Here is a 55,815-nt window from a genome sequence, read left to right as displayed (position 1 = left end):
CGCCGCGCTGGGCGGCGTCACGTGTGAGAAAGATCAGCACGCGGTAGCTGGCACCCCTCTCGACGCGGAAGGTACAGATGTTTTGCCTGGCCGAGCCTGCGCAAAGCGGCTGGGCATTGCCGTCCTTGAAGATGTTCATCTGGCTGGACGGATTGTTGGTGTTGAGCGTGACGGTCATGCGCTGGAAGGGGCGCGTTTCCAGTCCGTATTGCACAACCCCATTGCCGGTGATCTGGCCGCTGTAGGAGTTGGAGTAGCCGCCCGGCGTCGTGAAGGCGGCCTGAGCCATTGAGCTGCTGAGATGTACGGTCATGAGACTGAGCAGGGCAGCAGTTGCAAGCATCGGTTGGAAGCGGGTCATGCAACTCTCCTGAAGATTCTGGACAGGATGGCGCCCCTGACGCTGCGGCAGGCGTCTATGCAGACAGCCGGGCCGCCATCTCCCTCCACTGCGCCCTAGCGGCAGGAGACATTGCGCCAGCTGAATTTGCCGTCATTGAAGAACTCTGTCCATACCGACATGATGGGAGCCTGGCGGTAAGAAAACGTAATCTGGTTAGGGATCTTCGGCCCCAGCGCAGCGGGCTGGCCGTTCTTGTCGAAGACTTTGACGATGAAGAGCGTGACGCCGCCGTCTTCGTCGGTGTTGAGGACGACCCGGTAGTCCTTGGTGAAGATATCCCAGTCGAATTGCTTGGTCACATACGTGTGCAGCCGGACAAAGGCGCGATTCGCGTTCTTGGCGGCAGGATTAACTTTTCTCATGTTCACACTCCCAGTTGCTCAACCACATGCCGCAGAACCTGCGAGCTGACATTTCTTTGCATTTGAGTGATGTTGTATCAAGCGGATGTAAGTAAGTATGTAGGCACTTACAGATCGCTCCGATGGATAGCTCTGATCCCGTTTGTGAGCTTGCAGGAAGCCCGGAGGCAGCACTTTGCCGGTGCGGCTGTCATCTTTTCTTGATGAAGTAAGCGTGCTAAGTAACGGAGTGAAAAGATAGTTTTTGTCAATTGAGTCAGGCCTGTGCAGATGTGGAAATCCACTCTGCATTCCAGGGCCGAGAAGCGAACCAAAACGGGTGGTATGTCGATGTTCGCGAACAGAATTCGCGGCATGAATCGCTCGATTGCCTGTCTCGATTCGAGCAAGAAGAATCATGGCCAAGCTGCGCTGACCCTGGGTGCTGCGACCAAGGGCTTTGACTCAGACGGCGCTGGGTTCATCCAGCCGTTTTCTCCTCATGCCGCTGCCTTGAGTCGTGGGGGCAGTGTCGTTATTGGCTGCTGAACCGGATCGCATTGCCGGATCGCCCATCCATGAAGCCACCGCGCACAAGCTGATTGCCCTGGAACGCTTCAGTGCGCACGACTGAGCAGATAAAGCCAGGACCGACCAGGGCGCAGGCAGGCATGGTCGAGGCGTCCATCGATGCATTGACATGATGGATACGGCAGCCCGAGACCGCAGATTCCTAGGGTTTCACCGGGCCTGCTCTCTTAATCCAGCTATTGACAGCCTTAAACCCTGAGCCTATTGGTGATGTGTATTTTGTTTCAGACGAAGTTTTGGGTAAATTGTGCGTAGGAAAATTCTGAAAGTGATGTGCAAATGGCGATTTAGCCTGGTGCGCTATTGAATTCAAGAAAACTCATGCCTCACCACCTGCAATACACATTTGCCTCCCGTCTGGATGCCTGGATCAGGCACATGAAGATGGCCAAGCCGTGCAATACGCAGCAGATGGCCTATGAGCTGGTGATCGACAGCTGGGTGCATGTCAACGCGGAGCTCGGCGCTTCACAGGAGTTCCTGAGAGCTTTGCGTCGGCGCCGTCTGTGCGAGGAGCATGGCTGGCGAGGCGTGAATACCAGCGTGGCACATTGGGATCTGGACGATGACCGGACGGTGCGGATCTATCTGCACGAAGACGGCTCCATCGTGGTTCAGCAAATGGATTCGCAGAATCTCCAGATCCTGTTCACCTTGCCCGGGCAACGAGAGCGCTTGGGTGAGACATCGGCACGATGTGCCTAGCACCCAAAAAAATGCCCGCGCAAGGCGGGCAAGTTTCGGGGTCCCTTCGATTCCGTTCTGCAGCTCACACAGTCAATGCATTTGAATAGTTGGCAGAGGCTTCAGCCTCGGTTGCCGTTTATCGCTCTTGCACTGTTGCTGACGCGTTTGAACGGTCGACAGGTTGCCCCATCGGGTGCGGCCGGCGGCTTAGGCTGGCTGGCCTGCATTGCTGAGCAGTCATGGTCTATCGGTGGCCGGCGTCCATGCGTGCAACGATAGATCCGCTGCCTGATATTTTGCGCTCCTTAGTGCTTGCCGGTTGAGGCGGGCCGGTGCACCAGCACCGGGACATGGCTGTGCGTCAGAACGCGCTGGGTTTCACTGCCCAGCAAGATTCCGCCTATGCCTTTGCGGCCATGGGAGGCCATGCAGATCAGGTCGCATTGCAATTCCTGGGCCTGCTTAACAATGGCTTGGTAGACAGAAGCGTGAGTGACTCGCACGAAGTTGCAGGGCACGCCTTCAGGCCTGGCGATCTGGTCAACGAATTGCAGGGCCGCATCGGCATCGCTGTTGGCACTGCGCTCGAATTCCTCGCTGTTATAGGTCAGCAGGGCATCCGCGCCATAGATGATGGCACGGTAATCGGGCATGACATACAGGCCGGTCACCTTGGCGCCTTGCTCACGCGCAAGCAGAATGCCTGCCCGCACGGCTGCCTCGGACAGTTTGGTGCCATCGGTGGGAATGAGCAGGTGCTTGAACATGTTCAATCTCCTGATACCGGAAGATGTGCCTGAATGCCAATTTATTCCAATATTTCAGGCTGCGCAATGTTCAGAACCTTGTCTGGAGCAGGGCGATGAACGGAGGGAAATTCTGCCCAGGTCAAGGCAACGGTGTCGTGCTGGCTTATTCCTCCGGTGAAGCAGGAACGCGATTGAGGATCTCGCCGGTGGCTTCCATCTCGAACTGCTGGGGATTGAGCCAGTTGACCTTCTGGTGATCGGAGGTTTCGAAGTAAATGGCAGACGGGCGTATGGAGACGCCATGCGGCATGTCGACTTCGTCAAAACTCTGATAGACCAGAATCAGACGCAGGTTGCCGTTGGCGTCTTTGGCCTGTATGTGCTGCAAGAGCTTGCGGTAGGCACTCATAGGACGCCCTCGTTGACATGTGTGTATGAATGTTTCCACTGTCGAGGAGGGGCCGCAATACCCTGATCCGGGTACTGCGATGGCGGATATTCGCGCCTGACAAGGAGTTTTGTCGTTTGCGGGCTGCTGCAAAAGGCGTTTCTGCAGGCAGGAGCAGCCTGAACGTCCGGCAAAAAATTTACATGGCGATCCAGATCGTTTTGCGCCGACGAAATGAGGTTTTTCGTCGCGGTACTGGCGGCAGTGGCATCTCGCGCCATCTGTCGATCAACGGGGCAGAAACTTGAGAGGACGCCTGCGGCCACAGCGAATCAGCCAGTCAGGCGGGCATATGGAAGCTTTGCTGCATCAACTGCAGGTCTGTCGCGAATCGCGCTTGTGCCGCATGAGCGCAGTGATCCCAAGCCCGTCGTGCTTTCATGCTTGCCGGGCTGCCTGCTCATTGAGAACCATGCGTTCCAATGCTGCGCAGACATCGGCCATGCGCCCGGAGATCAGCAGGCATTCGGGTTGCTTGCGTGGTTCACGCTGAACGATTTTGAGCAGCCGTGCAGAGGAGGGCTGCGCCGCCTCGGCGGCGATGGGCGAGGTGGTGGGCAAGGCCCGAGGATGAAGCACGCGGCTGCCAAGGCGGCTGCGGCCGCGATTGGCACGCATGACCGGAATACTGATTTGTGCCGCCTTGGGGCGATGAGCCTTGCAGGAGGCGGTTTCCGTGGCAGCTGTGCTCGTGTCGCCAGGAGGATGCAAGGACGATAGGCTTTTCAGTGTCCGGCGAGTCAAAGACTGCAGTGATGTGGCGAATCCCATTTGACAACTCCTCTTGATGACCTTGCGGCATGGATAAGGGCAGGATTGCGTACTTCAGGCGAAGCTCCGCCCAGGGCGAAGCTCAGCAGCTTCGCGCCTACCACCTGGGCTCGAGAGGGAAAGAGGCTTGATGCACCTCCGGGAGGTGCCGACAGGCCGTCTGGCCGCTACATGAACATGCTGTTGCGGATCAGGCCAACGGCCAGGCCTTCGATGGCGAATGGCTCTTCAGGCGAGACGTGAATGATCTTGTAGTCGGGGTTTTCGGGCAGCAGCTCGATGCCCTGCGGCGTACGCTTGAAGCGCTTGACGGTGACGTCGTCACCGAGGCGGGCCACCACAATCTGGCCGTTGCGCGCTTCATGCGTGGCCTGTACCGCCAGCAGGTCGCCGTCCATGATGCCGGCGTCACGCATGGACATGCCGCGCACCTTGAGCAGGTAATCGGGCTTGGCGGCAAACAGGCTGGGCTCGACCGAATAGCTTTGATCGATATGTTCCTGGGCCAGAATAGGCGAGCCAGCGGCGACGCGGCCGACCAGAGGCAGCACCAGCGGAGCCAGGGCCGTGAGCGGCAGCGCAAAGCTGGCGCCGCGTGCTGCATTGATGGTGCGCACGGTGTCGGCGCGCAGGCGAATGCCGCGCGATGTGCCGCTGACCAGATCGATGACGCCCTTGCGGGCCAGCGCCTGCAAATGCTCTTCTGCAGCATTGGCTGATTTGAAGCCAAAGGTGCTGGCAATCTCGGCCCGGGTAGGGGGCGCACCCGTGCGAGCGATGGTGGACTGGATGAGGTCCAGAATCTGCTGCTGGCGGGGAGTGAGCTTGGGGTGGTCCATGGGCATTCCTTGATCGATCGATGATGAATACTGTGTGTTCATCCAGTACCTGTATTTTTAATCAGTTTAAAGAGGACTGCAAGTGGAACGTGACAAAAAAATCGTCATCCTGGGCACGGGCGGCACGATTGCCGGTGTCGCCGAGCAGGCCGGCACCAGCGTGGGCTACCGCGCGGCCCAGCTGGGCGTGGCTCAACTGCTGCAGGCCGTGCCGGACCTGGAGCGCGTTGCTGCAGCGTCGCTGCAGGCGGAGCAGCTGGCGCAGCTGGACAGCAAGGATATGGATCACGCCACCTGGCATGCGCTCGCGCAGCGCTGTGCCGAGCTGCTCGCGCGTGATGATGTGAGCGGCATCGTGATCACCCACGGCACCGACACCCTGGAGGAGACCGCCTGGTTTCTGCAATGCGTTCTGCGTCCGTCAAAGCCCGTGGTGCTGACCTGTGCCATGCGCCCGGCCACAGCCATCTCCGCCGACGGGCCCGGCAATCTGCGTGATGCTGTGGCCTGCGCAGCCGATGCACAGGCCGCTGGCCGGGGCGTGCTGGCGGTGGTGGCGGGCAGGGTGTTCAGCGCCCGCCAGGTGCGCAAGGTGCATCCTTACCGTGTGGATGCCTTTGATGGCAGTGGCACCGGCCCGCAGGGCTGGGTGGAAGAGGGACAGGTGCGCTGGGCAACGCTCGGGCTGCCTAGGGCAGCTGCGGCTGGCTTGCCTGCAATCGCTTTACCGCCCGCAGGTCAATGGCCTCAGGTGGAGTTGCTGCACAGCCATGCGGGCTGCAACAGTGCCGTGGCGCTGGCGGTGATGCAGGCCTGGCATGCGGCAGGCGTGCGTGCCGTGGTAGTGGTGGGCACCGGCAATGGCACGGTCCATCAGGCATTGGGGGCAGCCCTGGACTGGGCGCAGGTGCAGGGCCTGGCTTTGTGCATCACGACCCGGTGCGAGGAGGGGCCGGTGGTGCAGGCTCAGGGAACGCAGGACGACCATGTGAGCAGCCTGCCTGCGGCCAAAGCCAGAATCAGCCTGATGCTGGAGCTGATGGGTTGGCCTCGCGCATTGGGTTGATGCTCTTATTCGGAGAGCTACTATCCTACGTTTTACCTGGAATTTATGATGTTTCTTATCTAAAAACTAATGATTATGAGCGCGGATAGCTATGAATATTGATGGCTGCAGCTCCACCTCGGTGCAGTTTGCCCGCATCGGATGGATTCCGGCCGAACGGCAGGGAGCTTGAGGTTCGAGAACAAAAAGGCCGGTGAAGACACCGGCCTTTTTTCCCAAAGATGCCCTACCGCCAAAAGTCGGCAAGGCTCCATGAGCGAGTGATCAGGGCGATCAGGAAGCCAGAGCGGCCAGAGCGCGCTCGGTGATTTCTTCCACGCTACCTGTGCCGCTGATGGCACGGTACTTGGGGGCCGCTGCTGCGTCGGCCTTGGCCCAGTTGCTGTAGTAGTCCACCAGAGGACGGGTCTGGTTGCTGTAGACGTCCAGGCGCTTCTTGACGGTTTCTTCTTTGTCGTCTTCGCGCTGCACCAGGTCTTCACCGGTCACATCGTCCTTGCCTTCCACCTTGGGTGGGTTGAACTTGACGTGGTAGGTGCGGCCCGAGGCGGGGTGGCTGCGGCGGCCGCTCATGCGTTCGATGATGGCGTCGAAGGGCACATCGATTTCCAGCACATAGTCCAGCTTCACGCCGGCGGCCTTCATGGCGTCGGCCTGGGGGATGGTGCGGGGGAAGCCGTCAAACAGGAAGCCCTTGGCGCAGTCGGGCTGGGCAATGCGTTCCTTGACCAGGTTGATGATCAGATCGTCGCTGACCAGTTGGCCGGCGTCCATCACGGCCTTGGCTTGCAGACCCAGAGGAGTGCCAGCCTTGACGGCGGCGCGCAGCATGTCGCCCGTGGAGATTTGAGGGATACCGTACTTTTGGCAAATGAAGGCCGCCTGAGTGCCTTTGCCGGCGCCGGGTGCACCCAACAAAATCAGTTTCATGGAAATCCTTGAGGAGAGTAGAAATTCTTGCTGGCCCAGGCAGACGGGTGGTCGTCCGTAGTCCCCGGGCCGTATTTTTTCGCGGGCAAGGATAGCACGCACAAGACCAACACAGGCTTACACAATTCAGTCAAGGCTGTCACAAGTGCGGCCAATTGAAGGCATGTATCCGCTGCAAACGCGATTGCTGTAGTTGTAATCCAGGTGCCGAAGCCGTTACATATGCTATTCGGACTATGCGGAAAGTATAGCGATCAGCGCTTTCCTGGACTGGCCCAGGGCCCTTTGAGGTGGCGTGCGCCGGCAGGGCTGCTGCCGGCTTGATGCGTGAGCAGCCCTGAATGAAGACGGCCTGCGGACCGGTGTCGCCAAAGTGCGCAGGTCTTTTACTCAGCCAGCAAAAACGGCGCGCACGCGCTCAAGGTCTTCGGGCGTGTCTACGCCGGCACCCGGTGCATCGGGCGTGAGATGCACGGCAATGCGGTGGCCGTGCCAGAGGGCGCGCAACTGCTCCAGCTGTTCCATGGCTTCGGTCGGCGCGGGTGCCAGTTGAGGGAACTCACGCAGAAAACCAGCCTTGTAGCTATAGATGCCAATATGGCGCAGCGGTGTGAAACCTGTGTGACCGGCCTTGGGGGCTGCCGTCTGCCACCAGGCTTCGTCGCCGTGGTCGCGCGAGAAAGGGATGGGCGCGCGGCTGAAATAGCTGGCCAGACCCTTGGCGTCACAGACAACCTTCACCACATTCGGGTTGCGGTAATCCGTCAGGCTATCAATAGGATGGGCGGCCGTGCCCATGCTGGCTTCGGGGCGGGCCAGCAGCAGTTGCGCCACGGCCTCAATGAGCTTGGGGTCGATCAGCGGCTCGTCGCCTTGCACATTGACGACCACATCGTCGCCGGACAGGCCCAGTTGCGCACAGGCTTCGGCCAGACGGTCGCTGCCGCTGGGATGATCCTTGCGCGTCAGGATGGCCTGGATGCCATGCCGGGCGCAGGCCGCCACGATGCTTTCGTCGTCGGCCGCCACCACGCAGCGGGCTGCGCCGGCCAGGGCCGCGCGCTGGGCCACGCGCACCACCATAGGCAGGCCGGCAATATCGGCCAGCGGCTTGCCGGGCAGGCGGGTCGAGGACAGGCGGGCCGGGATCAGTACCGTATAGCTCATGGCTTATTGCTTTTCTTCTTCCAGCTCGTCGTCGGACAGGGTGCGGGCTTCGTTTTCCAGCAGCACCGGGATGCCGTCACGCACGGGGTAGGCCAGGCGCGCGCTGTGGCTGATCAGCTCCTGATGCTCGCGGTCAAAGCGCAGCGGGCCCTTGGTGACGGGGCAGACCAGCAGTTCGAGAAGTTTGGCGTCCATGGAATATTCCTGCAAAACGGGATGAGGGCGCCAGCAGGGGGCTGGCGCTGCAAAAAAGGGGTGATCAGCCGAGGCCGATCCATAGGCTCAATGATAGTCAGGCTGGCTTGCCATCGCGGCGAATATTGGCGTTGGCCTTGGCCAGCTGTGCGTCCAGCAGCTCCCAGAAGGCCTGCGGCAGCTGCAGCTGCAGGGGCACGGCCCAGGCTTCGGGATGCCTGCGCCAGAGCTTGACGGCATCTTTTTCGGTGCAAATCAAGGGTTTGTCGTTTCCCAGCTTGCGCGAGAAGCTCTCGAAATCATAGTGATCGGGCAAGGCCTGGGTTGCTGCCACAGTGATGCCCTGGGCGGCCAGCATGGCAAAAAAAGACTCGGGGCGTGCCACGGCGGCCACGGCCTCCGGGCTCTGGTCGGCCAGACTGCGCAGCGGGATGCTTTGGCCATGGCCGTTGTAGGCGGTGTCGGCCAGGCTGCGCTGCAGCGCGAACGTGGGGGCCGTGCCCGGCGGCCTGGGCGGCTGGCCCACATGCAATGTGGCCGTCACTGGGCGGGGCCAGGGCTCGCGCAACGGGCCTGCGGGCAGCAGAAAGCCGTTTCCGACTCCTTCATCATTGAAGACGCACAGCTCGACATCGCGTGCCAGGGCCAGATGTTGCAGGCCATCATCGCTCACGATCACATCGACCTGCGGGTAGCGCTGGCGCAGCGCTTGCGCTGCCTCCAGGCGCCTGGAGGCGACAAAGACCGGCACGCCGGTGCTGCGCGCCAGCAGGGCGGGCTCGTCGCCGACTTCGCTGGCGGGGCTGTCCGGCAGGGCCTCGCGGCAATCCTGCCCGTTCTCGATCCTGCGGCCATAACCGCGCGAGATGATGGCCGGTTGCCAGCCTCTGGCTTTGAGGTGGGCCACTACGGCCTGAGTCACGGGGGTCTTGCCCGCGCCGCCTGCAATCACATTGCCGACGACGATGACCGGCAGCCCCGTGCTTTGCTGGCGGCTGCGCATGCGCCTGGCGTTCCAGGCCTGCAGCAATCCATAGAGTCGCGACAGCGGCCACAGCAGCCAGGCACCGGCTCCACGCTGGCGCCAGAGGGCGCGCAATCCATGTTGCGAGGAGGATGCTTGGGCGGTGTTTTGAGGCATAGGGGTTCGGATCATACGGGCGCGGCCGGAGTTCCCGCAGCCAACCGGCCTGTGATACGCAAATACCTGGGCCCTGATCCCGGCAGCCTGAGGTCAGAAGCTGCCAAAGAGGCGACCCAGCGCCACGATGACGGCAAGGGCTGAAGGGCAAGGCGGAAGGCCCGATTCTGCCGTCCAGCCATGGCGTGCCCTGCTGCTGCGGCACAGCCTCGCTGCAAGTGCTGTGCTGCCAGCCCATTGCGCAGCCTCATCACAATACAGATACGGCAACCGCGGGGCCGGCTCGGGCGGCTCAGGTCTCGAAGGGGCGGCTGCCCAGCGTTTCCACCACATGGTCCACAAAGCAGGTGATGCGCGCCGCGAGTGCGGTGTTTCGATAGTAGACCGCATTGATGGGCTGACAGATATCCAGCGTCTGCTTGCCGAACAGCTGCACCAGACTTCCTTGCTCGCGGTCAGCGCGGGTCATGAAGTCCGACAGGCAGACGATGCCCAAGCCGGCCAGCGCCATGTGCCGCAGCGTCTCGCCGCTGGAGGAGGCAATATCCGGGCGAATGTGCACGGCGTTGCCGTCGGCATCGCGCAGCGGCCAGTCATTGAGCGATTCGGGCTGGGTAAAGCCCAGCAGGCTGTGCTGGTTGAGCTGTGCCGGACTGGCGGGCATGCCGTGGCGCTTGAGATAGGCAGGGCTGGCCAGCACGCGTATGCGGCTGATGCCCACAGGGCGGGCATGGAGGGTGGAGTCCTTGAGCACGCCGATGCGGAATGCCACGTCGGTGCGCCTTTCGAGCAGGTCGATGATGCCTTCGTTGGAGTTCAGCTCCAGCTCCACCTCGGGGTAGCGCGCACGAAATCCCGCAATCAGCGGCACCAGCACATGCAGCATGAAGGGCGTGGCTGCATCGACACGCAACCTTCCCGCCGGACGCATGCGTCGCGCGGCCATCAGCTCCTCCGCTTCGTCGACCGATGCAAGAATGGCGCGGGCATGCTGCAAGAAAGTGGTGCCTTCCTCGGTCAGCGCCAGGCGTCTGGTGGTGCGGCGCAGCAGCGTGGTCTGCAGCTTTTCTTCCAGCCGCCCCAGCGTGCGGCTGGTGGCTGAAATCGTCAGACCCAGCAGTTCGGACGCGGCCGTGATGGACCCCGTGTCCACGACGGCCACAAAGGCCTGCAGTTCGTCGAGCGTGGTCTTCATTGTTGAATTCGGTTCAAGAAAAATGGGGGAGGCCAAGCTTGATCTGCAAATATTAATCGAGGACACCGCGCCGGAAACCTGTCCGTGGTTCTGTTGTTCGCCCTGGTCAACGGCGTGTTGCCGGATTCACCTCCATGGAACTGGCGCCAGTGATTGCCGATGGCGCTTAGACCAATGCTCCGCTGCTTCCCGCAGCGGGCATGGCGTTCAAGTCGTGCCAGGCGTGTGCAGTGGTCAGAGATCATGAAAATTGGTGACCGCTGCTGCAAGATTCTGGTTCTATATTTGATTTGGTTTCAAGAGTATTTGTGAAATACAAGGCTTAATCCGCGAATATGAACGCGGCAAACTTCAGGCATCGGGAAAGCCGGTACGGCCAGCAGACATGCAGGCTCCGGACGGGCTGCAGCCCTCAATCTCATTCAGGAGTGATTTCATGAGCCATATTCCTTCCTTCGGCGTCGGTACTTTCCGCCTCAACGGTCAGGTCGTGATCGATTCCGTGCGCAACGCACTCGATGTCGGTTACCGCGCGGTCGATACAGCCCAGATCTATGGCAACGAAGCCGAAGTCGGCCAGGCGATTGCAGACAGCGGTGTGGCGCGCAGCGATCTGTTTGTGACCACCAAGATCTGGACCGAAAACTACAGCCGCGCCAAGCTGATCCCCAGCCTGCAGGACAGCCTCAAGAAGCTGCGTTGCGATTATGTGGATCTGACCCTGATCCACTGGCCCGCACCCGGCAACGGCGTGGAGCTGTCCGAGTACATGGAAGCCCTGGCCGAAGCCAAGGCCCAGGGCCTGACCCGCCAGATCGGTATCTCCAACTTCAATATCGAGCTGACCCGCCAGGCCATCGCTGCCGTGGGCCAGGGCGAGATTGCCACCAACCAGATCGAGCTGAGCCCCTATCTGCAAGGCCGCAAGCTGACGGCCTTCCTCAAGGAGCAGGGCATTCAGGTCACTTCCTACATGACGCTGGCCTACGGCAAGGTGCTCAAGGACCCGGTGCTGGCGCAGATTGCGGCCAAGCATCAGGCCACGGTGGCGCAGGTGGCACTGGCCTGGGCGCTGCAGCTGGGTTATGCGGTGATTCCGTCGTCCACCAAGCGCGAAAACCTGGCCAGCAACCTGCTGGCGCGCGATCTGAAGCTGGACGCCGATGACATGGCGCTGATCGCGGCGCTGGAGCGCAACGGCCGTGAAGTCAGCCCCGAGGGCCTGGCTCCTGTCTGGGACTGATAACGGCGCCGTCATGAGCGCTCAAGCCTGCTTGAGCGTCCGATCCTTGCGCAGCAAGCAGGCGAGGGCACTCAGGCGGTGCTTGCGTTTCTTTCTGAGCCAGCGTCTTATTTCTTTCGCCTGATCCGGAGAAAGGATCAGGCGCGGGTTCTGCCTGAGCAGGCTTTCGCTAACAGCAAGGTCATTGAGCTCGCCAAGCGGCTGCTGGATTTTCTGCAGCCGCTTGAGCAGGCGGCGATGGTCTGCGGGCAGCAAAGGCCCGAACAGCTCCAGCAGATAACGTGTTTTCTTGCCGGCCTTTCTGACATCGTGAAAGCCTTCTAGGTCTGGCCTGCCAGAGGTGATCGCCCGCTTGATGCGTCGGCGCAGCTGTCTCACTGATTGCGCGACCCGTGCCTGCGCAAGAGCTCGCAGTCGCAGCTGACCGCACTCGGGGCCCAAGCTGGCCGACGTTTGCACCAGAGCTTCCTGCAAGAGCGTCTGCAGGTGAGGGGGCGAAAGATTTTCCCGGCCAGCCTGCAGAGCGGATTCGCGAGCGGTTGCTAGGGCAGCAATGCCGGCCGCGCTGCATTTGTCGTTACGTCTCAGCAGCTCGATCAAAATGTCGTAATCGCGGGCCATGCCTGCTGCACTGGCAATCGATTTCAGGCTGCTGCGCTGCCGTGCATACTCTCGTGCCTTCATCAGGGGCCGGTAAAACCACCACAGCGTCAGCAGGCTGCGCAAGGTGACGCGCAATTGATGGATCCCCTCGACGTCAGGTACCCGTGCAATGTCCCGGGCCTGTTCGACTGCCGAGTCGACGAGCGGGGTTGCGAGAGCTGAAAACGCCGCTTTGGCGCCGGATTTGCCTTTGTCCATACGAACCCCCGGGGCCGTTGTCATGAGGCTGCGACAGGCGGCGATGCGCAATGCGGCAATCGCCGATGTTCGCCACAGTGTGCCATGTTCCGTGCCTCTGGCCGTATGGGGAACGCTGCCAGGATTCCGGCAGCCGTGTGTGCAGATCGGTAGCGGCTCGGGTTGCGAAGAGCCTGAACATGCGCCTGAAGATCAGGCTATGGCAGATGGGCGACGAACACGGCCAAGCTCAACGCCGGCTCCTCACAGCGGCCATCGGGCGCAGCCTGGTCTGGCCCGGGCTGGCCCCACTCGGCATTGAGCCAGTCCTTTTCGACAATATCTGCGGCAATGGATGCAAGCTTCGCTCCAGGGTCGACGGCGCAGCCGAAAGGCAGCCGGCCATGCGCGGCGGATACAAGGCTGAAGCGCAGCTGCCTGGTCTGTGCCTCATGCCAGCAATAGAAAAGCATGGGCGCATTTCCACTCAATTGCTCCTGTCTGGCTGCCACGACCTGCCCGATGAAATCGGCAAGGGCTTCTGCGGTGATGCCCAGAGACTCCTCATCATCCGGAGAAAAGCACCATAGATTGGACGATGCTTCGTGGTTGATGTCGGTGGCATCGACGACGATCTCGTCATTGCGCGCCATGGTTAGCCATCTGCTTAATGTCGGCGAATCTTGCATGAGGTTTGTGGGGGCCGGAGCCGAAGCGGCCTGTCGGTGGGATAGGTGTGATGGCGTTGCGCCGAGGAGGCGGCTGATGAACATCCAAGAAAGCCTGGTAGCCAGCTGCGGTGATGAGGGCTAAGCTTGCTGGCCTCTATTTCAGGAGTCTCGCATGCCACAGACCATTCGACTGCACCGTGTGATCAAAGCTCCGCCCGAACGCGTCTATCGGGCCTTCACGACCCCCGAGGCCATGGTCAAGTGGCTGCCTCCGCATGGTTTCGCGGCGCAGGTGCATGAATTTGACGCACGCGTGGGCGGCCGCTACCGCATGAGCTTCATCAATTTTTCCGCCAACAGCAAAAACAGCTTTGGCGGTGAGTTTCTGGAACTGGTACCGGGCCGACGCATACGCCATACCGATCGATTCGAGGACGCCAACCTACCCGGCGAGATGATCACCACCGTTGATCTGAAGGAGGTCTTTTGCGGCACCGAGCTGCATGTGGTGCAGGAAGGCGTTCCCGACATGATTCCAGAGCAGGCCTGCTATCTGGGCTGGCAGGAATCACTGCAATTGCTTGCCCTCCTGGTGGAGCCAACCATCCCCGATGGAGCGTGAGGGCGGTCGTGCCCCTGAAAGCGGAATATGGGGCCTCAGGATCATTCCCTTGGGCTCACAACCACAAGCGCCATCTGTTGTCTGCATTGGCAAATATTCAGCACTGAGAGCGGTTTAAAAAGAAGCCTGCCGCAAGCTGCTTTGCGCCTCGTGCCATGGCCTGAAAATCGACAAAAGCTATCAATAGTGGAGCTGGTTGCGTATGTCTAACATTGGTTTCAATATCAAATGTATTTGAAATCAATATATAGAAGCGCAGCCAGCTATAAATTTTGAGTCTCAGAGGCCTATGGCGCATTGCGGCTTATCGGCCTGTGAATAGGCGCTGACCTAGCCAATGGGAAGCGTCGAACGGTGAACAGGCCCTTCATAATCGAGGCCCCCCAACTTGTTCGAGATGCCTCTTTTCGCTATGGATAAATTGTTGTTGCGGCAGCAGGTGCTGGAACGGCTCGCGGAGGACCTTCTGCAGGCCGAGAAGGCCGCTATGGCTGCCCATGAAGCTGCGACTCATGAGGAAAACATCGCCGAGAACAAGTACGACACATTGGGTCTCGAAGCTGCTTACCTGGCTACCGGCCAAGCTCGTCGCGCAGAAGCCATCCGCCAGGCGATGGCTGATTGGCGCCAGTTCCGCCCGCAACCCTACGACGCCAGCAAAGGGATTCAGCTCGGCGCGCTGTTCTGTCTGGTGGATTCGGACGACAAGCAACAACAGTTCTTTCTCGGACCGGATGGCGGGAATATGAAGCTGGGCAGCGGCGCAGATCCCATTCAGGTCATCAGCAGCAAAGCGCCTTTGGGCAGGGCGGTGCTGGGCAAGTGCGAAGGGGATGAGGCGTCGATACAGATCGCTTCAACCCGCCAGCAGTTTGAGGTGCTGTGGGTTCACTAAGCAGCCTGGCCTAGCCCCCGGCCCGATGCCGTGGCCAGCAAGCGGCTGACGTGAGCGCAGCATCAGCCTGCGCCTGATTTCGGACTCGCAAGTGAGATGGAGTTTTCGGCCATGAGCTGAATTTCTGCTCATCGACCCTGACGGCTGTTTCTGGCTACTTGCTGTCGGCAGTGGGCACAGACATGCCGATCAAGGCTGGGTCGAATGGAGCCGGGCTGATCCGTATCTATGGCTCGCATCACATCGCATGCATTTATTGAGAATAAGTCGCATTAACAATCTATAATTTTGCCGTGTAGTTGATCGCAACTCTTTGCGCCAGGGCTCCAAGGTTGTCTTATCGCCGCGCACGTTCGACCTCACTTCTTGCTACTGGCTTTTTGGATCGTGCTGACCCGCTACTACAGAGACCTGTTGAATTTCTGCATGCGCAAAGTGAGAGACCGCGATACTGCGGCTGACTTGGCGCAGGAAAGCTATGCCCGTGTGCTTTCCATGCAGCAGAAGGGGCAGGTCATTCTTGAGCCAGGTGCACTGCTGAGGCAGGTGGCCTTGCGCGCCAAAATCGATATGGATAGACGGGCTGAGGTGCGCCAGCATCAAAGTATCGATTCTTTGGAGGAGCTGGATCAGCCGGCGAGCCCTCTGCATCTGCAGCCCGAGCATGCCTATGCATCGTCCCAGAGCATTCAAGCGTATCTTGACACTATCGAGGGGCTGCCGCCTCGGTGTCGTGATGCCTTCTGCATGTACATCTTCGATGAGTTGCCCAACAAGGAGATTGCAGAGCGTCTGGGAGTGTCGCTGAGCATGGTGAATCAGTACATCAGCCGTGGAAAACTTGCATGTGCTGCGCGCAGAATGGAACTTGATAATGTCGAGTGATCGCGAATTTGCGTTCGTTTTGCGTAGCTGCTTCGCCGAGGGTGAATTCTTGCCGCGCCCCGCGCATCCCTATCCATAAGATGAGTCACTCTTTTGCATCCCAGCGCAATGTGCCAGCCTCCTTTGACGAGGCTGAGGAAGCGCGCGAGCTTGCGGATTTTTTCAGTCGACAGAATCCGGTAGAGGTGGCGGCCGTCGAATGGCACTCTCGCTGGGAGCAAGGCTTGAGCGAGAGCGAGCATGAAGCCCTGCGTCAGTGGTTGGCTGAGGATGCGGCACATGACGCGGCATTTCGTCGTCTGACGCAAGACATGGCGGTGCTGCGTTCTGCTCCTTCCGACATGGTTGCAAAAGCGCGATCCTCGTTCGAGCGCGAAGCCATTGCCGGTGGTGGAACTTCTGCGCAGTCTGCCAGTGGGCCTGCGAAACCGAAGGCGATGGAGGGATGGGCGCGCGCCGGCGCTCTGTTGAACTGGATGCAGCCGCGCTCTGCCTTGGTCGCTGCCTGTTGTGCTGCGGTCTTTGCTGCAGGGATTGGATGGCACCAATGGATGCAGCCGACATTCGAGAGCAGCTATGTTGCGCAGAAGGGGCAGCAAAAACTTGTCACCTTGCCAGATGGCACCGAGCTCGCCATGGACGCCGACACGCAGGCCCAGGTCACCATGTACCGCGACCGCCGAGAGGTGCGGATTGCTGATGGACAAATCATGTTCTCGGTTGCTGCCGATCCCAAGAAGCCATTCCATGTTCTCGCTGGGCCTGCGCGTGTCACGGTGCTGGGTACACGGTTTTCCGTTCGCTATCGCAACCAGGGGGCCGATGCCGGGGCTGTCAATGTTTCGGTGGAGAAGGGCCATGTACAGGTCGCCAGTTCCTACAGCAGCGCCAACGCGAAGGCTGATCTGCCTGTCGAATTGCTGGCAGGGCAAGGGCTGAGGGTGTCATCGAGCGGCGTATTAGGCCAGGTGGCCAGTGTTGCTCCCGGCAGTGTCGCCCTATGGCGCAAGGGCTTGGTGCGTTTTGATAACACCGCCTTGGCGGATGCATTGTTTGAACTGGAGCGCTACGGGTCTACGGGTCTGGAGATTCGCGACCCGGCGGTCGCTGCAATGACCATCGGCGGCAGCTATCAGATTGATAGACCCGGGGAATTTGCGCGCATGCTGACTCAGATCCTGCCCGTGAAGCTGGTCAGCGAACCATCTGGGAAGACCGAAATCGCCAGCGCGCCTTGAGCACTTTCAGGCTCGATGCGGGAATTTCAAATTTTCTTCGGACTAGGGGTGTATTTCTGGTGATCTGATGCGTCTTAAAGAGTAGTGAGTTTTATTTTCATTCATTACTCGACGTTCGGAATCCCTCTCCATGCGCTTCACGCAGCCTCATTTTCAGCCCGCTCCTCTTGCTCTGGCCGCAGCCCTGGCCGTCCTCTCTCCGGTGATTGCGCAGGCGCGATCCGCTGCTGAGAATGCCAAAAGCATCAGTTTCACGATCACTTCCCAGCCCTTGGGGAGCGCACTTAACGAGCTGGCAGCAGCCTCTGGCACTTCCATCGGGTTTGCTCCCGCGCTGGTAGCCGGCAAGACAGCGCGTCCCGTGCATGGAGCGCTCACGCTCAAGCAGGCGGCGGAGCAGATGCTGGCCGGAAGTGGTCTGGTCGCGATCCCTCAAGGCGGAGGTCTGGTCATCAAAGCCATCGCGCCAAACGATGATTCCTCATCCCTGGCCACCGTCACTGTGACTGCTCAGCTCGAGAGGGACGGCGTGACCGAGGGTATGGGCAGTTACACCCAGACCGGTCCCAGCAGGACAGCAACGGGACTGAACCTCTCGCTGCGCGAGACACCTCAGTCCGTGACCGTGATGACGCGTCAGCGCATGGATGACTTCAAGCTGGAGACCCTGACCGATGTGATGGAGCAGACCCCCGGCATCGCCGTGTACAGGCAGAACAACGCCACCGACTTTCAAGCGCGCGGGGCGAAGGTCAACCTGCAGACCGACGGCATGGCACAACTGAGCAGCGGCTGGTATTACCTGACCAGCACCATGTTTTCGCTCGACGACATGGCTGAGATTGACCGGATCGAGGTCCTCAAAGGCTCATCCGGTCTGGTGGTGGGCAAGGGTGACTACGGCGCCACAGTCAACATGATCCGCAAACGACCGACTCGCGAATTTCAGGCCAGCGTGCGCGCCAATGTGGGGAGTTGGGATACTTATCGAACACAGGCCGATGTGAGCGGCCCACTGAACGAGGCGGGCACGGTTCGGGGGCGTCTGGTTGCCTCCGCCATGGACGCCGGTGGTTTCCGCGACCATGAGAAGAGCCGCAGCAAGATGCTGTTTGGGGCACTTGAAGCGGACATCACCCCTGGCACAGTCCTCAACCTTGGCATGACCTATCGCGAACGCGAGGCGCAAGGCATTGGCACCACGCAACCGATCCAGCGCTACACGCGCTCAGGAGCTGAGGTTGCGTGGTTGCCCCGCTCGTTCAACACCGGCGCCCCCTGGGGGGGATATACGCAAAAAGGCCTCAATATCTTCGGCAGCCTGGAGCAGAGACTGGCGGATAACTGGGCCGCTACGCTCAAGTTCTCACATCAGAACGTCTCCATGGACGATATGAAGGCTGGCTACTTCTACGACCAGGACCGCGCCAGCTTTGGTCGATGGCGCAATATGGAGACCGATAACTGGAGCGTCAATCTGGATGTGAAGGGGACATTCGAGCTGCTGGGGCGCTCGCATGAGCTCCTGGCAGGTGCGGGCGTATCGCGCTTTCACAGCAATGTGCAGTTGCCGCTGAATGCGTTGAATCTGGTGCCGCTAGGCAATCTCGGCATCAACATGGCACAAGGAGGCGCTGTGCTGCCTCAGCCCGACTTCAGTGTCTTGAACTATGGCAACAACAAATTCAGTCAGAAGCAGCGTTATGCCTATGCAGCGGGGCGCTTCCGACTGGCGGATCCTCTGCAACTGATCACGGGGTTGCGCGTGACGCGGTTTGAAGAGCGTGACATCACACCCTACTGGTGGAACTATGACATGAAGGAAAACGGCGTGATCACCCCCTATGCCGGGTTGGTCTACGAGGTGCAGCCGAACGTGTCGCTGTACGCAAGCTATGCCAACATTTTCCAGCCGCAAACGGCTCAGGATGCACGGGGTGCAACACTGGCACCGGAGCAGGGCAACACCTATGAGATTGGCGCCAAGGGGGAGTTTTTCGACAAGCGCTTGAACGCCAGCATCGCGCACTTCTGGATGAAGACGGAAAACACTGCAGAGGAAAGCGGTGATCTCACTCCAGCGGGCAATACGGCCTATCGTTCGGTCTCTTCTGCCACGCGGCGTGGCTGGGAGCTGGAGTTGGCGGGCGAGCTCGCGCGCGGCTGGCAGGCACAGGGCAGCCTGGTGCAGCAAAGCAGCTCACTCACCAGCGCCAGTCAATATCCCAAATACCAGTTCAAGCTGGGCACGACCTATCGTTTCGACGCAGGCTTCTTGCGTGGGCTGACTGTGGGAGCCGCCACACGTTGGCAAGGCAAGACGTCTATGAGCAATAGCGCCGCCACTTTGTCGCAGAGGGGTTACGCGGTGCTGGACCTGATGGCGCGCTATCAAGTCGACAAGCATCTGTCGTTCAGCCTGAACGTGAACAATGCACTGGACAAGAAGTACATGGCCGGGCTCACCAACTTTACGGCGGCAGGCTTGTTCTATACCTGGGGTGCTCCGCGCAGCGTCAATGTAGGGATGCGTTATGACTTTTGAACGCCGACATTCAAGGTCATCCAGAGGATGGCCTGAGTCAGCTTCGATGCCAGATCAGACGCCAAGGTGAAGCAGGGCCTGGCTGCATATCTGGACCGGACTTCGGGTCGGTTCGGTGCGGTTCTTCATCCGCGTCAACGGAACGCCTAGCGGTTCCCCGCAAGGCGTCACGCGCTGAATGCAGTGCGAACGGCCACGGATGCTGATCGCCACTATCTGATGCGAGCAGGTAGCAGATAGTGGAGGCAGGGCCTGATCGTCGTAGCCTGCCCAGCCTTTGTTATGTGCTGCTCGACACCGGGTCTGGGTTGCAGGCCGGTGTCGGGCTGGAAGAAATCCAAGCGGCGCCAATAGGCCGAGCGCATTGGATGCAAGTTTGAGGACAAGGATTACCTAGTGCATTTACCTGATGTATTTCATCGAACGGCTCTGTGCCTGTTGAGCAGCAGCGTCCTATGGTGTTCGGCAAAGGCGCAAGCGGAGTATCTCTGGGTGCAGCCCGAAGGGGCGGAGGTCCGTGCCTACGTGGGAGAGCTGCACCGCCCTTTGGAAAAGTTGCCTGCCTTGCTGGAGCCCAGGGCAATGCAAGCGGATGGCAAGGCACTGCCAGTGCAGGCTGCGATCAACCATATCGTTGTTCCCCAACCTGTCAGCGATCTGCGCTTCACTGCTACCGGGTTCGATGATGGCGTTCTTACCCACTATCAAGCCCGCTACGGTCGCCAGGGCATCCAGGCCCTGAACGACCTGGAGCTGGTTCCGACCCAAGCTGATGGAAACACCTTTCGATTGATGTTCAAGGGACGGCCCGTCGCTGCCAGTCAGGTGAACATCGAAACGGAGGAGGGGTGGCGGCGTTCACTGGCTCCGTCAAAGGACGGTACGGTGAGCTTTACGCCGTCCTTCCCTGGCCTGTATGTGCTTGAGGTATCGGCTCGTGTAAATGATGCAGCGGTGACTGTGGGCGGTAGGAAATATCACGATGTGCGCTATACGGCGACGCTCAGCTTTACTGTCCCTCAGCCAGAGGGGCGGTGAGTTGTTAAGCGGTGGAGGCGCACCTCTATCGACTCTGCCAAGAAGCGCAGGCCAGTCATCGCGATAGCTGAGGTGAAGGACGGTGTCTGCTGCGAAGCTGCCATCGGCATGAATTTCGTGCATGGCTGCTAAGGGTCTATCGCACCAAGTCAAGACATGCAAAAGGCGGTCTCCCGGAGTTGCTGCGATTCCCCGGACGGGTGTGGTGCAACACTCGGCAGCGGCACAAGTTCGTGGAACAAAAATGCCCGGCGGTGAGCCGGGCAGTTCAGGGGAGAGTGCAGAAATTACTTGGCTGCCGTCTTCACAAACACCGGATTCGAATAGAACCACAGGTCGCCATAGTTGCGTGCATTGATCTTGTTGAAGCGCGCCACATGGTCGGTACCGTCATCGGTCTTCAGATCGGGCAACGGTTCGCCGTTCGCTGTCTCTCCGGCCACATCGGTGCCCAGGTTGGTGCCGCGCAAACGGAAGTACTGGTCGCCGGTGGCTTTCACCGTGGTGGTCACGGTGTAGTAGCCCTCGGAGTCAAGCTTCCAGTCCGCACGGGTAAAGCGCTTGAGCACGCGGGTCGATGGGTTGGTGGCTTCATCGTAGCCAGGGGTGCCCGGGGTCTTGCGGCCGGTGACATTGCCCGCGATCAGGTCGATATGGTCCACCACGGGTTTGACGTTGGCATACAGCCCGCTGCCCAGCTGGTATTCGAAATTGTTGCGATCAGGGCTCTTGAAGCGGATGGTGATGCTCAGGTCTTCGCCGCTTTGTGCCGACACTTCAGAGCCCATCTCGCCCGTGGCCTTGGCGCTCTTCACCTTGAAGTCCAGCGCATTGATCAGATCGCCATACACGGCAAACAGCTTGCCGGTGCGCAGCGTGGCCAGCAGCGATTGTGGGTCCTTGATATCGCCCCACAGGTAGTTCTTGGCATATTCGCCCGGCGCGTAGCCACTGCTGTATTTGCCTTGCGACATGGTGAAGTGGTAGTCGGAGTCGGCCACGTTCCAGATACGGCGTCCTTCGGACAGCAGCGCATCCCAGGTCCCTCCGAGCTTGGCCACCATATAGTCCACGCCGCCATAGGTGCGCGAAGGCAGATTGGCTTCGATGTAGTCGCTGGTGTAGCCTCCGCGGTCCGGCTCCATCTGGTTGCCCACCATGCCTTCGAGGGTGAAGACAATATTGGGGGCCAGATCATTCATCTCACGCAGTTGGGCAATCGTGTATTTGCCAGGGTTGCGAGATGGGTGGTTGATCTGCAGATAGCTTGTGCTGGGGTAGTTCTGCTTGAGCCAGGCAATCGCGGTCATGGCTTCGGCATGGGTGTTGTAGCCGGTGCCTGCCTTGGGGCCCCAGACCGCCACATCTTCGGGCTTGAACAGTGCTGCGTCGCGGTTGGTGAACAGATACTCGAACTGGCTGGCGGCCTTGAGCGCACCGGCCGACATCGGGTTGTCGGTCAAGATGCCGACGTTGCCGTGGTCGTGCGAAGGCATATCCCATTCAAAGGACGAGAAGATCACCTTGTCGGCGTATTTGCCCTGGGCCTGGAGCTCTTTGATGCGCGGCACCTGGAATTTGGCCATGGCTTCCGACATCGGAATCTGCGGATTCAGACGGTTGCCGTCATTGTCCCAACTGGTCAGGCGCAGATGATCGGACAGCGTAGCCCAGTCCAGACCAAAGCGGTCAAAAGCGGAGGCCAGCACTTTGTCCAAGGTGTTTACTTGCTGCGCATCGTCGGACTGCATGGTGTGCACATGCAGGTCACCCGTGGTCCAGCGGCCTTGTACGACCGGTGGCTGGGGTGTGGTGGGGAGGGGATCAGAATCGTCGGAGCCTCCGCATGCCACCAGCACGGCAGTGCTGAGGAAGAGTGTGGCAGCGGCATAGGCAACGCGTTTGGGGGCGAAGCCGGGGGATGCAGTTTTCATGACAGCGAATACAAGGAGGCAAGGCTTTGCAGCCCATCCACATGGCATGTGGATTGGTGAAAACCCGCAGTCTCCGCCTGTGCCGTGACAACCCAATGACAGCGGAGGATCGGAATGCTTCATCCGCTCATCGGCAGCTTTCGACCCAGAGCAGACATGGGCCGACAGCGCTTGAACGACCGCACTGGATGAACTTCTCTATGCCTTGCACGGTGCTGACTGGATAGCTTCGCGAGCCTGCCGCACAAGAAGTTCTCGCTGCTCGACCAGGAAATCCATCAACGCTCTTGTCTTGGCCGGCATCTGCGATCGTGATGGCACATATAGATAGAAGCCTGGAAACGGCGGGCACCAGGCGGCAAGGACCCTGACCAGCGAGCCGTCGGCCAGATGCTGACGTACGCAGAGGTCGATGTGCTGCACCAGCCCCACGCCCTGCAACGCGCCACGCAGCATGCTGTCGTCGTCGTTGAAGACGGCATTGCCTTGAGGCTCGAACACTACGGTGCGCTTTTCTTCATCGGGAGAGGTGAACGACCAGCGATCTATCGTTCCGCTGGAAGTGAAGCGGTAGGCGAGGCAGTTGTGCTTCATCAGGTCGGCTGGCGTTTCGGGCACACCGTAGCGCTCGAAATACTCCGGCGAGCCGACGATGGCCATCTCCAAAGGAGGCGTGATCGGCACTGCCACCATGTGCTCATCCAGGCTCTCGCCCAGGCGGATGCCGGCATCCAGCCCCTCGGCCACGATGTTGGAAAACCCATCGTCCATCACCAGCTCCAGCCGCAGCTTGGGGTAACGCGCCAGAAACTCCCCCATGTGCGGCTCGATCAACAGACGCGCGGCGACACGCGAAGAGTTCATGCGGATCAGGCCCGTGGGCTCTGCATGGGCTTCTCCGATTTCTGCGACCGCCCGCTGGATGGCCGTCAGCGCTGGTTGCAGGACATCCAGCAGCCGCTGCCCCTCGTCGGTCAACGACATGTCCCGCGTCGTGCGGTTGAGCAGTCGCACATTCAGATGTTGCTCCAGCCCCTTCAAGTGCTGGGACAGCGCCGCACGTGTCACTTCCATCTCCGCCGCAGCCTTGGTGAAGCTACGGTGGCGGGCGATGTGGGCGAACCAGGTAAGGGAAGAGACGAGAGAGGGCTCAATGGGCATATTGGTTAGTTTATCTAAACACTCATGTCTTTGAGAGCCTATTTATCAAACCCAATCCCATTCCTACCATGGAGTCCAGTGATTCAGCTTTCAGCACGTTTGCATCCACCCCTGGAGAACTTCATGTCCAAAGTCACTTTCAAGAACCTCAATGGCCAAGCCGTCACGATGGCCGCCATCATTCACTTTCCCGCCGGCTTCGATGAGTCCAGGAAGTACCCGGCCGTCGTCGTCTCCCATCCGGGCGGTGGCGTGAAAGAGCAGACTGCCGGCCTGTATGCCGGGAAGCTGGCCGAGCATGGCCTGATCACCATCGCCTTCGACCGCTCCTATCAGGGCGAGAGCACAGGCGAGCCGCGCCAGTTGGAGAATCCCTACGTCAGCACCGAAGACGTGAGCGCTGTCATCGACTACCTGACCACGCTGCCCTATGTCGACCAGAACAAGATCGGTGCCATGGGCATTTGCGCCGGCGCAGGCTACAGCGCCAATGCCGCTATCAACGACCGCCGCATCAAGGCGCTGGGCATGGTGAGTGCCGTGAACATCGGCCAGATGTTCCGCAATGGCTGGGATGGTTCTGTCAAGGACACCGATGCCATGCCCTATCTGGAGGCCGGTTCCGCAGCCCGCACGGCTGACGCCAGCAACCACGCCCTGGCCACCATGCCGCTGGCGCCGATGAAGGAAGAGGACGCGCCCAACGCCGAGCTGCGCGGTGCCTGGGAGTATTACCACACCGCTCGCTGCGAGCACCCCAACGCTCCCGGTTATGCACTACTGCGCAACCTCACGCAGATCATCACCTACGACGCATACCACAAGGCAGAGGCTTTCCTGAGTCAACCCATCCTGGCCGTGGCCGGCAGCAACGCAGGCAGCAAGTGGATGAGCGACGACCTGATCGCCCGCGCCGCCAGCCAGGACAAGCAGCTTCACGTCGTCAACGGCGCCGACCATATGGATCTGTACGACGTGCCCAAGTATGTGGACGAGGCGGTATCCCAACTGGCACCGTTCTTCCAAACCAAGCTGTGAGCGTACTCCGTTCACTATCCCTTTCATAGCTGCCAGTGCATTCCACGCAAGCGCTGGTGACAGAAAGCACTGAAATTTTCATCATGAACAAAATCACCATTCACACCGTCAGCTACCGCAACCTGGGCTGGGACACCGCTGCCGACATCTACCTGCCGCCCGGCTTTGACGACAGCCAGCAATACCCCGCCATCGTCAGCACCCACCCCATCGGCAGTTGCAAGGAGCAGACCGCCGGCAACATCTACGCCAAGGGCCTGGCCGAAGCAGGCTTTGTGGTGCTAGTGCATGACGCGAGCTTTCAGGGCGCCAGCGGCGGCACGCCGCGTTTCATCGAAGACCCGGCCATTCGCGTCTCCGACATCCGCTTTGCCGTGGATTACCTGCAGTCGCTTCCCTATGTGGACGCGCAGCGCATCGGCGCCATTGGCGTGTGCGGCGGCGGCGCCTACACCGTGCACGCGGCCATCACTGACCACCGCATCAAGGCGCTGGTGTCCATTACCGGCGTGAACTACGGCCGCCTGATCCGCGAAGGCTTTGCCCAGTTCAAGCCGCGCGAGCTGGCCCAGAACATCGCCAATATGCGCACCGCGCAATCTCAAGGCGCCATCCGCGACGTGACCAATCTGCTGCCCGAATCCGTCCAGGCAGCCCAGCAGGCGGGCATCACCGACATCGACGTGCTGGAAGCCACCGATTACTACAAGACCGCGCGCGGCCAACAGCCGAACGGCGCCACCAGCCAGCTCATGTCCTTCAGCGGCGCAGCGATGGGCTGGGACGCCTTCCTGCACGCCGAGGTGCTGCTAACCCAGCCGCTGATCGTGGTGATCGGCGACAAGCCGGGCGGCTTCGGTGCCTACCGCGATGGTCTAGAAATCTACAGCCGTGCCGCCTCAACGAACAAAGAGCTGCTCGTCGCCGAGGGCTGGTCGCACTACGATCTGTATGACAAGCCCGAGCCTGTGGCGATTGTCATGGCCAGGCTGGTGCCCTTCTTCCAGGCCAATCTCTGAGCCGAGGCGACACCATGACCAAAGTACTGATCCTGGGCGCCAGTGGCCAGATTGCCCGCTGGGCCGTCCAGATGCTGGGCGAACACAAGGAGGTCGAACAGACCCTGCTGGTGCGCGACCCCAGGAAGCTGAGCGGCCACGAGCCGGCCAACGCCAAGGTCATCATCGGCGATGTGATGGACAGGAAACTCCTGGCTCAGATCATGGAAGGTCATGACCTGGTCTATGCCAATCTGGCCGGCGAGGTGGATGCGCAAACCGAGCGCATCCTGGCCGCCATGCAGTCCAAGGGCGTCAAGCGACTGATCTTCGTGAACTCGCTGGGCATTTATGACGAAGTGCCGGGCAAGTTCGGCGAGTGGAACCGCCGCGAGATCGGCCAGTACCTGCCGCCGTATCGCAAGTCGGCCGACCTGATCGAAGCCTCCGACACCGACTACACCATCCTGCGCGCCGCCTGGCTGCAGGACGAGGACGAGGTGGACTACGAGACCACCGCCAGAAACGAGCCCTTCAAGGGCACAGAGGTCTCACGCAAGAGCGTGGCCGCACTGGTCGCCGATCTGGTGCTGCATCCCGAACGGCTGGTGCGAGCGAATGTGGGCGTGAGCAAGCCCAACACCGAAGGTGACAAGCCCGCCTTCGTTTGAGCCACCCCATGGCCGCAGCCTGGCACCGCCCATGGCAGAGCCGACTCTTTGACATCCCGATTCGACGTACTGATGACTGATACCCTGTTCCAGCCCTTTGCCTTTGCCAATGGCCTCACGCTGCGCAATCGCGTGGTGATGGCCCCCATGACCACCTGGTCGGCCAATCCGGACGGGACCATATCCGAGCAGGAGCTGGCCTATTACCGTGCCCGCGCACAGGGCGTGGGCCTGGTGCTCACGGGTTGCACTCATGTGCAACCCAGCGGCCTCGGCTTCACCGATGAATTTGCGGCCTATGACGACCGCTTCATCCCCAGTCTGCGCAAACTGGCCCAGGCCGCAAAAAGCGGTGGCGCGCCCGCTGTGCTGCAAATCTTCCACGCCGGCAACAAGGCCGTGCCCAGTCTGATCCCGAAGGGTGAACTGGTCAGCGCGAGTAGCCTGGCTGCGCCCAAGGGACCGTTCAATGATGGCAAGCTCGCCAGCCGGGCCCTGAGCCATGAAGAAATCCTGACCGTGATCCGCGATTTCGGTGAAGCCACGCGCCGCGCCATCGACGCCGGCTTTGACGGCGTGGAGCTGCATGGCGCCCACGGTTTTCTGATCCAGAACTTCCTCTCGCCTCTGTTCAATCAACGCACGGACTTATGGGGGGGCTCATTGGAGAGCCGCATGCGCTTCCCACTCGAAGTGGTTCGCGAGGTACGCCGCGTGATAGCCGCCCATGCCAAGCGTCCATTCCTGCTGGGCTACCGCATCTCTCCCGAAGAGCCTAGCGAGTGCGCGCTGCGCATAGGCGATGCACTGGCACTGGTGGACAAGCTGGTCGAGGAAGGCCTGACCGACTATCTGCACGCTTCGCTCTACGACCTGCTGACGGGCAAGCCGCAGAACAGTGGCTTGGAGGACGAGAGCGACAAGACGACCGCCGAGCAGTTCATTGAGCGCGTGGCAGGGCGAGTGCCGCTGCTAGCCGCGGGCCAAATCCGCACGCCTGACCAGGCGCGTCGCGCATTGGCTCTTGGGCTGCCTTTGGTGGCCGTGGGCAAGGGACTGGTGATGAACGCACAGTGGGTGGAGTTGGCACATGCCGGACGTGATCAGGAGATTGACACGGCATTGGATATGTTAGGAGAGGCTGGCGACCTTCAGGTGCCGGACAAGCTGTGGGCTGCGATCTCGGCGACGCCCGGCTGGTTCCCAATACGCGATGAAGCAGAGGATCTGGCCGAAGCGTGACGTCGTTCTGGAGCAGACATTCGTTTTGACGATATGGGTGTCTGCTCCCGGCCGAAAGCCATGCCACCATTGATTCAAGGTGGCTCTCGGCCTTGGGTAGCGCACTCAAGAAGAGGTGTCAGTGATGAATTACCAGATTGAAGCCTTCTCGTGACGATGGCTCAACAAAGTGTTTTGTGATCTGCTCGAACTGCTCGTCCGTTGTCTGGAATGGGTGATCGCCCGATAAGTTCCTGAGACGCAAACGCTGTTTGCATTCTTCGTCCGGCACATCGAGAAAGTGCAAGTAATGAGACGCTCCCGCTTTTTCAAAAATGCTGCGGCCCCATGCCCTTGCATTGAGGGTGTTGGAAGGGAAGTCCAGCACCACCGAGGTTCCTGACTTCAGAAGAGCCACGATGTGCGACTCCATTGCTGCTCTCAGCCGGCCCGAGAGCCTTATGTAGTCTGAGATGGAGCGAAGTTCATCGGGATAAAGCCGTGCCAGCCAGACATCCTCACTGAGGATCACCGTCTGCGGATGGGATGCAAGCTGTTTGGCAAGTGTGGATTTCCCAGCAGCAATCTTTCCGCAGACGAGGTGCAGCGAGCCCGTCCCGGACTGCCTGGCAGACAAGTTTTCGGCAGGTGTGAGGTTCATTCTCTCCATCTCCTTTAACAGTGCCCTGGAGACAGAAAACCCACCTCCAGGGTGGGTTGCATGGCTATACGGTCGCGAGCTATCCCACCTTCAATCTGAAGATGCCAATAATTCGTTGGGTAACGCAGTAGGCCATTCAAGGATGCTAGCAGATTGGCCATGCGTTGCTCTTGCAGCAGCTGCTCGTGATCATTGAGTGCGCGGCATGCGAGCAGCCGCAGGCATTCGCTGATAACTCGAAATGATCTAGCAGCTGACAAAGCTTTGGTGGTGACCGAGCCATGACGTTGATGCAAGGCCTCGTTGTGAAACAAGCAAAGGGGCAGGGCCATTGACCAAGCGGGCTCGCAAAGAGCAATTTGATTAGACGCTAGAATGAGAATAGTTCTCACTATCAAATAATACCGCGTCATCGCGGTCTACCGTCTGTGACCGCATCTTCCTCTGCTCCTGCTGATCCCGTTCACGCGCTGTACGTTGAACATCATGGCTGGCTACAGCATTGGCTGCGGCGCAAGCTGGGCAATGCCTTCGAGGCATCAGACATTGCTCACGACACATTTGTCAACGTCATCGTCTCCGGGATGGCGACGCGCATCGAGCAGCCACGGCCTTTCCTGGTCACAGTGGCCAAGAACCTGGTCATTCGTCACTACCGCCGTCGTGTGCTGGAGCAAGCCTATCTGGATGCTGTGGCGCTACTGGCAGAAGATCTGGTGCCGCCACCAGAGGAGCGCTTGATTGCTCTTGAGTCGTTGCAGGCAGTCGATCAAGTATTGGATGCTCTGGCTCCAAAGGCACGGGAAGCATTCTTGTTGGCACATCTGGAAGGCCTTACTTACGCCGCCATTGCAGAGCGGCTTGGTGTCTCGATGACTTCGGTGAAACGCTATCTGATGCAGGCGCATCGTCAATGCTTTCTCCTGGCGCTTTCCTGATCCGCTCCTGTTTCGTCATGACCAATCGCTCTACCTTCCGCCTGGCGGCCCCTGCACCGGGCACTGGTGCACAACTGCGTGCCGGTGGTGCCCCCTTGGATGCTGCCGTTGCCGAAGCTGCCGCAGACTGGTTTACGCGTCTTCACGGCGGTGCCATTACGACAGCAGAGAAACAGAGCTGGCGTCAGTGGCATGACGCCCACCCAGACCATGCCCGTGCCTGGCAACATTTGCAGTCCATTACCGGTGCATTGCAGGGTTTGAATGCGGACGGTGTGGGCTATCGAACCTTGCACACTGCGCCCACATCCGCGTCACGCCGCCGTTTGCTGGGCTTGTTCGTCGGCGTGGGAACGGCGGCAGGTACGGGCTGGGTGGTCACGCGCACACCGCAATGGAGGCAACTGGCGGCGGACTATCGCAGCGGTACCGGCGAACGCCAGCGTCACACATTGCCCGACGGCACCGAGCTGCTGCTGGGTACGCGCAGTGCGGTGGCACTGAACTTTGCACGCCCTGAGCGCCGCGTGCGTTTGCTGCAGGGCGAAGCCCTGTTCACCACCGGCCATCCGCAGGGCGAACTGGGCGAGTTGCCTTTTGTGGTTGAAACCGCCGAAGGACGTGTACGTGCCATAGGCACGCGTTTTACTGTGCGGCAGAACAGCGGCATGACGCAGGTGGCGGTGTTCGAGGGGGCCGTGGAGATACACCCCATTGATGCTTCCCCAGGCAGCCCACCTTTGCGACTGGATGCAGGGCAGGTCGTCGTTTTTGAGCGCACGCACGCGCATGATCCAGGCGCTGCGGGTGAGCGCGAGCTGGCCTGGAGTCAAGGGCAGTTGTGGGTGGACAACGAGCGCCTCGATGATTTCCTGGTCGAGCTGGGACGCTACCGCAGTGGCTGGCTACGCGTGGACCCTGCAGTGGCCGGGCTGCGCTTTTCAGGCGTCTTCCCTCTGGGGGCAGAAGGAGGCGTCGCCAATACCGATGCGGTTCTGGCCATGCTCCCGAGTTCATTGCCAGTGCAGGTGCGCTGGCGCTCACAGTGGTGGGTGAGAGTGGAGGCGGCCCAAGCCAGCGGTCGTTGAGGTAACGGTGGTAGTGCTTCTCGCCTGTCTTACCGTCTAGGATTCCGGCCGATTGAGTGCCTGGCTGGGCCGGCCTGTTTCTCGATCTCTCATGCTCCGGATCCAATCCAGAAGCGGCTTGCAGCCATAACTTTCAAAGCCTCCGAAAAATATTTGCACGGGAGCTGACCCGATTCGAACTCTCAGGCTTCTTTATTTCCGAAAGCTTTCATTCATTGCCATCGGATTTCAAAGACTGTCCAACGTCATGCACCTTCAAACTTATAAGCGGCCGGCGCGCCGCCTTTTCGCTCCATCCATACTGGCTCATTCCGTGCATTGGGCTTTGTGTGCAGGCGTCATCGCCACATCGCCGCTGGCCGTGACCGCCGCTCACGCCCAAGCTTCGCAACAGCACAGCTATGACATCCCCGCCGGACCGTTGGATACGGCTTTGCGCAGCGCAGCCGGTCAAGCAGGTGTGGCGCTGATCTTTACGCCGGAACAAACCGCAGGCCGAAGCAGCAGCGGGCTGCGCGGCAGCTACACCGTAGAGGGGGCTTTTGGAGCGCTGCTCAAGGGCACTGACTGGCAAGCCGTGCGCCAGAGTAACGGCGGCTGGGCGTTGCGCCGTGTGCCGCAGATAAGTCAGACCGCTGTCGGAGCCGCAGCGGGGGAGACCGAGATGGCTGCGGTCACGGTGACCGCAGCTGCAGAGCGCCCGGTTGTGGCTGAGGGTGCATACACGCCCACAGGAACTGTGGCCACGGCCACCCGTATGGGTATGACGCTGCGTGAAACGCCACAATCCGTGAGCGTCGTTACGCGCCAGTTGATGGACGATATGGCGTTGACGGCCATGCCCGACGTACTGGAGAAAACCCCTGGTATCACCGTGGGCCGCAACGACAGCGAGCGCTACACCTTTTATTCACGTGGCTTCACCATCGAGAACTTCCAGTTCGATGGCGTGCCCAACACCATGGACTCGGCCAACCAGTACACGACCTCGCTGGCCGACAGCGCCATTTACGAGCGCGTGGAGGTTGTCAAAGGCGCTACAGGTTTGTTGACCGGGGCGGGCAACCCATCGGCAGTGGTCAATCTGGTGCGCAAAAAGCCTACCAAGGAGCTCGCAGCCTCGGTGGAGGTGGGCGCAGGTTCATGGAACCGTTACCGCTCTACCGCCGATGTTTCCGGCCCGCTGAATGCGGCTGGGACGGTGCGCGGTCGTGTCGTGGTGGCCGGACAAAATGCCGAGTCCAATGTGGACTACTACAGCCGGGACACCCGCAACTTCTATGCCATCGTCGAGGCTGACCTCACGCCCAACACGCTGCTGAGCCTGGGCTTCGACTACATGCAGTCCAAGGCCGATGGCTCGACCTTCGGCCATTTGCCGTTGTTCTACAGCGATGGCACGCGCACCGATTTCAGCCGCTCGGTCAATCCGGCTGCGCGCTGGTCCTACTGGGACAACGACAGTCGTAACCTGTTTGGCAGTCTGAAGCATGATTTTGGTGGCGGCTGGGTGCTGGATGCATCGGTCAGCCACCTCACGCAGTCGCGTGACGTGGTCTACGGTGCGGCCTATAACGGCACCGTGAACCGGGTGACGGGGGCGGGTATCCGCATGATCGCCGGCACCATTCCCACGCAGACCGACGTCAACACCTTCAACGCTGCATTGAACGGCAAGTTTCAGCTGCTGGGCCGTAGCCATGATGTGATGCTGGGTGCGGGCTATTCGCGCCAGCACCGGGCAGCCCAGTTGTCGAACACGGTCTGGACGAACATCCCCAATTACTTTGCCTGGGACGGCAACATCGCTCAGCCCACGTTCACGCGCAACTCGGACCGCGAGATCGTGGTGCTGGAAAAGGGTTTGTCGGCGGCAACCCGCCTGCGGCCCACGGATGACCTGTCGGTGATTCTGGGCGCCCGCGCCAGCTGGTACGACATGCTGGACACCAACACGGCGCTGGCCACGGGCAAGACCAGCCTGAACAACGACCTGCAGGTGAACCGCAAGGTCACGCCCTATGCAGGCCTGGTCTATGACCTGAGCCCGCAGTGGTCCGTGTACGGCAGCGTGACCAATATCTTCAACCCGCAGACCTATTACAAGGATGCAAGCGGCAACCCTTTGTCGCCGCTGACGGGGCTGAGCAAGGAGGTGGGCGTGAAGGGCGAGCTGCTGGATGGCAAGCTCAACACCAGCGTTGCGCTGTTCCACATCAAGCAGAAGAATGCGGCACAGTACCAGGGCGTGAACGGGGCCAGCGGTGAAGAGATCTACACCGCCATCGATGGCATCACCAGCCGGGGCCTGGAGGCTGAGCTGTCCGGCAGCATCGCGCCGGGCTGGAACCTGTTCGGGGGGTATACCTACCGCACGTCCAAGGCGCCGGCACAGCCTGATGTGGTCACGCCAGCGGTGAATACCAATCAGCCCCGCCATCTGCTCAAGCTGGGCAGCACCTACCGCCTGCGCGGTGACTGGTCGCGCTGGACCGTGGGTGGCAATGTCACCTGGCAAACCGAGACCTATTACCAGCAACCCAGCGCACCTTACTGGCGTGCCACCCAGCCGTCATACGCCGTGGTCGGGCTGATGGCACGTTATGAGATGGACAAGCACTGGTCAATGTCGATCAACGTGAACAATCTGTTCGACAAGACCTATATGCCGGGTCTGGGCTCTTACGGCACGGGCGTCTACGGCGATCCGCGCAATGTACTGGTGACAGCGCGTTACCGGTTCTGAGGGCCGGGCGCGTAGCGCTCGACGATGCTAAATACCGACTGGCTGTTTGGCATCGTCATTCATCTTCGCGTGTCCGCCGCTGCCATGCAGGGTCGCGTATGGCCGAAAGCAACAACTGCACAGGAGCGGCAGAAGACGTCCATCCTCGCCGCAGCCGGTGCTATCGCCGCTCCGGTTCCTTCGTGCAGGTTCCGTTGACCTTTAAACTGTTCGCATGAATCGACGAAGTTTGGTCTTATCGGCCTTGGCTGCAGGGCTTGCTCAAATAGCAGTGGCGGGTCAGCCATTTCAGGAAATGAAGGAGTGGTCCCGGTTTTTCACGGAAGCCGATGCTCAAGGCAGCATTGTTGTGCTCGATGCGCGAGCTCCAGCCGAAACGACCCTGGTCTACAACGCCTCGCGCGCCCATCGCCGTTACTCGCCGGCCTCTACTTTCAAGATCCCGCACAGCCTGTTCGCGCTTGATGCGGGGTTGCTGCGTGACGAATTTCAGGTCATCCCCTGGGATGGCATGAAGCGTCCGACGCCCGCATGGAACATGGACCAGAACCTGCGCTCGGCGATGAGAAATTCCACAGTCTGGGTGTATGAGCGCTTTGCGCAGGAGCTCGGCGATGTGCGCGAGACCGAGTACATGCGAAAGATCGGGTATGGCAATGCTGTCGCCACGGGCGACAAGCCGTTCTGGGTTGAGGGCGACCTTGCCATCTCATCCTTCGAGCAGATTGCTTTCCTGCAGCGGCTATACCGCAATCAACTGCCTTTCCAGGTCGAACACCAACGACTTGTGAAGGATGTGATGGTCAATGAAGCCGGCCCTGACTGGATACTGCGTGCAAAAACGGGCTGGACCGGCCAAATCGGATGGTGGGTGGGCTGGGTGGAGTGGCCCAGCGGCCCCGTCTTCTTCGCGTTGAACATGGATACTCCGAACAGGCTCGGCGACCTTGCCAAACGCCAGAGCATTGCCCGCAAGGTTCTGCGTTCCATGAACGCGCTGCCGACTGCGCCCTAGGTGCCGGCTCAAGGCTCGCAAATTGCCGCCAGGCTTGCTGACCAGCAGAGCCTGCGAGGACTTGCTGCCACGTTCGCGGGTTCCACGGAGGTACTAGCGCGAACATGGAAGACCGACTTGCAAGCTCTGATCTCCCCATCCTATTGAGGCGGCCTCAAACCCGAGATGAGTCTCATGCTGCCATGAGCGAGCGGCGAGCTATATCGCTTTTCCAATCACAACCACATCGTTGAACGTCAGGCTTCGTCCGTCAGCACTTTGCACTTGCATGCGGGCAATGGGTTGACCGCTGGCTGTCTCCACAAGCCTCGAATGATGTTCATTGTGGTGAAAAAGGTTGTCTTCACCCCACTGGCGCAGCCCGACGACGATAGGAAACAGGGTCTGTCCTTTTGCCGTGAGCATGTACTGCTGATAAGCCGTGCCGTCGGCTGCGGGTTGTGCCTCCAGGATGCCTGCTTCCACCAATGCCTTGAGTCTGCCGGCCAGGATATTGCGTGCCACACCCAGATTTTTCTGGAAGTCGCTGAACCGGCTGATGCCGTCAAAGGCGTCTCGCACGATCAGCAGTGACCAGCGGTCACCGATGACATCAAGTGCCCGCGCTACCGGGCAAGTTGCGGTATCCATGCGTTTGCGTTCTGCCATCAGACCAGCTCCATCAAGTTTTCCGTCTTTTCTGGTTGCATTTTAAAACCAACTTCACTATGCTCAATCTGGTTTTATATTGAAACTAGATTGGCAATGTCCCAGAATTCTTCCCATGTTGCAGCGGCCATGCCACGAAAGCTCGTGGCTCTTTTTTCCTGTACCAGCGGTGCAAGCGTCGCCAACGTTTACTTTGCGCAGCCGTTGCTCGACCGATTGGCGGCGGACTTTGGCGTCTCGCTCGGCGCGATTGGTGGTGTGGTTACTGCAACGCAGGCTGGCTCGGTGCTTGCCTTGCTATTCCTCGTGCCTCTGGGGGATCAGCTTGATCGCCGTCGGCTCGCCCGATGGCAGCTGGTAAGCCTTGTTCTTGCTCTTGTCTGGCTGGCGATGGTCAAGAGCGCCATCGGCCTGATGGCGGGCATGCTGGTCGTGGGACTGCTTGGCACTGCGATGACACAGGGGATGATTGCCTACGCGGCAAGCGTTGCTGCACCTCAGGAGCGAGGACGGGTGGTGGGAGCCGCTCAGGCGGGTGTGGTCGTGGGGCTGTTGCTCGCCAGAGTCTGGTCCGGAGTGATTGCGGATCTGAGCAGTTGGCGCGGCGTGTATGCCGGCTCGGCGGTGCTCATGTGCATGTTTGCCGCGCTGATCTGGCGAAGCTTGCCGCCTCAGATAGCGCCTGTTCAGCGTCTGTCGTATTTCGAACTTGTCGGCTCAATGCTTGCACTGCTGCGGACGAGCCGGGTACTTCAGGTTCGAGGCATGCTGGCGCTGCTGATGTTCGCCGTGTTCAGCATCTTCTGGAGTGCGCTGGCTCTGCCACTGAGTGCTCCACCGTTGTCGCTGCCGCATTCGGCGATTGGCGCATTTGGGCTGATCGGCGCAGCAGGGGCTCTCATTGCCGGCCGAGCCGGCCGATGGGCCGACCAGGGCTTGAGTCACAGGGTCAGCGCGGCAGCCCTGGTTTTGCTACTGCTTGCGTGGATACCGCTGAGTTTTCTGGACGTATCGCTGTGGTGGCTGGCTGTCGGTATCCTGCTGCTCGACCTGGGCTGCCAGGCGCTGCATGTCACCAACCAGGCCATGATTTTTGAAAGTTCGACACAGGCGCATAGCCGGCTGGTCGCTTGCTACATGCTGTTCTACGCGATGGGCAGCGGCGCCGGTGCACTGGCTTCCACCGCGGTCTATGCGCGGGGTGGCTGGATTGGCGTCTGCATATTGGGCGCCTGCGTGAGTGTGGTTGCGTTCATGGTCTGGGCAGCGAGCGTGCAACGAAGCGGCGCTCGAAGCGTCTGCGCTCAGTCATGAAAATGCTTGCCCATACCTGAGCCGGTTTCACTACGGGCTCAGCGCCGCACGCATCTCCTTGGCAAGCGGCAAGATCCGCTGTGGGCCTCCGGCTCAGCCGCAACCGGAGCATGCGTTAGGTTCAGCCGGAATATACAGAGGCTAGGCTGTGCTGCCTTGTGGTGAGCTCGAGACCGCGTTAGCCATTGTTGTTCACTCGTGCGTGGCTGCTCACGCCTAGCATCTCTTCGAGTTGAGCCAGTTCATCATCGTTCTTGATGACATGCTTGAGCCACTCATGCAGAGGCAACCGGGCCCAGCGTGCGGCCTTCTGGGCCATATAGGCGGAAGGGCTGGATGGCTCGGTACGTTCAAAGAAGGCGGCGACCTGCTCGAGAAGTGCAATGGCATCTGCGCGGGTGCGCATAGGCGTGTCGGAGTGCGATCCGTATTCCGATCCCGTTGGCGCAGGCACCCGAGCGGCATTCTCGAAAGGTGCGGAATCGGCAGCGGCCCCATCAGCTGTGGGAGGCTGAATGGGTTCATCATTGGCGCCCCAACGCCGAGCCAGATGCTGAAGATCTTCCAATGCAGCCCATATGGCTGCAAAGCTGGGGGCTTCATCGCCCAGCCTGTCATTCAGCGTGTCCTCCAAGGACTTGGACGCTGCACGGAATTGAGCCAGTTGCGCGGCCAGCACTTTCAGACTGCTGTTGGGAACCGAGGATCGCTGTTTCTCCAGCTCTTCAAGAGTTGTTTTGCCCTTCACAATTTCATGCGCTTCGGAAGGATGGCGCCGTACGGCTTGATCCAGCGCCACTGCGGCTTGCCAAGCCTGCATATTGATGCGAATGCTGCCAGACTGTAGCAGAGGCGCATTTCCTAGCTGCTCTACGGAGCGTTTGAGAAACCAGCTGATATTGCCGATACGAGCCCCCATGTCGCCATCTTCCGGCTGCGGGTGAAGGCTGTCCCAATAGCGAGCTGCCAAAGCGCCGAGCAATGCATAGCCTTGCGTCAGACCAGGCAGGCCGTGCTGGCTGGCCAAGGCGTCAGTAAGCCATATGGCGAGTCGAAGGTCTTTGGTTTGATCCTGAAGCAATTCGATGCAACGCTGCGTGACAAATGGCAGGTCAGCTTCCTTGCGGGCCGTGATCCATTCACCTTGATCGAGTGACGGATCTTCCTGTTGGCGCGCACTCTGTATTTCGTCGAACTCCGTGCTCAGCAGCATGTCTGGTCCACCAGGATCCTCGCTGGTGACGGGCCGCAGCAGATCATTGAGGTCAAAGAGTGTGATGGACGACATGGGCTGGAGTTGATGTGTGTCAGAGCAAAAAATGAAGCGTATATGCAATGAAATCTGAAAGTATTGAGGAATATCCAGAGTCTGCAAGATTTCACTAGCTCACCAATGCCGCCCGCCTGCGCTCAGGTGACTTCCTCGCTGTGCTGCATTTCTGGTAGGCGATGTTCTGCCTCGCGGCAGCCGCCAGTCCGGCGATTGACTGTTTTCCAGGAGATCCTGCTTCACGAAGCAGGGTTGGTTGGGACCCGAGCGATACGACAAAGACGGGCATCAGGAGTCACTGATCTACCGGTGCTTGAGACCTCGATGAAGTCTTCAGTGTCAGCTGCTCCCAGCTCTCTTCATCGCGGGTGCTGTTTCTTTGGTTTGACCGGCACCGATATCGTCGTCGAACTGAAGTTGCAGGGCGGGATGAGCAAGTTTTTGCGTGCCATCCATTCATCGCGTTTTGACGCGCCTGTTCCGAAATGCAAAAACAAAAAAGCCCGCTGTGAAGCGGGCTGTCTTGTTTGCAAGCTCTGGTTTTGCTTGCGATATTTGGTAGGCGCGATTGGACTCGAACCAACGACCCCCACCATGTCAAGGTGGTGCTCTAACCAGCTGAGCTACGCGCCTGTCGTCGATGGGATGAATTCTAGCAGCGGAAAAATGGTGGTTTGGGCAAAGTCGCGACTTTTTTGCGTTCGAGCCACATTTTTCTCATTCTGCTACCCGCTCGAGGCTTGGCTGGGGACCGCTGATTCGCTACTAAACTTTGATGTGTTTTCCATCCAATGAATCGGCAACCCCATGACAAAAGCACAAGCAGGCATTCTGGCGTCTCTTCCTGAGCAGGGACGCTATGTTTTTTTCACCCTGGCCGGTGCAGGTACAGATTTGCAGGACAGCCTGAGGAAATTGCAGGCAAATGTTGACGGTCAGCAGGTAGTGGTGGGTCTGGGCCTGCAGGTGCTGCAGCAACTAGACAGGAAGCTGCCTCTGATGCGCGAGTTTCCCCCGCTCAAGGGCCCTGAGTTCGCAGCGCCCAGCACACCTTACGCGCTGTGCCTGTGGCTGCGTGGCGATCAGCGCGGTGAACTGATCACTTTGACGGCCAGGCTGGAGACCTTGTTGGCGCCGGCCTTCAAGCTTGATCATGTGGTGGATGCCTTTGTGCACCAGCGCTCGGATAACGGCCACGGCCGGGATCTGACGGGCTATGAAGACGGCACCGAGAACCCCGAGGAGGATGAAGCCGTGGCAGCCGGTATTGCTGCAGAGCAGGGGGCTGGGCTGGATGGCTGCAGCTACTGGGCCTTGCAGCAGTGGGAGCACGACTATTCGGCCTTTGAAAGCATGAGCACCACTCAGCAGGACCATGCCGTGGGTCGCCGCCGCAGCGACAACGAGGAGCTGGACGATGCTCCGGAGTCGGCCCATGTCAAGCGCACGGCGCAGGAGAGCTTTGAGCCTGAAGCCTTTGTGGTGCGCCGCTCCATGCCCTGGTGGAGCGTCAGTCCGCAGGGCAGCGATCGCAGCGGATTGATGTTCTCTGCCTTTGGTTGCAGCTTTGACGCGTTCGAGGCCCAGATGCGCCGCATGCTGGGCATGGATGACGGTATCAGCGATGGGTTGTTTCGTTTCTCCAGGCCGCTGACGGGCTGCTATTTCTGGTGCCCGCCGGTGTCTGGCGGCAAGCTGGATCTGACGGCACTGGGCCTGCTGGCCTGAGTCAGGACGCGAGGGTAAAGAAAAACGGGCCAGATGGCCCGTTTTTTTGTATTTCACCCATAAAGGGATGGAGGCGGGGGCGCCTAGTTGGCCTTGCCTGCGCTGACCGATGACTGGGTCGCAAACGTGATCTGCGACAGTCCGGCGTGGCGTGCAGCCTCCATGACGGTCACGACCGATTGGTGCGGGGAGTTGGCATCGGCGCTGATGATGACCACGCTGTCACGGCCTGCCGTTGCCGCGCCGGAAAGAGCGGCGGCGACGGAGGAGACGCTACGGTCATCCACGCCTTGCTTGTTGACGGAGTAGCGCCCGTCGGCAGAGACGCCGACAATGATTTCCTTGGGCCGGTCGCGTTGCTGATCGGCGTCTGCCACGGGCAGGGTCAGTTGCAGCTCGGTGAACTTGCTGTAAGTGGTGGAGAGCATCAAAAAGATCAGCACCACCAGCAGCACGTCGATGAAGGCGATCAGATTGATCTCGGGCTCATCGCGATGACGAGGACGGAAGTTCATGGTGGATGCGTTCCGCTTCTTACTTGGCAGGCTTGAGGCGGCCCAGGTGGCGCACGAACTGCTCGGATGCCAGTTCCATGCCCAGCAGATAGCCGTCCACCCGCGCGCGGAAGTAGCGCCAGAAAATCAGCGAGGGAATGGCGACCATCAGACCGAATGCCGTGTTGTAGAGCGCGATCGAGATGCCATGAGCGAGCTGGGCGGGGTTGCCGGCGCCTGAACTGGCACCGGGCTGGGAGCCGAAAATCTCGATCATGCCGATCACCGTTCCCAGCAGGCCCAGCAGCGGCGCTGCCGAGGCGATGGTAGCCAGGGCGCTCAAATACTTTTCGAGCTTGTGGGCGGCGGCGCGTCCTGCGCCTTCCATGGCCGAGCGCAGTTCTTCCTCGCTGCTTTCGGGATGTGCCTGGCGGGTGCGCAGGCCGGTGGCCAGCACCTCACCCAGTACCGAGCTTTGCGCCAGTTGCTGGGTGGTTTCTGCACTGGGCAGGTTTTTGTTGGAGACCGAAATCGCTTCGTTGAGCAAATTGGCTGGCGCAACCTTGCTGGCTTTCAGCGAGGCAAAGCGCTCAAAAATCAGGGCCAGAGCCAGAATCGAGCAGGCAATCAAAGGCCAGATAGGCCATCCTGCGGCTTGTATGATCGACAGCAACGTTGCTCTCCCTCGTCGTTCTGAAATTGCAGCCGACGATTATCACCCACTGCCGTGCTGTTGTGAGCCGTTTTTGGGGGCCTGATATGTTGACTTGAGTCAGCGCAGCAAGATCGTCAGGCGAGGCTTGAGCGATTGGAGCTTGCTCAGGCAGCAGGGCACGCGGTGCTTGCGTTTCTTTGCGAGTGCTTTCGCTTATAGCACAGAAATCTGTGGATAACTTTGTGATCTAGTCGTCGTGCCGGCAGGTTGTTTGCATTGCAGTGAAGGTTTGTTACGAGTTTGACAGCTGTGTGAATGGCAATAAATTGTTTTAAATCAATAAGATGGGTTTTGTTTTTAAGGTGATTTTTAGAGTCATACCGGATTTGTCGCCGACAAGGCTGGATGCCGACATCTGTGGAGAATCCGGCCCGCGTAAGACCTCGCTGACACCGCATGAATTCAATGTTTGAACGATCAAACCCAGCAGCCATGCAGCATGTATGGGAAGTTGGCGCGCTATGCCACGCCATTGGTGATGCCTTGCAGGCGCGCTTCAATCCAGTTGCGGTGCGTGGCGAACTCAGTGGCTTTTCGCGCGCAGCCAGCGGGCATTGCTATTTCAACCTCAAGGATGCGAGCGGGCAGATTCGCTGCGCCATGTTCCGCCGTGCGGCCGAGCAGGTCGGTTTCTCGCCACGTGATGGCGAGCTGGTCGAAGTCAGAGGGCGCCTAGGCGTCTACGAGCAACGCGGTGATTTGCAACTGGTGGTGGAGACCATGCAGCGAGCCGGGCAGGGGGCTCTGTTCGAGCAGTTTTTGCGCCTCAAGGCCCAACTGGAGTCAGAGGGGCTGTTCGACCCTGCACGCAAGAGGCCGCTGCCTCCCTTGCCGCGCGGCATCGGCCTGGTCACGTCCCTGGGGGCGGCCGCCTTGCATGACGTGGTGACGGCGCTGCGCCGTCGTGTGCCGCATATCCCGGTGGTGATCGTGCCAGCTCTGGTACAAGGCGCACAGGCGCCGCAGTCACTGGTGCAGGCATTGTCAAAGCTGTATCGGCTGGCACAAGACGGGCAAGGCCCAAGCGGCAATCTGACTGCTGACTCCGCACGGCAGCCGGTGATTGACACCATCTTGCTGGTGCGCGGTGGCGGCTCGCTGGAAGACCTCTGGGCCTTCAACGATGAACAGCTGGCGCGCACCATTGTGCAAAGCCCGGTGCCGCTGATCAGTGGCGTTGGCCATGAGACTGATTTCACCATTGCCGATTTCTGCGCCGATCTGCGCGCGCCCACGCCCACGGCAGCGGCCGAGCTGGTGACCCAGCCGCGCGAGGTCTGGTTGGGTGCGTTGGGCCTGTTGGGGGACCGTCTGGACAACGCCGTGCAGCGGGTGATGGATCGCCAGGCCCAGCGCCTGGATATGGCGGCCCAGCGCCTGGGCCGGCCCAGCGAGCAGCTGACACGCAACCAGTTGCAGCTCAGCCGACAAGCGCAGCGTCTGCGTCATGCGATGCTACTTAAATTGCAGCATCTATCGCAGAGCCAGAAAGCGTTTCAGGCTAATTTTCCCAATATTCTCCGGCGCAGCCTGGAGCAGCAAAGGCACAAGCTCGATCACATCGACCTGCGTTTGCAGTTGCTGGACCCCCGCCTGGTGCTGCAGCGTGGCTATGCCTTGCTGACGGATGAGCAGGGCAGGCCTGTGACAAAGGTTGGACAGGCCGTGCCGGGAGCGGCGCTGAAGGCCCAGTTGTCGGACGGGGCGGTGGATGTGGTGGTCACTCAGCCGCGTCTGCTATGAGGCTTGCCAGCCACAAGCGGGCCACAAAACACCTCCACGCTCACCGGGTTCTTCATCAGAACTCTTTTGCAATCGGCGCAGGCAATGCAGCAGGGTCCAGCGTTCATGCGCTGTAATCCGTGAGCGCATGCTTTTTCCTGCGTGCGCAATAGTCCTGATGAATGGCGCGCAGCCTCTCAGTTCTTTCTACAATGGTTCGGTTAGTGCAATACTTGACGTCTGCAGTACAGCAATGTGCTTGCCGCCCTGGCCGGCACAACGGTCACCGCTCAGGCGCCATGGCACTGGACGGCTCCCAAAAATTTCAACCACGAGGAAAACCATCATGGAACGCACCCTGCCCCCCCTGCCATACGCTATTGATGCACTGGCTCCGTTCGGCTACAGCCAGGAAACGCTGGAATTCCATCACGGCAAGCACCATAACGCCTATGTGGTGAACCTGAACAACCTGCAAAAGGGTACCGAGTTCGAAAACATGGATCTGGAAGAAGTCGTCAAGAAGTCTTCCGGCGGCATCTACAACAACGCTGCCCAGATCTGGAACCACACCTTCTTCTGGAACTGCATGACTCCCAACGGCGGTGCAGAGCCTACAGGCGCTCTGGCCGATGCCATCAACAAGAAGTGGGGCTCCTACGCCGAGTTCAAGAAGGCTTTCGTGGCTTCGGCTGCCGGCAATTTCGGTTCTGGCTGGACCTGGCTGGTGAAGAAGGCCGACGGTTCCGTGGACATCGTCAACATGGGCGCTGCCGGCACCCCCCTGACCACCGCCGACAAGGCGCTGCTGACCGTGGACGTGTGGGAACACGCTTACTACATCGACTACCGTAACCTGCGTCCCAAGTTTGTCGAAACCTTCCTGGAAAAGCTGGTGAACTGGAAGTTCGCTGAAGCCAACTTCGCTTGATGCTGCAAAGCTGCGGTCTCTGACCGCAGGCTGTCTGCATTGACGAATGGGCCCACGATATTGCTATCGTGGGCCCATTTTTTTTTACGTTGGTGTGCCGGGAGCGACGGCAAAGGTGGCCGGACGGGGCCCGGTCGTACGTCGCCGCCATTGCCCGCGGGTGGCCCGATCTGCATAGCCTGGCTTCATTCAAGTTCGTCCAGCGGGCCGTTCAGGAACTCCTCTCTGTCGGAGTCGATGGAATCGGCTGCCGCCTGCAGGTAGGCGCCGAAGCTGGGCGCGATCCACTGGATCTGGTCGGGGTCGTGTACGTAGGCGATGATCTGGCCACGCTGGCCTTCAGGACCGGGGTGTTGATCGACCAGCAGCACGATATCTCCGTAAAAGCTGGCAAATGGCTGCCAGCCGGTCTGCCACCAGCGCCCGCTCAGGCGTGGGTCCTGTGACGCCGGACCGGCCAGATCCCACATGCGTTGGGCCCGCTTTTCCATGCCGGCTGCCTGGGCGGTTGCCTGTGCTGGCGTGAGAAGGTCCAGCGCATCCACAAAGCCTGGCCGCTGGAACAAGGGCTGGGTGCTGTCGGAACTGCTGCCCGTCGTAAGACGCCAGAGGGCGGCGAGATCGGGATCCAGCGGCCCGAGCTTTGCAGCCAGAGTGGCCAGCTCTTGCTCGCTGGCCGGAGGCATCGGATCGAAGGGCAACTGGAATGCGGCATACACGGCCTGCAAATGCGCAAGATACTGATCAGGTCTCATGGTGATTGGGGCGCCTTCATCAAAGGTGGACAGATTGGAGCGAGGGGGCCGTTGGGCTCGGATATCGGATGGAGGAAGTTCAGGGAGTGACCCATGTTCGCAGGAAACTGCGACCGATCGGGGCTTGGGAGACCTCGCGATGGGAGAGCTTCCAGAGGGTACGCCAGTCAGAGGAACATTTCTGCGCTGAATGGGCCGGCGCCGGTGATGCCGCATGTTTTTTGGCGAGGTTTTGCCGCTAGTTCGGTGGACGCAGTGGCGCATCGATCGGCTTTTCGTGAGCCGGTCGCTTTGAAGCGGGACGTGGCAGGCTGCTACCGTTGCTGAAATCAGGAGAGCTGGGCGTGCACGCAGGCGCGTCTCCGCGCGCAAGAGCGCCCGGCTTACAACCCATATGGTTTGACGCGAGGAGATTCAGCTTGGGGCAGCTCGTCCCTGGCTCAGAGGACGCTCACAGATGGACTATGGCTGGCCGCTCGATATTGATCGCGTTAGAAGAGCTGTAGCCAGATGAGGCACGGCGTCATTGGTAGAAACTGGACGGTGGGGTCTTGAAGTGGCGCCTGAACATCGCAGCAAACGCGCTCGGGCTGGAGTAGCCGCAGTCCAGGGCCACATCGATGAGCTTGTCGCCCTCGGCGATCCGGCGCAAGGCGTGGAGCAAGCGCGCCTGTTCACGCCACTGCGCGAAAGTCATACCGGTTTCCTTGGCAAAAAGCCGGTGCAATGTTCGCTCGGCCACGCCTATGGATTGCGCCCAGTCAGCGGCACTGGATGTATCCGAGGGATGTTTGGACAAGGCATCGCATATCGAGCGTATCCGCGTGTCGACCGGCATGGGCAGGTGCAGCGGTATGGTGCTGGAGACTCGAAGTTCGCAGACCAGCAAGTCCAACAGCAAGGCTTCGCGGCCTTCGACTTGCGCGGTTGGCGCAATCCTGACGGCTTCGACCAGCAGCTCGCGCAATAACGGCGATACGTTGATGACGCAACTTTCGGCGGGCAGATTCGCAATCTTTGTCTCGTCGATGTACGCGGTGCGCATCAGCACATCACCGGACATGGTCACATTGTGTCGCAGCCCCGCGAGCATCCATAGAGCACGGTTGGGCGGAACCACCCAGGAGCCGATGTCCGAGTGCACCACCATCACACCATCGGTGGCGTACAGCAGCTGCCCCCTCGGGTGTGAGTGCCATCCGGTAGAGCTTCCCGTCGGCCAGGCATTCTCCATGACGACCAAAGGGCGCGGCAGGTTGTCGAAGTGCTTGTGCTTTTCTGATGGATGGGCGTGCATGGCAGAAACTCTACAGAAGTTGGCAGATCAGCGTGCGACTGCCGTTCAGCTTCTCGGTACGCTTCAGTGCTGGCAGTGACCTTGATCATCCTCAAGGTCTAGATGCCCGAATCCATTTTGTCCATTGGGTCTGTCGAACTTCTCGTTCGCAGGCTTCCATCTGCTCTATGAGCCTTTCCATGTCTGCGAAATCTGCAACGCTCGACGCGCCGGCCGTGTCATCTTCTGGATCAGTGGCGGAGCAAAAGCCACACGGCTTTTTGCTGCCCATCGTCGGAGGCGCGGCCTTTGCCCACCTGCTCAACGACCTGATCCAGGCCATGCTGCCGTCGATCTATCCCCTGCTCAAGTCGAATTTCTCGCTCAGCTTCGGGCAGATCGGCATCATTGCCCTTGTTTATCAGGTCACAGCCTCCCTGCTGCAACCCTGGATCGGGATGTACACCGACAAGCATCCCAAGCCCTACCTGCTGCCTTCTGGCATGGTGATGACCTTGATTGGCATTGCACTGATCGCCACGGCAAATTCCTTTCCCATGCTGCTGATCGCCTCGGCCGTCATCGGCGTGGGCTCTGCCACTTTCCACCCCGAAGCATCGCGCATAGCGCGTCTGGCGTCGGGTGGCCGCTTCGGCACGGCGCAGTCCACCTTCCAGGTCGGCGGCAATACCGGAAGCGCTATCGGGCCGCTTCTCACGGCCGCCATCGTCATACCGCTCGGCCAGGGCGGAGTAGCCTGGTTCATGCTCGTGGCACTGGTCGCCATTTTTGTGCTGTATCGCCTTACGGTGTGGGTGCAGCATCATGGCCAGGCCAAGGCCAAGAGTCTGGCCAAGAGCCATGGAGCCGGCCTCAGCCGGGCCCATGTGATCCAGGCCGTGATCGTCATCTGTATTCTGATGTTTGCGAAATTTGTCTACATCGCATCGTTCACGAATTACTTCACCTTCTACTTGATCGAGCGCTTCGACCTCAGCGTGCAGCAAAGCCAGATGTTTCTTTTCATGTTCCTCGCTGCCATCGCCGCTGGAACGTTCGCGGGCGGCCCGGTGGGTGATCGCATAGGGCGTAAGGCCGTCATCTGGATTTCCTTTCTCGGCGTTGCTCCGTTCGCCCTAGCGCTTCCCTACGCAAACCTGTTCTGGACGGCGGTACTGGCCATCACCGTGGGTCTGGTGATGTCATCGGCATTCGCAGCACTCGTTGTCTACGCACAGGAGGCTGTTCCCGGCCGCGTGGGATTGGTATCTGGCCTGATGTTTGGTCTGATGTTCGGCATTGGTGGCATCGGCGCCGCCGGCCTTGGCGAACTGGCAGATATAAAGGGCATCGTCTGGGTCTACGGAGTCACATCGTTCCTGCCCTTGCTGGGTTTGGCCACCGCCTTTCTCCCCAGCACGCACCACAAGGCGTGATCTTCAGGCCTGCGACGATCGCTTCCGGGCCATGTCCTGCAAGGGCGCGTGGCTTCCAGATGCCCGCAATGCAAGTCCGCTGATGGACACCTGCTTCGCGCAGGCAGAGTCAAGGTCTAGCTGCAGGCGATCCGGCCAGAAGCCGTCGGTCACAAACGTCAGCCTTTGTGCACAGTAGCAGCGGTACTATCGAACCCAAAGTCGTCACCACCTTCCCGGCGAACCAGCCAATCAAGTTCAGGGCCAGCATGCCTGGGCATTGGTCTGGTTGCAGTTCGCCACAGACAATGTTGAATGCTCAGGCTCGGCTCATATTGCCCGAGCCTGAGCTGCGAGCCCAAAGGATCCACGTTGAAAGCAATGCAGCGGCGGACCCGGCGGGCATTCTGTAGCGGTGTTGTTCAAGCACCGACGGGCCAACTTGGCAGGAGTGAAAACATGTCATATATCGATGGTTTCGTGATCGCAGTCCCGACCGCCAACAAGGAAAAATTCATCGAGCACGCACGCAAGCTCGATCCGATATTCATCGAACTGGGTGCAATCCGCGTGATTGAGGGGTGGGGCGATGATGTCCCTGAGGGCAAGGTCACGGATTTCCGGCGCTCCGTCCTGGCCACGGCCGAAGAGACGGTGGCTTTCTCCTGGGTTGAATGGCCGGACAAGGCCACGCGCGATGCCGCTATGAAGAAGATGATGGAAGACCCGCGCATGGACCCGTCAGCTCCCGGCAACCCGCCCATGCCCTTCGACGGCAAGCGCATGATCTTCGGTGGCTTTGAACAGGTCGTCGAAGTGAAGGCATAAACCCTGCGCCGTGCCACTGGTTGCGGCTTGCTGATTGGCTCGCCAACGGCCTCACTTCACATGTGGCTGCGGTATCGGCTTGCGCCAATCCCGGGCGCAAGCGCAGCCGGGAATGTGCAACGCCCGACCCAGAACAAGGTCGGGCGTCTTTTCATGGCGATGGCACGCGAGGCTGGGCAGTAGCCCTATACGGCCCAGGTCAGGCTCGGAGCTTGTGGCTGATGAATAGCTTGAGCCGTCTGTAGCCCAGCACGATGCCTGTGAGTGCCAGCGCAAACGCACCCAGGCTGAGCAAGACCAGCATGACATCTCGCGGCCAAGCGCTGCGCAGCATCCACGGCAAGTCCCAGCTGTGCAGGAAATTGAACAGCCACCTGCCTGCACGCTGGCTACGGTCCAGGCTCAGCACCACATCACCGGAGTACGGGCTGATGTAGACGATGGTGTTGCCCGGATCCAGGAACTGCACCCTGAGTGCGGGTAGCTCGCGCGCCGCTGCCGCATACATGGAGGCCTCTCCCCGGCGGTAGTAGTAGGCGTCGTATTCGTTCAACCAGGCGGTGGAGCGTATGGCATAGGGCAGCAGCCTCTGCGCTGCCTGCTCCAGTAGAGACTGCTCAAGTGCGCGCTCCACCGTGGGAACAGCATTTGCGGGCAGCACGCGGGTGTCACCCGCTCCGTCAAAGGCCAGCAGGTAGGGCTGCCCATTCAGCCATTTCCATTCGACCTCGCGCGTGTCAAAGCCCTGGGCATCGAGCAGTGTCAGTGCTTGGTGTGCGGAGAGTCCAAAGCTCGTGACACCAGGGACTGCATGCTGGTAGGCGCGCAGGTCGGGACGGATTCCCTGCGGGCTGAAGAGTCCCAGTGGATTCATGGACATCAGACCGCTGAAAATCCAGCAGGTCATCACTGCCCCGAATACGAGGCCCGTGATGTGGTGCCAGCGCATCTGGAACTCTCGATAAGGAGTCTTGGCTCCAGATTTGTAGCGGCCATTGAAGCGCCATCGCCAGATGCCCACGAAGGTGCCGGTGATGGCAGACAAGGTGCCCAAGGCGGAGAGGCCGATGACCAACCAGCTCCATACGGGATCCCTGGAGCCATCGCGGAACATGTATACCCAGTGAAGCCAAGCCCCCACGTAGTTCCAGTAGCGTTGATGGCGCGGCACATCCATGACCACCTCACCGGTGCTTGAGGAGATGTAAAGCAGGCTTGATGCGGAATCATCCATCTGGACCTTGATGAGAGGCCTATGGGGATTCAGCAGGGCCGAGTGCGTCCAGCGATCGTCCTGGGTTCGACCTTGCAGAACGCCATTCGCTCCAGACGCGAATGCCCGGGCGCTGTGCAGTACGGTTGCGTCATCGGGTGGCGGAGCAACAGCGCCCGTCCCGGCATCAACGACTCGCAGCGTGCCGTCAGCCTCCTTGAGCCGGTAGCTTGGGCGGCCTGCAATCGTGGTGAGTGTGAGCTGCTGCACCTTGTCCGGAGATGGGCTGTGCTTGAGCTCGGATTCGAGCGGCAGGCAGCACTGACCGGTGCTCAGAGAGGGCAGTGCGCGCAGATGCTCGGACGGCAGCAGCTTGGGGTAGCCGACAAAGAGCATGACCACTCCGCTGAAGACCCATAGGGCCATCAGCACACAGGCAGCCACTGCTGTCCATCGATGCACCAGGAACACCAATCGTTTGGCATGGGCGGAAGTCCACATCAGCGGCCCGATCAGAAACGATGGTTCAAAGTCAGCTCGACACGTCGTCCTTCCCCGACAAACCACTGGGTATTGGTGTAGTAGGAAGTCGTGAAGTAGTGCTTGTCGAAGAGGTTGAACCCGCGCACTGTGAGCGTGGTGGCCTTGGTTGCCTTCCATTGCAGCGCCAGGTCAGCGGTGGTGTATGCCGGCAGCTTCAAGGTGTTTGCGTTATCTGCATAGCGCTTGCCCACATGGCGCAGACCGCCGGACAGCGTCCAGTCAGGCACGAGCTTCCAGCTGACCCAGACATTGGCAACGCGTTCCGGTACGTCCGTCGGCACATTGCCGTTACGCGAGACCGTAACGCCGCCTGCCGACTCGCTGAAATCGTCATAACGAGCCCTGAGCAAGGAGATGTTGGCATCGATCTGCACCGTCTTGCCAAGCGGCATCGATAGCGTGCCTTCAATCCCCCTGGACGAACGCTCGCCGACCTGCACGCGCAAGGCAGGGTTGGCGGGGTCTCGTGTCAGCAGATTGTTCTTGGTGATGGAATATGCGGCAAGCGTCCAGTCTCCCTTGCCCTCCCAGAACGATTGCTTGACGCCGATCTCGAACTGTTTGCCGGTCGATACATCGAAGGTGGAATTGGCCGCCGACAGCAGAAGCAAGCCGCTGACGGGGTCTGCCGCCCTGGAGGCTTGCGCATAGAGTGACAGATCGGGGTTCAGCTTGTAGACGGTGCCAAGGCGCCAACCGGTATTGGAATAGCTGCGCTTGAAGGCTTGATTGCCGGCGACCAGATCCTGGCGTGAGAGGTCCGTGTGGTCGAAGCGCGCGCCCGCCACGACAGACCAGCGATCGGTCAGTTCCAGCCTGTCTTCCGCGAACAGCGCATACTGCTCGGCCTTGTTCTGGTAGCGGGGAATGAAAGGGACGGAGCTGTTGTAGTTGCCGGGGGCCGGGTTGTAGGGATCCACGGAGCCCGAGCTGCCTGTGTAGGTGTTGTTGGTGTGCTGAAACGATGCCCGATTGACGTCGAACCCCAGGGAGAGCTGATTGGCGCGCCCGAACAGACTGCCGCTGAAGCTCACATCCGTCGTGTTGCCTGTCTGGGTCTGGTCGTGACCGATTTCCGTATTGTCCGAGCGGTCGATCAGCCCCGTGACCGTGTTGTATCGATAGGCTTCCGCATTGCGCCAATAGCGATCACTGCCGATGTGATAGAGCTTGCTGCGCACCACCACCTTGCTGCTGGGGGCCCATTGGGCGAGCAACTCGGTCCAGCGGTCCTTGTACTGAATACGGCTGTCCGCGACGTTGTAGTTGCGCTCGCGGATGGCTGGGTCCTGGACCCCATTGATCAGCGGTGTGCCGAAGTAGCGCATGGGCTTTTGCCGGCCCTGCGCATGCGACAGCTGCAGGTTGAGATCCGGGGTCACATCCCAGCGCAATGCGCCGGAGACTGTGCGATTGCTGGAGTCCCCGCGGTCCACCCAGCCCTGTGATTGATCGCCGCTGACATCCAGGCGGTAGGACCACTGGTCGTTGATTGCGCCGCCGCTGCCAAAGGCCAGCGCACGCCTGCCATTGGTTCCTGCCGTGGCCTGGATCTCGTTCTGAACAGGCCCGCGTGCCGGCTTTTTGGGGATCACGTTGACCACGCCGCCAATCGCGCCGTCACCATAGATCACGGATGCCGGTCCACGCAGAACCTCAATACGCTCGATGGACCAGGTGTCGAAGGGAAAGCTCACCCCGACGCCGCCGTACTGTCGCGTGCCGTCGTATAGACGCATGACCGAGGTGGTGTCCGTGAAACCTCTTGCCGATAGAGAGCTGCCGCTATTGCCCGGATGTCCGAGGCTGGTGATGCCGGTAGATCGCGTGATGGCGTCGACGAGAGTCGTGTCGCCGCGAGCCTCCAGTTGCTCGCGCGTGGTGACCTCGACACTGGCCGGTGTATCGCGTGCGCTGAGGTCGAGTCGGCTACCGGTGCTTACTGCGCGCTCCAGAGAGGTATTGCCCGAAGAGTGAACGGTGACCGTGTCCAGGGTGACATCGGCCTGCGCCCAACCCGCTGAAGAGGCCGCGAGAAGAGGCGCGGCTAGCGATAGCTGGGCAACGGTCAGCGCCACATGCTGGCGTTGGAACGGTAGGGACGAAACAGAGCGAGCGCTGCCATCAGGCGTCGCACCAAAAGAGTAAGAGGTCATGGAAAAACTGCGTGCAAGTGGAATCGGCCGGGCAGGGCTGAGCCCGACGGCGATAAGGTGCGGCCGTCTCAGTAGACGGGCACAGCTGACTTACACGAGTGCTGGTGGCCCTCGCGGGGGCAAAGCGGCCCCCACCAGCGCGGCAATGCGCGCTGAAACCACGGGATGCAGTGCCAGGCCGAGCGGCTGTGGCTGTACAAGATGCTGGGAGGTATAGGCCGGAGGTGCCGTGATGGTCAGGCACAGGGGGCAGTCCAGCGAATGATGCAGACCGGGTGTGGCTTGCCCGTCGTCATCCAGCATGATCACCTGCATGCTGCCGCTTGAGGTACAAACAACCTCGATGACTTTGGGATGCACGATGGGTGATGCGACTGCAATTCCCAAAGTCAGCATGAACCACGCCAAAACCAGGCGGGTCAGTGACAGGGAGTTACGCAGCGCTTGCATGGTCGCGCATTATGAAGCCTTCGCGCGGGAACTGAGCAAAGACCTGCGTTTGCCGCGTTTGAGCAGAGTCGAGTCACTCTAATCCTCCAGCATTCTTGCCCAGGCCTGGCTCTCAAAGGCCTGCGATAAAAAACGCCTGGTCTTCCAGAGGCCGGGTGTGTTTTTGCTCCTGACCGCGGCAAGCGGTTTCTGGAGCAGCATCGTCCAAGTCTCTGCGGTCAATGATTTTGCGACGGCCGTGTCGCCAGGAGCAGGGCGTCAGCAGGCGGTGCAGCCAGTATTTGACGAAGTGATAGCGAGAGAGACCACAAGCCTCAGCGATGCACCGGAAAAGGTGTCGCCGACAGGCCGTCGGTCGTGACTGTCTCCATAAAGAAAAAGTGGCCGCTAGGGCCACTTTTAAATCGCAAACTGCGAACGGTCTTGATCCTTGATCCAGTTCGGCGGCTTTCCTCGGCCGGTCCAGGTCTGGCCAGTCACTGGGTCGCGGTATTTGGGAGCCACTGTGCCTGCCTCGCGCTTTTGCTTTTGCTTGGCAGGAGGAAAGACATCATCCTGTGTCAGGCCGAAAGCCTCAATCAAATTCTTGATCTTTTGCACCGCGTCTGCGACTTCAGTCTTTCGGGCCGCAGCAATCTGTTGCTCAAGAGCCTCGCGTTGCGCCAACAAATCCTTATAAGAATGTGTACTCATCTAAAAGAGGTCCTATGTAAAGTTATGAACCAGCACTAAAGGGATGCACCCATACATGAGATACGTCGTTTATGCAGTTGGTTCACTTTCAGTCGAAAGTGACCGCGTACATTGTGTCTTGGTTTGAGGTAGGTCAACTTCAAAAAACTCAGGCGCAACACAAAAAAACGATTCTCGTGGGTTGCGCTGATCTGCGCTCAGGCATCTCGCAGGGCTCATATTCCATCGCAAGCGATGGAATGCCTGGCTGAGTTCAGATAGCCGCAATCTTTGAAACTTGAGGAGTCAGGGTCTACCGTGACTCGTATATATGATCGCAATATGAATTCAACCTCCCGTCTGCTGATTGCTGTCGCCGCAGTTGGCGGCTTTGTCGCCTGCTCGGCCCACGGTTCGGATGCAAGTATTTCACCGACATCTCGAATTCCAACGCCGAATTCCGATCTGCAGCCCCGAACCGATAACAAAGTCAAAGTCGTCGTCCGTGTGTTTGTCGAGGCAGATGGTCAGCAAACACAGGCACAAGTGAGCGAGTCCAGCGGAAATCCCAAAATTGACAAGGCCGCGCTGGAGACGGTTGCCGGTTGGAAATTTGTACCTGGAAAGCGCGATGGCATTGCCCATCCTATGTGGCACGTCGTTCCACTTATTTTCCAGCTGAATTAATCAGAGCGCGACTGGTCATCCATCGACACGCATGCCGAACTTCCGGGCTCGGGTCAGTCTGGGGCAGCGGGACAAGATCGCTGAATGGCTGTGGGGAAGTGATCGTTCTGGCGCCCAGGACTGGCGTTTGCAATGGCGGGCGCTCGAGTGAATTCCTGTTCTTGGCTGCAAAGCACCAACTTGTTGCAAGCCAGGCCTCTAGAAACGAATAGAGCGCCTTAATGTAGAGAGCCAGGTCATGGTCTCGGTGCAAACGTCGCAGAAATACTGTGAAGTCCCAGGGCCAGGGCATTCACCAACAGCACATGGCCTGGGTGATGGCTCCGGTGATCAGTGAGAAAACAACACATTCTGGGGCCTGAACGCTTGCCAATTCGTCAGCCTTGGTGCCAAGGCCTGTGCTACTTTGTGCCAAAGGCCGCGCAACGCAACTCTCTTTCGCAACCTTCATGACGGCGATGGCCGCAGAATGACTGCAGGATTCGATATTTTTACATGGTCGAAAACACGGAGAAAAGGCCGGTTTCCCTATGAAAACAGCTGATGAAAGTTGAGCTAAATCCCTGAGTCTTGTACAAGACTTAAAAAAACCGGCCCGGTTGCGCGTAGAATTTTGTATTGTGGGAACGCATTGCATCAAGAAAGTGTCGTCCCGCTGTGTCAGGCCCCATTGCGCAAGCCCGGGATGCAGGCCCAAGGCACCTTTCCCCCTTTTTTCACAACCTGAGACAAGAGATGAGTACGCAGCAACCCACCATCATCTACACATTGACTGACGAGGCTCCTCGCCTGGCTACCAGCGCATTCCTGCCCGTGATCCGTGCTTTCGCAGCACCGGCCGGCATCAATGTGGAAACCAGCGACATCTCGTTGGCAGGCCGTATCCTGGGCGAGTTTCCCGAGTTTCTGACGGAAGAACAACGCGTTCCCAACAATCTGGCCGATCTGGGCAAGCTGACGCTGACCCCCGAAGCCAACATCATCAAGCTGCCCAATATCTCCGCTTCCGTGGGCCAGCTGACTGCCGCCATCAAGGAGCTGCAGTTCAAGGGTTACAAGATCCCCAATCTGCCTGAGAACCCCACTACGGACGAAGAAAAAGACATCAAGGCGCGCTACAGCAAGTGCCTGGGCTCGGCTGTGAACCCCGTGCTGCGTGAAGGCAACTCCGACCGTCGCGCGCCTGCTGCGGTGAAGAACTACGCCAAGAAGCACCCCCACTCGATGGGTGAGTGGAAGCAGTGGTCGCAGACGCATGTCTCGCACATGAGCGAAGGCGACTTCTACCACGGCGAAAAGTCCATGACCCTGGACAAGGCCCGTGACGTGAAGATGGTGCTGGAGACCAAGTCCGGCAAGAGCATCGTGCTCAAGGAAAAGGTCAAGCTGCAGGACGCAGAAGTGATCGACTCCATGTTCATGAGCAAGAAGGCCCTGTGCGCTTTCTACGAGAAGGAAATCGAGGACTGCAAGGAGTCCGGCATTCTGTTCTCGCTGCACGTGAAGGCCACGATGATGAAGGTGTCCCACCCCATCGTGTTCGGTCACTGCGTGAAGATCTTCTACAAGGAAGCCTTCGAGAAGCACGGCAAGCTGTTCGACGAACTGGGCGTGAACGTGAACAACGGCATGGCCAATCTGTACGAGAAGATCGAGACTCTGCCCGCTTCGCAGCGCGAAGAGATCATTCGTGATCTGCACAAGTGCCAGGAAGATCGTCCCCGTCTGGCCATGGTCGATTCCGCCAAGGGCATCACCAACTTCCACTCGCCCAACGATGTGATCGTCGATGCTTCCATGCCCGCCATGATCCGCGTGGGCGGCAAGATGTGGGCTGCCGACGGCAAGCCTTACGACTGCAAGGCCGTGATGCCTGAGTCCACCTTTGCCCGTATCTACCAGGAAGTGATCAACTTCTGCAAGTGGCACGGCAACTTCGACCCCAAGACCATGGGCACCGTGCCCAACGTGGGTCTGATGGCGCAAAAGGCCGAAGAGTACGGCTCGCACGACAAGACTTTCGAGATCGCTGAAGACGGCGTGGCCAACATCGTGGACATCGCCACCGGCGAAGTGCTGATGAGCCAGAACGTGGAAGAGGGCGATATCTGGCGCATGTGCCAGGTCAAGGACGCTCCCATCCGCGACTGGGTGAAGCTGGCCGTGACCCGTGCCCGCAACTCCGGCATGCCTGCCGTGTTCTGGCTGGACCCCTATCGTCCCCACGAAGCCGAGCTGATCAAGAAGGTGCAGACCTATCTGAAGGACTACGACACCAACGGTCTCGAAATTCACATCCTCTCGCAAGTGCGCGCCATGCGCTACACGCTGGAGCGCGTGGCCCGTGGTCTGGACACCATCTCGGTGACCGGCAACATTTTGCGCGACTACCTGACCGACCTGTTCCCCATCCTGGAACTGGGCACCTCGGCCAAGATGCTGTCCATCGTGCCTCTGATGGCCGGTGGCGGCATGTACGAAACCGGTGCCGGTGGCTCCGCTCCCAAGCATGTGCAGCAACTGGTGGAAGAAAACCACCTGCGCTGGGACTCGCTGGGTGAATTCCTGGCCCTGGCCGTCTCCTTCGAGGACCTGGGCATCAAGGAAAACAATGCCCGCGCCAAGCTGCTGGCCAAGACCCTGGACGAAGCGACAGGCAAGCTGCTGGACCTGAACAAGTCGCCTTCGCGCCGTACCGGCGAGCTGGACAACCGTGGTTCGCAGTTCTACATCGCTCAGTTCTGGGCTCAAGCTCTGGCCGCTCAGACCGAAGATGCAGAGTTGGCTGCCAAGTTCGCGCCTCTGGCCAAGGCCCTGGCCGAGAACGAAGCCAAGATCCTGGCTGAGTTCAAGGAAGTGCAAGGCAAGGCTGCCGATATCGGCGGTTACTACATGCCCGACGTGGCCAAGATGGACGCCATCATGCGCCCCAGCGCGACCTTCAACGCCGCCATCGCGTCGGCGTAAGCCGGCTTGCCTCGCAGGGCGGGTGACCCCGCCTGCCCGCAGGCATTGACCCATAAAAAG

At 59.9% G+C, this 55,815-nt stretch carries 53 protein-coding genes and 1 tRNA gene (1 of these 54 cut by a window edge); 26 read left to right on the top strand and 28 right to left on the bottom strand.

All coding sequences use genetic code 11. The features are described 5' to 3' along the window. Positions 1-361: the 5' portion of a DNA breaking-rejoining protein gene (locus ACLBXN_RS19300; protein ID WP_407713392.1), read on the bottom strand. The gene continues 41 nt to the left of window position 1, outside the view; 361 of the gene's 402 nt are visible here — the first part of the coding sequence; its start codon is at positions 359-361; its stop codon lies beyond the left edge, outside the window. A gap of 95 nt (positions 362-456) precedes the next feature. Then, positions 457-765 (bottom strand): hypothetical protein, encoded by a 309-nt coding sequence (locus ACLBXN_RS19295; protein WP_019042789.1) that lies wholly within the window; start codon positions 763-765, stop codon positions 457-459. 354 nt (positions 766-1,119) lie between these two features. Here ACLBXN_RS19295 and ACLBXN_RS19290 point away from each other — a divergent pair, with 354 nt between their 5' ends. Continuing rightward, positions 1,120-1,293 (top strand): hypothetical protein, encoded by a 174-nt coding sequence (locus tag ACLBXN_RS19290; RefSeq protein WP_447613212.1) that lies wholly within the window; start codon positions 1,120-1,122, stop codon positions 1,291-1,293. Here the strand turns inward: ACLBXN_RS19290 and ACLBXN_RS19285 are convergent. After that, positions 1,280-1,432 (bottom strand): hypothetical protein, encoded by a 153-nt coding sequence (locus ACLBXN_RS19285; RefSeq protein ID WP_447613211.1) that lies wholly within the window; start codon positions 1,430-1,432, stop codon positions 1,280-1,282. The two genes, ACLBXN_RS19290 and ACLBXN_RS19285, sit on opposite strands and share 14 nt — an antisense overlap. Before the next feature lie 281 nt (positions 1,433-1,713). Between ACLBXN_RS19285 and ACLBXN_RS19280 the strand changes: the two genes are divergently transcribed. After that, complete coding sequence (locus ACLBXN_RS19280) at positions 1,714-2,040, top strand: hypothetical protein (protein ID WP_447613210.1); 327 nt, start codon at positions 1,714-1,716, stop codon at positions 2,038-2,040. 287 nt (positions 2,041-2,327) lie between these two features. On the opposite strand, the gene ACLBXN_RS19275 is transcribed toward ACLBXN_RS19280, so the two are convergent. The 4 genes from ACLBXN_RS19275 to lexA form a co-directional block, all read right to left on the bottom strand. Continuing rightward, positions 2,328-2,789, bottom strand: coding sequence for a universal stress protein (locus tag ACLBXN_RS19275; RefSeq protein ID WP_211458942.1), 462 nt, complete (start codon positions 2,787-2,789; stop codon positions 2,328-2,330). A gap of 145 nt (positions 2,790-2,934) precedes the next feature. After that, entirely contained in the window at positions 2,935-3,180 is a 246-nt protein-coding gene (locus tag ACLBXN_RS19270) for a hypothetical protein (protein WP_019042785.1), read from the bottom strand. A 417-nt stretch (positions 3,181-3,597) separates the two neighbouring features. Further along, on the bottom strand, positions 3,598-3,990 hold the full coding sequence (locus tag ACLBXN_RS19265) for a hypothetical protein (RefSeq protein WP_447613209.1): 393 nt from the start codon (positions 3,988-3,990) through the stop codon (positions 3,598-3,600). A gap of 167 nt (positions 3,991-4,157) precedes the next feature. Further along, positions 4,158-4,829: a transcriptional repressor LexA gene (gene lexA, locus ACLBXN_RS19260; protein ID WP_029158456.1), complete on the bottom strand. Its 672-nt coding sequence runs from the start codon at positions 4,827-4,829 to the stop codon at positions 4,158-4,160. A gap of 82 nt (positions 4,830-4,911) precedes the next feature. Here lexA and ACLBXN_RS19255 point away from each other — a divergent pair, with 82 nt between their 5' ends. Then, positions 4,912-5,895: an asparaginase gene (locus ACLBXN_RS19255; protein ID WP_447613208.1), complete on the top strand. Its 984-nt coding sequence runs from the start codon at positions 4,912-4,914 to the stop codon at positions 5,893-5,895. Between the two features lie 273 nt (positions 5,896-6,168). Here the strand turns inward: ACLBXN_RS19255 and adk are convergent, their stop codons facing one another. The 5 genes from adk to ACLBXN_RS19230 all read right to left on the bottom strand — a co-directional run bounded on the left by adk (position 6,169) and on the right by ACLBXN_RS19230 (position 10,523). Then, positions 6,169-6,825 carry an adenylate kinase gene (adk, locus tag ACLBXN_RS19250; protein WP_003054002.1) on the bottom strand — a complete coding sequence of 219 codons (657 nt, stop codon included), beginning with the start codon at positions 6,823-6,825 and terminating at the stop codon, positions 6,169-6,171. A gap of 390 nt (positions 6,826-7,215) precedes the next feature. After that, on the bottom strand, positions 7,216-7,992 hold the full coding sequence (kdsB, locus tag ACLBXN_RS19245) for a 3-deoxy-manno-octulosonate cytidylyltransferase (RefSeq protein WP_447613207.1): 777 nt from the start codon (positions 7,990-7,992) through the stop codon (positions 7,216-7,218). A gap of 3 nt (positions 7,993-7,995) precedes the next feature. Continuing rightward, a complete protein-coding gene (locus ACLBXN_RS19240; protein ID WP_003054006.1) occupies positions 7,996-8,187 on the bottom strand; it encodes a Trm112 family protein in 192 nt (63 codons plus the stop codon). A 97-nt stretch (positions 8,188-8,284) separates the two neighbouring features. Next, the gene (lpxK, locus tag ACLBXN_RS19235) at positions 8,285-9,328 is read right to left on the bottom strand and encodes a tetraacyldisaccharide 4'-kinase (RefSeq protein WP_447613206.1); all 1,044 of its coding nucleotides are present in this window, start codon (positions 9,326-9,328) and stop codon (positions 8,285-8,287) included. Between the two features lie 292 nt (positions 9,329-9,620). Beyond that, complete coding sequence (locus ACLBXN_RS19230) at positions 9,621-10,523, bottom strand: LysR substrate-binding domain-containing protein (protein WP_447613205.1); 903 nt, start codon at positions 10,521-10,523, stop codon at positions 9,621-9,623. Positions 10,524-10,959: 436 nt separating this feature from the next. Here ACLBXN_RS19230 and dkgB point away from each other — a divergent pair, with 436 nt between their 5' ends. Then, positions 10,960-11,766 (top strand): 2,5-didehydrogluconate reductase DkgB, encoded by an 807-nt coding sequence (dkgB, locus tag ACLBXN_RS19225; protein ID WP_447613204.1) that lies wholly within the window; start codon positions 10,960-10,962, stop codon positions 11,764-11,766. Positions 11,767-11,787: 21 nt separating this feature from the next. Here the strand turns inward: dkgB and ACLBXN_RS19220 are convergent, their stop codons facing one another. Further along, complete coding sequence (locus tag ACLBXN_RS19220) at positions 11,788-12,627, bottom strand: CHAD domain-containing protein (RefSeq protein WP_447613203.1); 840 nt, start codon at positions 12,625-12,627, stop codon at positions 11,788-11,790. A 197-nt stretch (positions 12,628-12,824) separates the two neighbouring features. Then, the gene (locus tag ACLBXN_RS19215; protein WP_447613202.1) at positions 12,825-13,379 is read right to left on the bottom strand and encodes a hypothetical protein; all 555 of its coding nucleotides are present in this window, start codon (positions 13,377-13,379) and stop codon (positions 12,825-12,827) included. Between the two features lie 70 nt (positions 13,380-13,449). On the opposite strand from ACLBXN_RS19215, the gene ACLBXN_RS19210 reads away from it, so the two are divergent. From ACLBXN_RS19210 to ACLBXN_RS19185, 6 genes are all read left to right on the top strand, one after another. Next, the gene (locus tag ACLBXN_RS19210; RefSeq protein WP_019042959.1) at positions 13,450-13,899 is read left to right on the top strand and encodes an SRPBCC family protein; all 450 of its coding nucleotides are present in this window, start codon (positions 13,450-13,452) and stop codon (positions 13,897-13,899) included. A 412-nt stretch (positions 13,900-14,311) separates the two neighbouring features. Then, positions 14,312-14,794 (top strand): GreA/GreB family elongation factor, encoded by a 483-nt coding sequence (locus tag ACLBXN_RS19205; protein ID WP_447613276.1) that lies wholly within the window; start codon positions 14,312-14,314, stop codon positions 14,792-14,794. A 387-nt stretch (positions 14,795-15,181) separates the two neighbouring features. Then, positions 15,182-15,679, top strand: coding sequence for an RNA polymerase sigma factor (locus ACLBXN_RS19200; RefSeq protein WP_029158488.1), 498 nt, complete (start codon positions 15,182-15,184; stop codon positions 15,677-15,679). Positions 15,680-15,759: 80 nt separating this feature from the next. Beyond that, positions 15,760-16,917, top strand: a complete 1,158-nt coding sequence (locus ACLBXN_RS19195) for a FecR family protein (RefSeq protein ID WP_447613201.1) — start codon at positions 15,760-15,762, stop codon at positions 16,915-16,917. A gap of 130 nt (positions 16,918-17,047) precedes the next feature. Next, positions 17,048-19,462, top strand: a complete 2,415-nt coding sequence (locus ACLBXN_RS19190; RefSeq protein WP_447613200.1) for a TonB-dependent siderophore receptor — start codon at positions 17,048-17,050, stop codon at positions 19,460-19,462. 396 nt (positions 19,463-19,858) lie between these two features. After that, on the top strand, positions 19,859-20,500 hold the full coding sequence (locus tag ACLBXN_RS19185; RefSeq protein ID WP_447613199.1) for a hypothetical protein: 642 nt from the start codon (positions 19,859-19,861) through the stop codon (positions 20,498-20,500). A gap of 287 nt (positions 20,501-20,787) precedes the next feature. On the opposite strand, the gene ACLBXN_RS19180 is transcribed toward ACLBXN_RS19185, so the two are convergent. Next, positions 20,788-22,434: an S-layer protein gene (locus ACLBXN_RS19180; protein ID WP_447613198.1), complete on the bottom strand. Its 1,647-nt coding sequence runs from the start codon at positions 22,432-22,434 to the stop codon at positions 20,788-20,790. 198 nt (positions 22,435-22,632) lie between these two features. Further along, positions 22,633-23,595, bottom strand: a complete 963-nt coding sequence (locus tag ACLBXN_RS19175) for a LysR family transcriptional regulator (protein WP_447613197.1) — start codon at positions 23,593-23,595, stop codon at positions 22,633-22,635. Between the two features lie 123 nt (positions 23,596-23,718). Between ACLBXN_RS19175 and ACLBXN_RS19170 the strand changes: the two genes are divergently transcribed. From ACLBXN_RS19170 to ACLBXN_RS19155, 4 genes are all read left to right on the top strand, one after another. Then, complete coding sequence (locus ACLBXN_RS19170; RefSeq protein WP_447613196.1) at positions 23,719-24,633, top strand: alpha/beta hydrolase; 915 nt, start codon at positions 23,719-23,721, stop codon at positions 24,631-24,633. Positions 24,634-24,716: 83 nt separating this feature from the next. Further along, complete coding sequence (locus ACLBXN_RS19165; protein ID WP_447613195.1) at positions 24,717-25,652, top strand: alpha/beta hydrolase; 936 nt, start codon at positions 24,717-24,719, stop codon at positions 25,650-25,652. 14 nt (positions 25,653-25,666) lie between these two features. Further along, positions 25,667-26,302: an SDR family oxidoreductase gene (locus ACLBXN_RS19160; RefSeq protein WP_447613194.1), complete on the top strand. Its 636-nt coding sequence runs from the start codon at positions 25,667-25,669 to the stop codon at positions 26,300-26,302. A gap of 72 nt (positions 26,303-26,374) precedes the next feature. Then, positions 26,375-27,544 (top strand): NADH-dependent flavin oxidoreductase, encoded by a 1,170-nt coding sequence (locus ACLBXN_RS19155; RefSeq protein ID WP_447613193.1) that lies wholly within the window; start codon positions 26,375-26,377, stop codon positions 27,542-27,544. Between the two features lie 118 nt (positions 27,545-27,662). Here the strand turns inward: ACLBXN_RS19155 and ACLBXN_RS19150 are convergent, their stop codons facing one another. Further along, positions 27,663-28,184 carry an AAA family ATPase gene (locus ACLBXN_RS19150; RefSeq protein WP_447613192.1) on the bottom strand — a complete coding sequence of 174 codons (522 nt, stop codon included), beginning with the start codon at positions 28,182-28,184 and terminating at the stop codon, positions 27,663-27,665. 428 nt (positions 28,185-28,612) lie between these two features. On the opposite strand from ACLBXN_RS19150, the gene ACLBXN_RS19145 reads away from it, so the two are divergent. The 4 genes from ACLBXN_RS19145 (at position 28,613) to blaOXA (ending at position 33,971) form a co-directional block, all read left to right on the top strand. Beyond that, positions 28,613-29,122, top strand: a complete 510-nt coding sequence (locus ACLBXN_RS19145; RefSeq protein WP_447613191.1) for a sigma-70 family RNA polymerase sigma factor — start codon at positions 28,613-28,615, stop codon at positions 29,120-29,122. Between the two features lie 17 nt (positions 29,123-29,139). Continuing rightward, complete coding sequence (locus ACLBXN_RS19140) at positions 29,140-30,210, top strand: FecR domain-containing protein (RefSeq protein ID WP_447613190.1); 1,071 nt, start codon at positions 29,140-29,142, stop codon at positions 30,208-30,210. A gap of 313 nt (positions 30,211-30,523) precedes the next feature. Further along, positions 30,524-32,956 (top strand): TonB-dependent siderophore receptor, encoded by a 2,433-nt coding sequence (locus ACLBXN_RS19135; protein WP_447613189.1) that lies wholly within the window; start codon positions 30,524-30,526, stop codon positions 32,954-32,956. Positions 32,957-33,170: 214 nt separating this feature from the next. Next, positions 33,171-33,971, top strand: a complete 801-nt coding sequence (gene blaOXA / locus ACLBXN_RS19130) for a class D beta-lactamase (RefSeq protein WP_447613188.1) — start codon at positions 33,171-33,173, stop codon at positions 33,969-33,971. A gap of 198 nt (positions 33,972-34,169) precedes the next feature. Here blaOXA and ACLBXN_RS19125 read toward each other — a convergent pair whose 3' ends face one another. Continuing rightward, entirely contained in the window at positions 34,170-34,619 is a 450-nt protein-coding gene (locus ACLBXN_RS19125) for a winged helix-turn-helix transcriptional regulator (protein WP_211458903.1), read from the bottom strand. A gap of 96 nt (positions 34,620-34,715) precedes the next feature. Between ACLBXN_RS19125 and ACLBXN_RS19120 the strand changes: the two genes are divergently transcribed. Next, positions 34,716-35,933 (top strand): MFS transporter, encoded by a 1,218-nt coding sequence (locus tag ACLBXN_RS19120; RefSeq protein WP_447613187.1) that lies wholly within the window; start codon positions 34,716-34,718, stop codon positions 35,931-35,933. A gap of 178 nt (positions 35,934-36,111) precedes the next feature. Here ACLBXN_RS19120 and tssA read toward each other — a convergent pair whose 3' ends face one another. Together tssA and ACLBXN_RS19110 are read right to left on the bottom strand one after the other, a co-directional pair. Continuing rightward, a complete protein-coding gene (tssA, locus tag ACLBXN_RS19115) occupies positions 36,112-37,308 on the bottom strand; it encodes a type VI secretion system protein TssA (protein ID WP_447613186.1) in 1,197 nt (398 codons plus the stop codon). A gap of 451 nt (positions 37,309-37,759) precedes the next feature. Continuing rightward, positions 37,760-37,836, bottom strand: a tRNA-Val gene (locus ACLBXN_RS19110). A 174-nt stretch (positions 37,837-38,010) separates the two neighbouring features. Here ACLBXN_RS19110 and ACLBXN_RS19105 point away from each other — a divergent pair. Further along, the gene (locus ACLBXN_RS19105; RefSeq protein ID WP_447613185.1) at positions 38,011-38,931 is read left to right on the top strand and encodes a Dyp-type peroxidase; all 921 of its coding nucleotides are present in this window, start codon (positions 38,011-38,013) and stop codon (positions 38,929-38,931) included. Positions 38,932-39,014: 83 nt separating this feature from the next. Here the strand turns inward: ACLBXN_RS19105 and ACLBXN_RS19100 are convergent, their stop codons facing one another. Next, positions 39,015-39,446 (bottom strand): ExbD/TolR family protein, encoded by a 432-nt coding sequence (locus ACLBXN_RS19100; protein WP_043007852.1) that lies wholly within the window; start codon positions 39,444-39,446, stop codon positions 39,015-39,017. Between the two features lie 19 nt (positions 39,447-39,465). Then, positions 39,466-40,098, bottom strand: coding sequence for a MotA/TolQ/ExbB proton channel family protein (locus ACLBXN_RS19095; RefSeq protein WP_043007850.1), 633 nt, complete (start codon positions 40,096-40,098; stop codon positions 39,466-39,468). 447 nt (positions 40,099-40,545) lie between these two features. Here ACLBXN_RS19095 and xseA point away from each other — a divergent pair, with 447 nt between their 5' ends. Together xseA and ACLBXN_RS19085 are read left to right on the top strand one after the other, a co-directional pair. Beyond that, a complete protein-coding gene (xseA, locus tag ACLBXN_RS19090; RefSeq protein ID WP_447613184.1) occupies positions 40,546-41,883 on the top strand; it encodes an exodeoxyribonuclease VII large subunit in 1,338 nt (445 codons plus the stop codon). A 325-nt stretch (positions 41,884-42,208) separates the two neighbouring features. Then, a complete protein-coding gene (locus tag ACLBXN_RS19085) occupies positions 42,209-42,793 on the top strand; it encodes a superoxide dismutase (protein ID WP_043007846.1) in 585 nt (194 codons plus the stop codon). 185 nt (positions 42,794-42,978) lie between these two features. Here the strand turns inward: ACLBXN_RS19085 and ACLBXN_RS19080 are convergent, their stop codons facing one another. Continuing rightward, positions 42,979-43,548 (bottom strand): SMI1/KNR4 family protein, encoded by a 570-nt coding sequence (locus ACLBXN_RS19080; protein ID WP_447613183.1) that lies wholly within the window; start codon positions 43,546-43,548, stop codon positions 42,979-42,981. A 523-nt stretch (positions 43,549-44,071) separates the two neighbouring features. Next, on the bottom strand, positions 44,072-44,845 hold the full coding sequence (locus ACLBXN_RS19075) for an AraC family transcriptional regulator (RefSeq protein WP_407713360.1): 774 nt from the start codon (positions 44,843-44,845) through the stop codon (positions 44,072-44,074). A 179-nt stretch (positions 44,846-45,024) separates the two neighbouring features. Here ACLBXN_RS19075 and ACLBXN_RS19070 point away from each other — a divergent pair, with 179 nt between their 5' ends. After that, positions 45,025-46,260: an MFS transporter gene (locus tag ACLBXN_RS19070; protein WP_447613275.1), complete on the top strand. Its 1,236-nt coding sequence runs from the start codon at positions 45,025-45,027 to the stop codon at positions 46,258-46,260. A 438-nt stretch (positions 46,261-46,698) separates the two neighbouring features. After that, positions 46,699-47,067, top strand: coding sequence for a DUF1428 domain-containing protein (locus ACLBXN_RS19065; protein WP_343677611.1), 369 nt, complete (start codon positions 46,699-46,701; stop codon positions 47,065-47,067). A 199-nt stretch (positions 47,068-47,266) separates the two neighbouring features. On the opposite strand, the gene ACLBXN_RS19060 is transcribed toward ACLBXN_RS19065, so the two are convergent. The 4 genes from ACLBXN_RS19060 to ACLBXN_RS19045 form a co-directional block, all read right to left on the bottom strand. Continuing rightward, positions 47,267-48,781 (bottom strand): PepSY domain-containing protein, encoded by a 1,515-nt coding sequence (locus tag ACLBXN_RS19060; protein ID WP_447613182.1) that lies wholly within the window; start codon positions 48,779-48,781, stop codon positions 47,267-47,269. 11 nt (positions 48,782-48,792) lie between these two features. Then, positions 48,793-50,979, bottom strand: a complete 2,187-nt coding sequence (locus ACLBXN_RS19055; RefSeq protein WP_447613181.1) for a TonB-dependent receptor — start codon at positions 50,977-50,979, stop codon at positions 48,793-48,795. Between the two features lie 90 nt (positions 50,980-51,069). Continuing rightward, entirely contained in the window at positions 51,070-51,429 is a 360-nt protein-coding gene (locus ACLBXN_RS19050; protein WP_043007835.1) for a DUF2946 family protein, read from the bottom strand. Positions 51,430-51,828: 399 nt separating this feature from the next. Next, positions 51,829-52,122, bottom strand: coding sequence for an H-NS histone family protein (locus ACLBXN_RS19045; protein ID WP_029158384.1), 294 nt, complete (start codon positions 52,120-52,122; stop codon positions 51,829-51,831). 321 nt (positions 52,123-52,443) lie between these two features. On the opposite strand from ACLBXN_RS19045, the gene ACLBXN_RS19040 reads away from it, so the two are divergent. Then, on the top strand, positions 52,444-52,788 hold the full coding sequence (locus ACLBXN_RS19040; protein WP_447613180.1) for an energy transducer TonB: 345 nt from the start codon (positions 52,444-52,446) through the stop codon (positions 52,786-52,788). Positions 52,789-53,523: 735 nt separating this feature from the next. After that, a complete protein-coding gene (locus tag ACLBXN_RS19035) occupies positions 53,524-55,755 on the top strand; it encodes an NADP-dependent isocitrate dehydrogenase (protein ID WP_447613179.1) in 2,232 nt (743 codons plus the stop codon). Positions 55,756-55,815 lie beyond the last annotated feature (60 nt).

The sequence above is a fragment of the Comamonas sp. C24C genome (assembly GCF_053345995.1).
Note: the sequence above shows the minus strand (reverse complement) of the source record. Positions and strands in the feature narration are given on the sequence as shown.

What these genes read in the sequence shown, in the direction of transcription:
- ACLBXN_RS19150 (WP_447613192.1), bottom strand. Translation starts at nt 28,184, where the DNA reads ATGAACCTCACACCTGCCGAAAACTTGTCTGCCAGGCAGTCCGGGACG.
- ACLBXN_RS19075 (WP_407713360.1), bottom strand. Translation starts at nt 44,845, where the DNA reads ATGCACGCCCATCCATCAGAAAAGCACAAGCACTTCGACAACCTGCCG.
- adk (WP_003054002.1), bottom strand. Translation starts at nt 6,825, where the DNA reads ATGAAACTGATTTTGTTGGGTGCACCCGGCGCCGGCAAAGGCACTCAG.
- ACLBXN_RS19290 (WP_447613212.1), top strand. Translation starts at nt 1,120, where the DNA reads ATGAATCGCTCGATTGCCTGTCTCGATTCGAGCAAGAAGAATCATGGC.
- ACLBXN_RS19180 (WP_447613198.1), bottom strand. Translation starts at nt 22,434, where the DNA reads ATGAAAACTGCATCCCCCGGCTTCGCCCCCAAACGCGTTGCCTATGCC.
- ACLBXN_RS19070 (WP_447613275.1), top strand. Translation starts at nt 45,025, where the DNA reads ATGTCTGCGAAATCTGCAACGCTCGACGCGCCGGCCGTGTCATCTTCT.
- ACLBXN_RS19170 (WP_447613196.1), top strand. Translation starts at nt 23,719, where the DNA reads ATGTCCAAAGTCACTTTCAAGAACCTCAATGGCCAAGCCGTCACGATG.
- ACLBXN_RS19275 (WP_211458942.1), bottom strand. Translation starts at nt 2,789, where the DNA reads ATGTTCAAGCACCTGCTCATTCCCACCGATGGCACCAAACTGTCCGAG.
- ACLBXN_RS19140 (WP_447613190.1), top strand. Translation starts at nt 29,140, where the DNA reads ATGACCAATCGCTCTACCTTCCGCCTGGCGGCCCCTGCACCGGGCACT.
- lpxK (WP_447613206.1), bottom strand. Translation starts at nt 9,328, where the DNA reads ATGCCTCAAAACACCGCCCAAGCATCCTCCTCGCAACATGGATTGCGC.
- ACLBXN_RS19175 (WP_447613197.1), bottom strand. Translation starts at nt 23,595, where the DNA reads ATGCCCATTGAGCCCTCTCTCGTCTCTTCCCTTACCTGGTTCGCCCAC.
- ACLBXN_RS19240 (WP_003054006.1), bottom strand. Translation starts at nt 8,187, where the DNA reads ATGGACGCCAAACTTCTCGAACTGCTGGTCTGCCCCGTCACCAAGGGC.
- ACLBXN_RS19055 (WP_447613181.1), bottom strand. Translation starts at nt 50,979, where the DNA reads ATGACCTCTTACTCTTTTGGTGCGACGCCTGATGGCAGCGCTCGCTCT.
- ACLBXN_RS19205 (WP_447613276.1), top strand. Translation starts at nt 14,312, where the DNA reads ATGGATAAATTGTTGTTGCGGCAGCAGGTGCTGGAACGGCTCGCGGAG.
- ACLBXN_RS19100 (WP_043007852.1), bottom strand. Translation starts at nt 39,446, where the DNA reads ATGAACTTCCGTCCTCGTCATCGCGATGAGCCCGAGATCAATCTGATC.
- ACLBXN_RS19190 (WP_447613200.1), top strand. Translation starts at nt 17,048, where the DNA reads ATGCGCTTCACGCAGCCTCATTTTCAGCCCGCTCCTCTTGCTCTGGCC.
- ACLBXN_RS19065 (WP_343677611.1), top strand. Translation starts at nt 46,699, where the DNA reads ATGTCATATATCGATGGTTTCGTGATCGCAGTCCCGACCGCCAACAAG.
- xseA (WP_447613184.1), top strand. Translation starts at nt 40,546, where the DNA reads ATGTTTGAACGATCAAACCCAGCAGCCATGCAGCATGTATGGGAAGTT.
- ACLBXN_RS19215 (WP_447613202.1), bottom strand. Translation starts at nt 13,379, where the DNA reads ATGTTCATCAGCCGCCTCCTCGGCGCAACGCCATCACACCTATCCCAC.
- ACLBXN_RS19045 (WP_029158384.1), bottom strand. Translation starts at nt 52,122, where the DNA reads ATGAGTACACATTCTTATAAGGATTTGTTGGCGCAACGCGAGGCTCTT.
- ACLBXN_RS19230 (WP_447613205.1), bottom strand. Translation starts at nt 10,523, where the DNA reads ATGAAGACCACGCTCGACGAACTGCAGGCCTTTGTGGCCGTCGTGGAC.
- ACLBXN_RS19160 (WP_447613194.1), top strand. Translation starts at nt 25,667, where the DNA reads ATGACCAAAGTACTGATCCTGGGCGCCAGTGGCCAGATTGCCCGCTGG.
- ACLBXN_RS19165 (WP_447613195.1), top strand. Translation starts at nt 24,717, where the DNA reads ATGAACAAAATCACCATTCACACCGTCAGCTACCGCAACCTGGGCTGG.
- ACLBXN_RS19295 (WP_019042789.1), bottom strand. Translation starts at nt 765, where the DNA reads ATGAGAAAAGTTAATCCTGCCGCCAAGAACGCGAATCGCGCCTTTGTC.
- ACLBXN_RS19270 (WP_019042785.1), bottom strand. Translation starts at nt 3,180, where the DNA reads ATGAGTGCCTACCGCAAGCTCTTGCAGCACATACAGGCCAAAGACGCC.
- ACLBXN_RS19040 (WP_447613180.1), top strand. Translation starts at nt 52,444, where the DNA reads ATGAATTCAACCTCCCGTCTGCTGATTGCTGTCGCCGCAGTTGGCGGC.
- ACLBXN_RS19195 (WP_447613201.1), top strand. Translation starts at nt 15,760, where the DNA reads ATGAGTCACTCTTTTGCATCCCAGCGCAATGTGCCAGCCTCCTTTGAC.
- ACLBXN_RS19265 (WP_447613209.1), bottom strand. Translation starts at nt 3,990, where the DNA reads ATGGGATTCGCCACATCACTGCAGTCTTTGACTCGCCGGACACTGAAA.
- ACLBXN_RS19120 (WP_447613187.1), top strand. Translation starts at nt 34,716, where the DNA reads ATGTCCCAGAATTCTTCCCATGTTGCAGCGGCCATGCCACGAAAGCTC.
- ACLBXN_RS19155 (WP_447613193.1), top strand. Translation starts at nt 26,375, where the DNA reads ATGACTGATACCCTGTTCCAGCCCTTTGCCTTTGCCAATGGCCTCACG.
- blaOXA (WP_447613188.1), top strand. Translation starts at nt 33,171, where the DNA reads ATGAATCGACGAAGTTTGGTCTTATCGGCCTTGGCTGCAGGGCTTGCT.
- lexA (WP_029158456.1), bottom strand. Translation starts at nt 4,829, where the DNA reads ATGGACCACCCCAAGCTCACTCCCCGCCAGCAGCAGATTCTGGACCTC.
- ACLBXN_RS19050 (WP_043007835.1), bottom strand. Translation starts at nt 51,429, where the DNA reads ATGCAAGCGCTGCGTAACTCCCTGTCACTGACCCGCCTGGTTTTGGCG.
- ACLBXN_RS19210 (WP_019042959.1), top strand. Translation starts at nt 13,450, where the DNA reads ATGCCACAGACCATTCGACTGCACCGTGTGATCAAAGCTCCGCCCGAA.
- ACLBXN_RS19220 (WP_447613203.1), bottom strand. Translation starts at nt 12,627, where the DNA reads ATGGACAAAGGCAAATCCGGCGCCAAAGCGGCGTTTTCAGCTCTCGCA.
- ACLBXN_RS19125 (WP_211458903.1), bottom strand. Translation starts at nt 34,619, where the DNA reads ATGGCAGAACGCAAACGCATGGATACCGCAACTTGCCCGGTAGCGCGG.
- ACLBXN_RS19080 (WP_447613183.1), bottom strand. Translation starts at nt 43,548, where the DNA reads ATGAGACCTGATCAGTATCTTGCGCATTTGCAGGCCGTGTATGCCGCA.
- ACLBXN_RS19285 (WP_447613211.1), bottom strand. Translation starts at nt 1,432, where the DNA reads ATGGACGCCTCGACCATGCCTGCCTGCGCCCTGGTCGGTCCTGGCTTT.
- dkgB (WP_447613204.1), top strand. Translation starts at nt 10,960, where the DNA reads ATGAGCCATATTCCTTCCTTCGGCGTCGGTACTTTCCGCCTCAACGGT.
- ACLBXN_RS19280 (WP_447613210.1), top strand. Translation starts at nt 1,714, where the DNA reads ATGAAGATGGCCAAGCCGTGCAATACGCAGCAGATGGCCTATGAGCTG.
- ACLBXN_RS19085 (WP_043007846.1), top strand. Translation starts at nt 42,209, where the DNA reads ATGGAACGCACCCTGCCCCCCCTGCCATACGCTATTGATGCACTGGCT.
- ACLBXN_RS19035 (WP_447613179.1), top strand. Translation starts at nt 53,524, where the DNA reads ATGAGTACGCAGCAACCCACCATCATCTACACATTGACTGACGAGGCT.
- ACLBXN_RS19060 (WP_447613182.1), bottom strand. Translation starts at nt 48,781, where the DNA reads ATGTGGACTTCCGCCCATGCCAAACGATTGGTGTTCCTGGTGCATCGA.
- ACLBXN_RS19105 (WP_447613185.1), top strand. Translation starts at nt 38,011, where the DNA reads ATGACAAAAGCACAAGCAGGCATTCTGGCGTCTCTTCCTGAGCAGGGA.
- kdsB (WP_447613207.1), bottom strand. Translation starts at nt 7,992, where the DNA reads ATGAGCTATACGGTACTGATCCCGGCCCGCCTGTCCTCGACCCGCCTG.